Source organism: Streptomyces sp. WAC 01529 (assembly GCF_003945545.1).
In the GTDB taxonomy this organism is placed as follows: domain Bacteria; phylum Actinomycetota; class Actinomycetes; order Streptomycetales; family Streptomycetaceae; genus Streptomyces; species Streptomyces anatolicus.
Window position 1 is genome coordinate 8,055,453 of record NZ_CP029617.1, and the last position, 54,825, is coordinate 8,110,277.

At 72.1% G+C, this 54,825-nt stretch carries 55 protein-coding genes and 1 pseudogene (1 of these 56 cut by a window edge); 24 read left to right on the forward strand and 32 right to left on the reverse strand.

Features of this window, described 5'->3' with window-relative positions; all coding sequences use genetic code 11:
* Nucleotides 1-1,192 carry the 3' portion of a M13-type metalloendopeptidase gene (locus tag DMA15_RS35460; protein ID WP_240660113.1) on the forward strand. Its footprint begins 638 nt before the window's first position, so 1,192 of the gene's 1,830 nt are visible here — the last part of the coding sequence; its start codon lies beyond the left edge, outside the window; its stop codon occupies nt 1,190-1,192.
* 53 nt (nt 1,193-1,245) lie between these two features.
* Here the strand turns inward: DMA15_RS35460 and DMA15_RS35465 are convergent, their stop codons facing one another.
* The 5 genes and pseudogenes from DMA15_RS35465 to DMA15_RS35485 form a co-directional block, all read right to left on the reverse strand.
* A complete protein-coding gene (locus DMA15_RS35465; RefSeq protein WP_125516819.1) occupies nt 1,246-2,046 on the reverse strand; it encodes a PIG-L family deacetylase in 801 nt (266 codons plus the stop codon).
* 220 nt (nt 2,047-2,266) lie between these two features.
* A pseudogene (locus tag DMA15_RS35470) lies at nt 2,267-2,495 on the reverse strand (transposase); the annotation flags it as partial.
* A 53-nt stretch (nt 2,496-2,548) separates the two neighbouring features.
* On the reverse strand, nt 2,549-3,040 hold the full coding sequence (locus DMA15_RS35475) for a hypothetical protein (protein ID WP_125516821.1): 492 nt from the start codon (nt 3,038-3,040) through the stop codon (nt 2,549-2,551).
* A gap of 124 nt (nt 3,041-3,164) precedes the next feature.
* Nucleotides 3,165-3,629: a GNAT family N-acetyltransferase gene (locus DMA15_RS35480; protein WP_125516823.1), complete on the reverse strand. Its 465-nt coding sequence runs from the start codon at nt 3,627-3,629 to the stop codon at nt 3,165-3,167.
* A 126-nt stretch (nt 3,630-3,755) separates the two neighbouring features.
* Entirely contained in the window at nt 3,756-5,963 is a 2,208-nt protein-coding gene (locus DMA15_RS35485; protein ID WP_125518229.1) for an FUSC family protein, read from the reverse strand.
* A gap of 299 nt (nt 5,964-6,262) precedes the next feature.
* Here DMA15_RS35485 and DMA15_RS35490 point away from each other — a divergent pair, with 299 nt between their 5' ends.
* Nucleotides 6,263-6,739 (forward strand): peroxiredoxin, encoded by a 477-nt coding sequence (locus DMA15_RS35490; protein ID WP_125516825.1) that lies wholly within the window; start codon nt 6,263-6,265, stop codon nt 6,737-6,739.
* Nucleotides 6,740-6,766: 27 nt separating this feature from the next.
* Here the strand turns inward: DMA15_RS35490 and DMA15_RS35495 are convergent, their stop codons facing one another.
* The 3 genes from DMA15_RS35495 to DMA15_RS35505 form a co-directional block, all read right to left on the reverse strand.
* The gene (locus tag DMA15_RS35495; protein ID WP_276314402.1) at nt 6,767-7,891 is read right to left on the reverse strand and encodes an FAD-binding oxidoreductase; all 1,125 of its coding nucleotides are present in this window, start codon (nt 7,889-7,891) and stop codon (nt 6,767-6,769) included.
* 217 nt (nt 7,892-8,108) lie between these two features.
* Nucleotides 8,109-9,062: a CPBP family glutamic-type intramembrane protease gene (locus tag DMA15_RS35500; RefSeq protein WP_125516829.1), complete on the reverse strand. Its 954-nt coding sequence runs from the start codon at nt 9,060-9,062 to the stop codon at nt 8,109-8,111.
* 224 nt (nt 9,063-9,286) lie between these two features.
* Nucleotides 9,287-10,693 (reverse strand): helix-turn-helix transcriptional regulator, encoded by a 1,407-nt coding sequence (locus DMA15_RS35505; RefSeq protein WP_125516831.1) that lies wholly within the window; start codon nt 10,691-10,693, stop codon nt 9,287-9,289.
* A gap of 176 nt (nt 10,694-10,869) precedes the next feature.
* On the opposite strand from DMA15_RS35505, the gene DMA15_RS35510 reads away from it, so the two are divergent.
* A complete protein-coding gene (locus DMA15_RS35510) occupies nt 10,870-12,204 on the forward strand; it encodes a M64 family metallopeptidase (protein ID WP_125516833.1) in 1,335 nt (444 codons plus the stop codon).
* A 48-nt stretch (nt 12,205-12,252) separates the two neighbouring features.
* Here the strand turns inward: DMA15_RS35510 and DMA15_RS35515 are convergent, their stop codons facing one another.
* Complete coding sequence (locus DMA15_RS35515; protein ID WP_125516835.1) at nt 12,253-13,311, reverse strand: LacI family DNA-binding transcriptional regulator; 1,059 nt, start codon at nt 13,309-13,311, stop codon at nt 12,253-12,255.
* Nucleotides 13,312-13,586: 275 nt separating this feature from the next.
* On the opposite strand from DMA15_RS35515, the gene DMA15_RS35520 reads away from it, so the two are divergent.
* A complete protein-coding gene (locus DMA15_RS35520; RefSeq protein WP_125516837.1) occupies nt 13,587-14,534 on the forward strand; it encodes a nucleoside hydrolase in 948 nt (315 codons plus the stop codon).
* Complete coding sequence (locus DMA15_RS35525; protein WP_125516839.1) at nt 14,531-15,985, forward strand: MFS transporter; 1,455 nt, start codon at nt 14,531-14,533, stop codon at nt 15,983-15,985. Before DMA15_RS35520 ends, DMA15_RS35525 begins: the two co-directional genes overlap by 4 nt.
* Nucleotides 15,986-16,032: 47 nt before the next feature.
* Here DMA15_RS35525 and DMA15_RS35530 read toward each other — a convergent pair whose 3' ends face one another.
* The gene (locus DMA15_RS35530) at nt 16,033-16,302 is read right to left on the reverse strand and encodes a hypothetical protein (RefSeq protein WP_125516841.1); all 270 of its coding nucleotides are present in this window, start codon (nt 16,300-16,302) and stop codon (nt 16,033-16,035) included.
* Nucleotides 16,303-16,382: 80 nt separating this feature from the next.
* Nucleotides 16,383-17,285 (reverse strand): MBL fold metallo-hydrolase, encoded by a 903-nt coding sequence (locus DMA15_RS35535; RefSeq protein ID WP_240660114.1) that lies wholly within the window; start codon nt 17,283-17,285, stop codon nt 16,383-16,385.
* Nucleotides 17,286-17,551: 266 nt separating this feature from the next.
* Between DMA15_RS35535 and DMA15_RS36900 the strand changes: the two genes are divergently transcribed.
* Both DMA15_RS36900 and DMA15_RS35540 read left to right on the forward strand, forming a co-directional pair.
* Nucleotides 17,552-17,725 (forward strand): hypothetical protein, encoded by a 174-nt coding sequence (locus DMA15_RS36900; RefSeq protein ID WP_164551894.1) that lies wholly within the window; start codon nt 17,552-17,554, stop codon nt 17,723-17,725.
* A gap of 48 nt (nt 17,726-17,773) precedes the next feature.
* On the forward strand, nt 17,774-18,043 hold the full coding sequence (locus DMA15_RS35540) for a hypothetical protein (protein ID WP_125516843.1): 270 nt from the start codon (nt 17,774-17,776) through the stop codon (nt 18,041-18,043).
* A 156-nt stretch (nt 18,044-18,199) separates the two neighbouring features.
* Here DMA15_RS35540 and DMA15_RS35545 read toward each other — a convergent pair whose 3' ends face one another.
* Entirely contained in the window at nt 18,200-21,112 is a 2,913-nt protein-coding gene (locus tag DMA15_RS35545) for a BTAD domain-containing putative transcriptional regulator (RefSeq protein ID WP_125516845.1), read from the reverse strand.
* 265 nt (nt 21,113-21,377) lie between these two features.
* Between DMA15_RS35545 and DMA15_RS35550 the strand changes: the two genes are divergently transcribed.
* The 6 genes from DMA15_RS35550 (at nt 21,378) to DMA15_RS35575 (ending at nt 27,635) form a co-directional block, all read left to right on the forward strand.
* Complete coding sequence (locus DMA15_RS35550; RefSeq protein WP_125516847.1) at nt 21,378-22,655, forward strand: cytochrome P450; 1,278 nt, start codon at nt 21,378-21,380, stop codon at nt 22,653-22,655.
* Nucleotides 22,656-22,688: 33 nt separating this feature from the next.
* Nucleotides 22,689-23,354: an HAD family hydrolase gene (locus DMA15_RS35555; protein ID WP_125516849.1), complete on the forward strand. Its 666-nt coding sequence runs from the start codon at nt 22,689-22,691 to the stop codon at nt 23,352-23,354.
* 369 nt (nt 23,355-23,723) lie between these two features.
* Nucleotides 23,724-24,569 (forward strand): SigB/SigF/SigG family RNA polymerase sigma factor, encoded by an 846-nt coding sequence (locus DMA15_RS35560; RefSeq protein WP_125516851.1) that lies wholly within the window; start codon nt 23,724-23,726, stop codon nt 24,567-24,569.
* Nucleotides 24,570-24,680: 111 nt separating this feature from the next.
* Nucleotides 24,681-26,150 carry an ornithine decarboxylase gene (locus tag DMA15_RS35565; protein WP_125516852.1) on the forward strand — a complete coding sequence of 490 codons (1,470 nt, stop codon included), beginning with the start codon at nt 24,681-24,683 and terminating at the stop codon, nt 26,148-26,150.
* An 80-nt stretch (nt 26,151-26,230) separates the two neighbouring features.
* Nucleotides 26,231-26,506 carry a hypothetical protein gene (locus DMA15_RS35570; protein WP_240660115.1) on the forward strand — a complete coding sequence of 92 codons (276 nt, stop codon included), beginning with the start codon at nt 26,231-26,233 and terminating at the stop codon, nt 26,504-26,506.
* Nucleotides 26,507-26,606: 100 nt separating this feature from the next.
* Nucleotides 26,607-27,635: a PHP domain-containing protein gene (locus DMA15_RS35575; RefSeq protein WP_125516854.1), complete on the forward strand. Its 1,029-nt coding sequence runs from the start codon at nt 26,607-26,609 to the stop codon at nt 27,633-27,635.
* A gap of 48 nt (nt 27,636-27,683) precedes the next feature.
* Here DMA15_RS35575 and DMA15_RS35580 read toward each other — a convergent pair whose 3' ends face one another.
* The 3 genes from DMA15_RS35580 to DMA15_RS35590 are packed head-to-tail and all read right to left on the reverse strand — an operon-like array spanning nt 27,684 to nt 31,352.
* Nucleotides 27,684-29,789, reverse strand: a complete 2,106-nt coding sequence (locus DMA15_RS35580) for a xanthine dehydrogenase family protein molybdopterin-binding subunit (RefSeq protein ID WP_125516856.1) — start codon at nt 29,787-29,789, stop codon at nt 27,684-27,686.
* Between the two features lie 37 nt (nt 29,790-29,826).
* The gene (locus DMA15_RS35585; protein WP_125516858.1) at nt 29,827-30,822 is read right to left on the reverse strand and encodes a xanthine dehydrogenase family protein subunit M; all 996 of its coding nucleotides are present in this window, start codon (nt 30,820-30,822) and stop codon (nt 29,827-29,829) included.
* Nucleotides 30,819-31,352 carry a 2Fe-2S iron-sulfur cluster-binding protein gene (locus DMA15_RS35590; RefSeq protein WP_164551895.1) on the reverse strand — a complete coding sequence of 178 codons (534 nt, stop codon included), beginning with the start codon at nt 31,350-31,352 and terminating at the stop codon, nt 30,819-30,821. Before DMA15_RS35590 ends, DMA15_RS35585 begins: the two co-directional genes overlap by 4 nt.
* Nucleotides 31,353-31,527: 175 nt before the next feature.
* Between DMA15_RS35590 and DMA15_RS35595 the strand changes: the two genes are divergently transcribed.
* A complete protein-coding gene (locus DMA15_RS35595) occupies nt 31,528-31,953 on the forward strand; it encodes a pyridoxamine 5'-phosphate oxidase family protein (protein ID WP_125516862.1) in 426 nt (141 codons plus the stop codon).
* Between the two features lie 29 nt (nt 31,954-31,982).
* Nucleotides 31,983-32,462 (forward strand): diadenosine tetraphosphate hydrolase, encoded by a 480-nt coding sequence (locus DMA15_RS35600; protein ID WP_125516864.1) that lies wholly within the window; start codon nt 31,983-31,985, stop codon nt 32,460-32,462.
* 41 nt (nt 32,463-32,503) lie between these two features.
* On the opposite strand, the gene DMA15_RS35605 is transcribed toward DMA15_RS35600, so the two are convergent.
* The 4 genes from DMA15_RS35605 to DMA15_RS35620 all read right to left on the reverse strand — a co-directional run bounded on the left by DMA15_RS35605 (nt 32,504) and on the right by DMA15_RS35620 (nt 36,009).
* On the reverse strand, nt 32,504-32,779 hold the full coding sequence (locus DMA15_RS35605) for a hypothetical protein (protein ID WP_125516866.1): 276 nt from the start codon (nt 32,777-32,779) through the stop codon (nt 32,504-32,506).
* A gap of 273 nt (nt 32,780-33,052) precedes the next feature.
* On the reverse strand, nt 33,053-34,669 hold the full coding sequence (locus DMA15_RS35610) for an alpha/beta hydrolase (protein WP_125516868.1): 1,617 nt from the start codon (nt 34,667-34,669) through the stop codon (nt 33,053-33,055).
* Between the two features lie 100 nt (nt 34,670-34,769).
* Nucleotides 34,770-35,183: an ATP-binding protein gene (locus DMA15_RS35615; RefSeq protein ID WP_125516869.1), complete on the reverse strand. Its 414-nt coding sequence runs from the start codon at nt 35,181-35,183 to the stop codon at nt 34,770-34,772.
* A gap of 133 nt (nt 35,184-35,316) precedes the next feature.
* A complete protein-coding gene (locus DMA15_RS35620) occupies nt 35,317-36,009 on the reverse strand; it encodes a ribonuclease H (protein WP_125516871.1) in 693 nt (230 codons plus the stop codon).
* Between the two features lie 90 nt (nt 36,010-36,099).
* On the opposite strand from DMA15_RS35620, the gene DMA15_RS35625 reads away from it, so the two are divergent.
* Together DMA15_RS35625 and DMA15_RS35630 are read left to right on the forward strand one after the other, a co-directional pair.
* Nucleotides 36,100-36,648: a MarR family transcriptional regulator gene (locus DMA15_RS35625; RefSeq protein ID WP_240660116.1), complete on the forward strand. Its 549-nt coding sequence runs from the start codon at nt 36,100-36,102 to the stop codon at nt 36,646-36,648.
* Nucleotides 36,645-37,967: an MFS transporter gene (locus DMA15_RS35630; RefSeq protein WP_125516874.1), complete on the forward strand. Its 1,323-nt coding sequence runs from the start codon at nt 36,645-36,647 to the stop codon at nt 37,965-37,967. Before DMA15_RS35625 ends, DMA15_RS35630 begins: the two co-directional genes overlap by 4 nt.
* Nucleotides 37,968-38,088: 121 nt before the next feature.
* Here the strand turns inward: DMA15_RS35630 and DMA15_RS36905 are convergent, their stop codons facing one another.
* A complete protein-coding gene (locus tag DMA15_RS36905; RefSeq protein WP_164551896.1) occupies nt 38,089-38,244 on the reverse strand; it encodes a DUF6131 family protein in 156 nt (51 codons plus the stop codon).
* Between the two features lie 101 nt (nt 38,245-38,345).
* The gene (locus DMA15_RS38090) at nt 38,346-38,474 is read right to left on the reverse strand and encodes an LPFR motif small protein (protein WP_258020967.1); all 129 of its coding nucleotides are present in this window, start codon (nt 38,472-38,474) and stop codon (nt 38,346-38,348) included.
* 301 nt (nt 38,475-38,775) lie between these two features.
* Here DMA15_RS38090 and DMA15_RS35640 point away from each other — a divergent pair, with 301 nt between their 5' ends.
* Both DMA15_RS35640 and DMA15_RS35645 read left to right on the forward strand, forming a co-directional pair.
* Nucleotides 38,776-39,003 carry a DUF5133 domain-containing protein gene (locus DMA15_RS35640; protein WP_125516878.1) on the forward strand — a complete coding sequence of 76 codons (228 nt, stop codon included), beginning with the start codon at nt 38,776-38,778 and terminating at the stop codon, nt 39,001-39,003.
* Between the two features lie 208 nt (nt 39,004-39,211).
* Complete coding sequence (locus tag DMA15_RS35645) at nt 39,212-41,428, forward strand: catalase (protein WP_240660117.1); 2,217 nt, start codon at nt 39,212-39,214, stop codon at nt 41,426-41,428.
* Between the two features lie 80 nt (nt 41,429-41,508).
* Here the strand turns inward: DMA15_RS35645 and DMA15_RS35650 are convergent, their stop codons facing one another.
* The 4 genes from DMA15_RS35650 to DMA15_RS35670 form a co-directional block, all read right to left on the reverse strand.
* Complete coding sequence (locus tag DMA15_RS35650) at nt 41,509-42,759, reverse strand: hypothetical protein (protein WP_164551897.1); 1,251 nt, start codon at nt 42,757-42,759, stop codon at nt 41,509-41,511.
* A 78-nt stretch (nt 42,760-42,837) separates the two neighbouring features.
* The gene (locus DMA15_RS35660) at nt 42,838-43,068 is read right to left on the reverse strand and encodes a hypothetical protein (RefSeq protein WP_125516885.1); all 231 of its coding nucleotides are present in this window, start codon (nt 43,066-43,068) and stop codon (nt 42,838-42,840) included.
* A 205-nt stretch (nt 43,069-43,273) separates the two neighbouring features.
* Nucleotides 43,274-43,663, reverse strand: a complete 390-nt coding sequence (locus tag DMA15_RS35665) for a DUF6463 family protein (RefSeq protein ID WP_125516887.1) — start codon at nt 43,661-43,663, stop codon at nt 43,274-43,276.
* 125 nt (nt 43,664-43,788) lie between these two features.
* Complete coding sequence (locus DMA15_RS35670; protein ID WP_125516889.1) at nt 43,789-44,406, reverse strand: TOPRIM nucleotidyl transferase/hydrolase domain-containing protein; 618 nt, start codon at nt 44,404-44,406, stop codon at nt 43,789-43,791.
* 105 nt (nt 44,407-44,511) lie between these two features.
* Here DMA15_RS35670 and DMA15_RS35675 point away from each other — a divergent pair, with 105 nt between their 5' ends.
* Entirely contained in the window at nt 44,512-45,558 is a 1,047-nt protein-coding gene (locus DMA15_RS35675; protein WP_125516891.1) for an RICIN domain-containing protein, read from the forward strand.
* Here DMA15_RS35675 and DMA15_RS35680 read toward each other — a convergent pair.
* The 3 genes from DMA15_RS35680 to DMA15_RS35690 all read right to left on the reverse strand — a co-directional run bounded on the left by DMA15_RS35680 (nt 45,525) and on the right by DMA15_RS35690 (nt 48,176).
* Nucleotides 45,525-46,781: an MFS transporter gene (locus tag DMA15_RS35680; RefSeq protein WP_125518232.1), complete on the reverse strand. Its 1,257-nt coding sequence runs from the start codon at nt 46,779-46,781 to the stop codon at nt 45,525-45,527. The two genes, DMA15_RS35675 and DMA15_RS35680, sit on opposite strands and share 34 nt — an antisense overlap.
* 17 nt (nt 46,782-46,798) lie before the next feature.
* Nucleotides 46,799-47,338 carry a transcriptional regulator gene (locus tag DMA15_RS35685; RefSeq protein WP_125516892.1) on the reverse strand — a complete coding sequence of 180 codons (540 nt, stop codon included), beginning with the start codon at nt 47,336-47,338 and terminating at the stop codon, nt 46,799-46,801.
* A gap of 241 nt (nt 47,339-47,579) precedes the next feature.
* On the reverse strand, nt 47,580-48,176 hold the full coding sequence (locus DMA15_RS35690) for a TetR/AcrR family transcriptional regulator (RefSeq protein WP_125516894.1): 597 nt from the start codon (nt 48,174-48,176) through the stop codon (nt 47,580-47,582).
* A gap of 144 nt (nt 48,177-48,320) precedes the next feature.
* On the opposite strand from DMA15_RS35690, the gene DMA15_RS35695 reads away from it, so the two are divergent.
* Nucleotides 48,321-48,746 carry a RidA family protein gene (locus DMA15_RS35695; RefSeq protein ID WP_125516896.1) on the forward strand — a complete coding sequence of 142 codons (426 nt, stop codon included), beginning with the start codon at nt 48,321-48,323 and terminating at the stop codon, nt 48,744-48,746.
* Nucleotides 48,743-49,942 (forward strand): alkene reductase, encoded by a 1,200-nt coding sequence (locus DMA15_RS35700; protein ID WP_240660118.1) that lies wholly within the window; start codon nt 48,743-48,745, stop codon nt 49,940-49,942. The genes DMA15_RS35695 and DMA15_RS35700 overlap by 4 nt, the downstream gene beginning before the upstream one ends.
* A gap of 235 nt (nt 49,943-50,177) precedes the next feature.
* On the opposite strand, the gene DMA15_RS35705 is transcribed toward DMA15_RS35700, so the two are convergent.
* From DMA15_RS35705 to DMA15_RS38095, 4 genes are all read right to left on the reverse strand, one after another.
* Nucleotides 50,178-50,381 carry a hypothetical protein gene (locus DMA15_RS35705; protein ID WP_125516898.1) on the reverse strand — a complete coding sequence of 68 codons (204 nt, stop codon included), beginning with the start codon at nt 50,379-50,381 and terminating at the stop codon, nt 50,178-50,180.
* Between the two features lie 162 nt (nt 50,382-50,543).
* Nucleotides 50,544-50,840: a hypothetical protein gene (locus DMA15_RS35710; protein WP_125516900.1), complete on the reverse strand. Its 297-nt coding sequence runs from the start codon at nt 50,838-50,840 to the stop codon at nt 50,544-50,546.
* 212 nt (nt 50,841-51,052) lie between these two features.
* Entirely contained in the window at nt 51,053-52,666 is a 1,614-nt protein-coding gene (locus DMA15_RS35715) for an alpha/beta hydrolase (protein WP_125516901.1), read from the reverse strand.
* 30 nt (nt 52,667-52,696) lie between these two features.
* On the reverse strand, nt 52,697-54,127 hold the full coding sequence (locus DMA15_RS38095) for a phosphotransferase (RefSeq protein ID WP_125516903.1): 1,431 nt from the start codon (nt 54,125-54,127) through the stop codon (nt 52,697-52,699).
* Nucleotides 54,128-54,419: 292 nt separating this feature from the next.
* Here DMA15_RS38095 and DMA15_RS36910 point away from each other — a divergent pair, with 292 nt between their 5' ends.
* Nucleotides 54,420-54,590 carry a hypothetical protein gene (locus DMA15_RS36910; protein WP_164551898.1) on the forward strand — a complete coding sequence of 57 codons (171 nt, stop codon included), beginning with the start codon at nt 54,420-54,422 and terminating at the stop codon, nt 54,588-54,590.
* 35 nt (nt 54,591-54,625) lie between these two features.
* Entirely contained in the window at nt 54,626-54,799 is a 174-nt protein-coding gene (locus DMA15_RS36915) for a Dickkopf N-terminal cysteine-rich domain-containing protein (protein ID WP_164551899.1), read from the forward strand.
* Nucleotides 54,800-54,825 lie beyond the last annotated feature (26 nt).

The window sequence follows — 54,825 nt, forward strand, 5'->3', positions numbered from 1 at the left end:
CGTCCGTCAGCCGTCCTACCTCTCCCACCTCTCCGCCGTCCTCGCCGAGACACCGATCGAGCAGTGGCGGGACTGGGCGCTGACGCGTGTGCTGCGCGCCTGCGCGCCGTACCTCACGGACGACTTCGTGCGCAACAACTTCGAGTTCTACGGCCGTACGCTCAACGGCACCCCGGAGCTGCGCGCCCGCTGGAAGCGCGCGGTCTCCCTCGTCGAGGGCGCCATGGGCGAGGCCGTCGGCAAGGAGTACGTGGCGCGGCACTTCCCGCCGTCGTCCAAGGCGATGATGGACGACCTCGTCGCCAACCTCCTCGAGGCCTACCGCCAGTCGATCGCCCGCCTGGACTGGATGACCGACGAGACGAAGGCACGGGCGTACGAGAAGCTCGCCACGTTCCGCCCCAAGATCGGCTACCCGGACACCTTCCGCGACTACTCCGCGCTCCAGGTCAGCCCCGACGACCTGCTCGGCAACGCGCAGGCGGCGGCCGCGTTCGACACGGACCGGGAGCTGGCCAAGATCGGGAAGCCGGTCGACCGCGACGAGTGGTTCATGCTGCCGCAGACGGTCAACGCGTACTACAACCCGGGCACCAACGAGATCTGCTTCCCCGCGGGCATCCTGCAGAAGCCGTTCTTCTCGCCCGACGCCGACCCGGCGGAGAACTACGGCGGCATCGGCGCGGTCATCGGCCACGAGATCGGCCACGGCTTCGACGACCAGGGCGCGCAGTACGACGGCGCGGGCAACCTCAACGACTGGTGGACCGCCGCCGACAAGGCCGCGTTCGAGGCCAAGTCGAAGGCGCTGATCAAGCAGTACGACGCGTTCTCGCCCCGCAACCTCCCCGGTGAGTCCGTCAACGGTTCGCTGACGGTCGGCGAGAACATCGGCGACCTCGGCGGGCTGACCATCGGGCACACGGCGTACCTCATCGCGCTCGACGGGGCGCCGATGCCCGAGAGCGAGGAGGGCACCGGCTCGCAGCGGCTCTTCAAGAACTGGGCGTACTGCTGGCGCACCAAGCGTCGCAAGGAGCAGGAGCAGCAGTACCTCACCATCGACCCGCACTCGCCGCCGGAGTTCCGCGCCAACATCGTCCGCAACCTGGACGAGTTCCACGAGGCGTTCGGCACGGTCGAGGGCGACGGCCTGTGGCTGGACCCGGCGGAGCGCGTCCGGATCTGGTGAACGCGCCGCGGGGCGCCGCGAGTGCGCGGCGCCCCGCGGGCCGGGGCAGGCCGTCATCCGCCCACGATCGCGCAGGGGTCGGCGGTGAGTTCGGACTGTGTGCCGGCCGCGGGCGCGAGGTCGTGGCGGATGTACCACTCGGTGGAGAGCAGCCGCTCGCGGACGGCCCGCGGAAGGCCGGCGATCAGGCCGGGCGCGGCGCCGCGTGCCACCTCGGAGCGGTGGGCCAGGATGGCGGCGATCTTCCGGTCGAGCCAGGGGCCGACGTCGACGGTCGCGGTGACCTGCTCGTCCGGGACGCTGTACGCCGCTGAAATGCTGTGCGCCGCCATGCGCTCGCCGACGACCTCGCTCAGCGCCGCCACGGCCGAGTGCGGATGCGTGGCCAGATAGAGGGCGCGCGGCTGCCACGGGGCACCGGCCTCCGGGTAGAGCTGTCCGAGCCCGGCCGCCTGCGCGGCGAGCACGGTCACCCGGTGGGTGTGGACGTGGTCGGGGTGGCCGGACAGCCCGCCGTACGCGTCGTGCGTGACCACGATCTCCGGGCGCACCTCCCTGACGTGCGCCACCAGCCGCCGCACCGCCTCGTCGAGCGGCGCGGCGCACAGCCGCGCCTCGCCCGGGGCCGACTCCGGTACGCGCGCGTCGGCGAAGCCGAGCAGGCGCGGCTCGCCCGCCCCGAGGATCCGCACCGCCTCCGCCAGCTCCTCGGCCCGCCGCGTGCCCGCGGCCCAGGTGGCGGTCACGACCGCGGTGCGCGCGCCCGCCGCCGCGTGCCGGGCGAGCACACCGCCTGCGGCCAGGGACTCGTCGTCGGGATGGGCGAAGACCGCGAGCAGGCTGGGTGCCGCCATGGGGCTGCCACCTTCCGGTACGGGGGCGGGAGGGGGTTCAGCATAGGTCGGGCGGATGACGGGGATTTCGCTGTCGTGGACGGTCCAGGCGGAACGCCGCTGGCCGGGGATATAGCCAGTGCCCCCGCGCGGGGCCCTTCGCACCTCGGCAGGACGAGGAACTCGGGATCGAGCCGCTCGAACCGCTCGGACCGCGTTCGTGAAACGCGGCCCCTCAGCTTGCGGCGTGTCCGCGGGCGGCGAAGTACACGAGATAGACGGCGACCTGGGCGTGTTCTCGACTCGGCCGGCCGTGCCGGTGTACTGGCGCCGGACGCCGACGGTCGCGGTGCCCTTCTGCGAATCGCCGTCCCGACGACCACGAGCACCGCCTCGGTGTCGCGCAGGTGCTGCATGCCGTCCGGAGTGGCATCGCCCGCGTGCTCGGCCAGGGTTCAGCAGTTCTTCCTCTGCCTCCTGTCAGTGGGCAGGCACTACGCCGGCGTCCGAGGCCGCCGCGTGGTCATTGGTTGTCCACACAACACCCCATGACCAACGGCGGCCTCGGACGCCACCGAAGCCAGTAGTCGGGCCCCTCGACTCGGTAGCGAACGTCGACACCGGCAACGAACCGCAGCTCACACACGAGCCGACGGGCGCCGTCCGGCGCCAAGCGGTGCGGCGCCAACAGCAGCTCCAGCTCGTCATAGCGGGCGTCGACCTCGCCGTGGCCCGGATGGCTCTCCTGCCCGACCTCGCCCGCCTCACGGCGCTCATACCACCTGGCGTAGATCGCCCACTGCTCGCGCTCCAACTCCGCCACCGCCTCGCTTGCGGGCCAGACCTGGTACTCATCGACTTCATGGCTGTGGTCGTAGACGTGCATCGCGAAGTAGTGAGGCTTCCCGTCGATGTCAGCAAGGCCGGCCCACGGTCCGTCGTACCACTCCGACTCGGCGTACACACGCTCGAAGCCGTTCGCGATCAACTGCTCTTCGCCCCAGGTCTCAGCCACGCAGGCAGGCTACCGGCGAGCAGTCTCCGTATCCATGATCACGATCTACGGCTGGAGTACCAGGCATCCGAGTTCTCTCGACGTCGCCCCGAGCCCGGGGACAGAGAACAAGCTCGATCCGGGTTCAGTCCAGCTCCAGCATGCCCACTGTTTGGTCTCCGCTGGTCTCGCCGGTCGGCCGGAAGCCGAGCGCCAGGTAGAAGCCTGCGGGGCCGTCCGGTCCGGGATGCCAGGTGGTAGTCAGGCGTGTGCCGCCTCGGCGCCGAATCTCAGCGGCTACGGACTCCACGGCGAAGCGCCCGTACCCCCGGCCCTGCTTTCCGTCCGCGATGTTGAGACGCCACAGTCCGGAGCGGAAGTCGGTGCCTTTGCCGGTCCAGTCGATGTGGAGGAAGGCCATGAGGAACCCCACGGCCTCGTCGTCATCGCAGATGAGCCGGGGCCAGGCGATGCCGGGGTGGACGTATGCCTCGGCGAGTGACTTCATCACGGGTCCCACCAGGTGTTCCTGGTCGGGCCGGACCCTCAGGTTGATCGCGGTCTCGAAGTTGTCAGGGGTGATCTCTTGTAGGTGTAGCGAAACTGGCATGTCCGCACTCTAAGCAGGCAGTACAAGTGATTTTCGAAGCGTGTTACCCGTGGGTCGTGGTGATGAGTGCCCAGTTCAGCCGGGTTTCCGAGTGCTGCGGGAGGCGTTCGTGACAAAAACACCTGCTCACGCCCTTCCGGCACCCCGCGCCCCCGCCGCCTTCTCCTCCCGTGTCGCGAGAGGTACCCCGAGCGGCCGGGCCAGACCCACGATCCCCTCGTCCAGGCGCTGGAGGTGCCGCAGCACGCGGAAGGCCACCGAGCCGGTGTGCAGCACCTCGTGGCGGCCGCTGTCCAGCATCGACGCGATGCTGGCGCCCGACTCGATCTCGCCGTCGGTCTCCTCGTCGCGCACATGCGCGGCGATCAGATCGATGTTGTGCGTGATGCGCCGCCCCGCCAGCGCCAGGCGCGCGTCGGCGGCCACGCTCTTGCTGGCGGGCACCAGCTCGGCCGTCGCCGCGAGGGAACGCGCGTGGTAGGCGGAGGTCTCCAGCAGCGCCACCACATAGCGGGCGTTCTGCCGCCGCGCCCGCAGCGGGGCGATCGGGTGGGTCAGCGGCTTCGTGGAGCTGCGCAGGTCGTCCAGCGCCGTGTCCAGGTCCCGCGCCCGGTCCACGAGGTCGACCGCGGGCCCGCCGCTGAGCTGCGCCACCGCCGCCGAGACGACATCCCGAAGGCGGGCGAGGACGTTCCCCAGCTCCTCGTCGGTGCGGTGCGACGTACGGACCGGCAGCACGAGGACCGCCGCGATGATCCCGCAGGCCGCGCCGAGCGCCGTCTCCTCGACGCGCAGCACCAGGACATCCAGGCTGTAGGTGTTGAGCAGTGTGTAGAGCAGACCCAGCATCGCCGTGACGAAGAACGACATCAGGGCGTAGGACAGGGGCGCGGTGAAGAACATTCCGAAGACGCAGAGGACGACCAGGGCGAACGCGATCCACGTGTGATTGCCGACGGCCCCCGCGAGCGCCACCCCGGCCACCACGCCGAGCACCGTTCCGAGCAGGCGACGGTAGCCCTTCACCAGGATCTCGCCGGTGGACGCGGTGTTGAGGAAGACGACCCAGCAGGTCAGGACCGCCCAGTACCAGCGCTGCGTGGACAGGAACTCGCCGCCGACGATCGCCAGCGCGGAGCCCACCGACACCTGCACGGCCGCCCGGGTGGTGGGGCGCCGCAACCCGGTCGGCTCCTCCTGCGCCGCCTCCGCCTCCGCCGCCTCGCCCGAGATGGAGATCTCCTCCGCGTCGAACTCCTCGCGGGAGCGGGCGGCTTCGGGGCTGTCGTACTCCTCGTCCCGCGAACCGTCCACCGCGAGGCGCAGCCCCAGGATGGCGCGCGCCGCCTCACCGACCGCGCGGAAGCAGTCCTGGATCGCGGGCGACCCCTGGGGCAGACCCTGCTCCTCGCGGTAGCCGAGCAGCCTGTTGCGTACGTAGGGCAGCGCCGTGCCGCGGTCGTCGGGCACCAGGCGCACGACGAGCAGGTGCAGGGCCCGCAGATCCCTGCGCAGTGCCGTGCCCGCGTCCTGCGCGATCCGGGCGCGCGGCGGCATGGACGCGGACGCGTTCGGCAGGTGCAGAGTGAGCGTCTCCACGCGTTCGGCGCTGCGGGCGTTGAGGAGCAGGACGCCCAGCCGCTCGGCGGCGATCTCGGCGTCGGCGACCCTGCGTTGCAGCAGGGCCGCGGCCGACGCGTCGCTGGTGCCCTCTTCGAGGCGGCCCTGGATCATCAGCGCGGCCTCGTGCAGCCGGGCGGTGCTGCGCCGCAGATCGACGAGGACCTTGTCCACGTCCTCGGCGTCGGCGTCGAGCAGGTCGATCTGGTGGGCCACTAGCTGCGCGAGCCGGGCGCGGAACGCCTCGCGCAGCCGCGCCAGGGTGCGCTCGGGCGTCTCGGGCACCAGGGCGAACCGCGCCACGGCGCTGCACGCGAAGGCGACCACCAGGGCCAGGAACAGCTCCGGCAGGGCGGAGACGGACGCGCTCACGAAGAGCGAGAGGAAGTAGACCTGGAAGCCGATCAGACCGAGCGCGGTGCCCCGGTCGCCGAACCGGCGCGAGTAGACCGCCCCGAAGATCAGCACCACGAAGAAGAGGTCACCGGCGATCACCCGGGAGTTGAGCAGCGCTCCCAGGGATATCGCGGCCAGCGCGACGGGCAGGCCGAGCGCCAGCGTGACCGCCTGGCCCCGCACCTCCTTCTCCTGGATCGCGAACGTGGCGACCATCGCCGTCATCGCGCCCGCCACCAGGTGCGTCACCGAGGTGCCGATGAGGGCGAGCACGGCGAGGGCGAGGAGGATCGCCCCGACCGTGCGCAGCCCCGCCATGAGGCGCAGGAGTCCCGGGTCGGATGCCGAGAACCTGTCCCAGGCGCCCTTCGCTGTCCTTCGTGCCACTGCCATCGCGATGCCGTACTCCCCATTGCTCTCGGTGCCTGCGGGCGAGTGCCCCAGCATCGCACGAGGGTGTTCGAGGAGATCAAGGCTGGTAGGAGGCCTGTTGGCGACCCCGCGCCTACCATCGAGTAGGGTTTCGCTCCCGTCACTTGAGGAGGCACCGTGTCGCCGATGGACCGCACGCCGATGCGTCGTAGGCCGATGGACCGCACGTCGCGGGGGAGCCGGGCATGACGGCGCGGATGGCGGTCGGTGACACCGCCCCGGACTTCACGCTGCCGGACGAGACGGGCACCCCGCGTCAGCTCTCCGCACTCCTGGAGGACGGCCCCGTCGTGCTGTTCTTCTACCCGGCGGCCCTCACCCCCGGCTGCACGGCGGAGGCCTGTCACTTCCGCGACCTGGCGGCCGAGTTCGCCGCGGCCGGCGCGCGGCCGGTGGGGATCAGCGCCGACGCGGTCGAGCGCCAGCGCGAGTTCACCCAGCGGCACACCCTCGGCTTCCCGTTGCTCTCGGACCCCGAGGGCGCGGTGCGCGACCGGTTCGGCGTCACCCGCGGTTTCTCCCTCGCCCCGACGAAGCGCGTCACGTTCGTCATCGGCGAGGACCTCAGGATCGCCGAAGTGGTCCGCAGCGAGTTCCGGATGAGCGCACACGCGGACCGCGCCCTGGCGGCCGTACGCCGCCTCAAGGAGAGCGCGGCCTGAGCGAGGCGAGCGCCCGGAGGCGGGGCGTCAGACCACATGGGCCTCGGGGCGGCTCTCGTACCCGGTGCGGAAGCGGTCCGCGCTCAGGGGAGCGATGTCGACGTAGGGCCGCCGCCCCAGGTGGAGGTCACGGACGATCTCGCCCACGGCGGGGGCCTGGAGGAAGCCGTGCCCGGAGAACCCGGTGGCGTACAGGAAGTTGGGCACCGCCGCCGAGCGTCCGATCAGCGCGTTGTGGTCCGGCGTGACCTCGTACAGGCCCGCCCAGCCACCGGCCGTCTCCATACGGGCGACGGCCGGCGAGCGGTGCCGCAGGGCCGTGCGGAAGAGGTCGAGCCACTCCGGCGTCCATGTGGTGTCGAAGCCCTCCGCCTGACGGGGGTCGGCTAGGCCGAGGAGCAGCCCGTCGTCGCTGTTGTGGAAGTACGCCGACGACGCGAAGTCGATGGTGAAGGGGATGCGCGGCGCGGCGGGCACGAGCGGGACGGTGAAGGCGAGTTGCCGCTTGAGCGGCCGCACCGGCAGCTCCACGCCTGCCAGGGAACCGATCCGCGCCGACCAGGCGCCCGCCGCGCACACGACCGTCGCACAGGAGACGCGGCCGCGATCGGTGTGCACGGCCGTGACCCGGTCCCCGGTGGTCGCCATGCCGGTGACCGTGGTGTGCGTCGCGAAGACGACACCGGCGCGGGCCGCGGCGCGCGCGTACCCCTGGACGACGAGGGCGGGGCGCGCATGCCCGTCGGCGGGGGAGTAGGCGGCCGCCGACAGCCCTTCGGTGCGGATATAGGGGCAGAGCGCGCGAGCCTCGGCGGGGCCGATCATGCGGCTGGGCACGCCGAGTCCGTTCTGGGTGCGCACGCCGGCCTCGAAGTCCGCCACCTGCCCCGGGTCGCTCAGGAGGAACAGATAGCCCACGGTGTCAAGGCCGATGGCGGCACCGGGGCGGCGCGGAAAGTCCCGGAAGGCACGCAGACTCCGGTGCCCCAGCTCGATGTTGAGCGGATCGGAGAACTGCGCCCGCACACCGCCGATCGGCTTGCCCGAGCTGCCGCCGCCCAGCGTGCCGCGCTCGACGACGACGATCCCGCGTACGCCCGCTTCGGCGAGGTGGAAGGCGATGGCGGCGCCCATCACGCCACCGCCGACGATGACGACCTCGGCGGTGGAGGGAAGGGTGCGGAAGGCGGAATCGGGCCCGGGCGAGGGCGGCGGGGACGCTGGGGAGGCTGGGGGCGTCAAGGGGCGGCTCCCTTCCCGGCCGGTCGGCTCGGGCTGATGTGGCCGGCCGGTGAACACCGGACGGTTGCTGCCCGTCATGGTGCGCCCGCACGCCCGTCGGCGTCCATGACCCGTGGCCGCGCCTTACCTATGTGGCCGACCGATGCCGTTCCGTCGGCGTAGAGGAGGTGCGCCCGATCGGGCCCGCCCCGCCCCGCCGCTCCCGCCGACGCCACAGCGCGAACCCGGCCATGGCCAGCAACAGGTAGACGGGTACGAGGAGTTCGACGTCCGGCGACGACACCTCGGCGTGCCAGCCCGCTCCGCGCCGGTCACCTTCGTACACGACCCGGTTGACGGTCAGGAAGGCCAGATGGGCGCCGATGGCGACGCACAGCGGGGCGCGCCGCACCGCCGTACGGGCCGTGACCAGCATCAGGCCGAACACCGTCAGGAGGAACAGATAGCCGAACGGGTCCTGCCCGCCCGGCGCCAGCCCGACGGGCCCCGCCTCGCGGCCGACGAGGTGCGAGGTAGCGGCCCCCACCACGGTCGAGAAGCCGGGCACGACCAGGAACACGGCGGTGGTGCCGAGCGCCGCGGCCAGGCCGCCGAAGCGCACGCGCAGCGACGTCCACACGTAACCGCGCAGCGTCGTCTCCTCGGGCAGCGCTTCCAGCAGCAGCGCGACCACGCCGTTGGCCACCACATACCCGGCGAGCGTCCCGAGGTCGGGACGCGACCAGCGCAGCAACCCCGCGGCCGTTCCCGAGCCCAGCACGAGTGCGGCGGCCCCCGCCACCACGCCCGCACCGATGAGCAGGGACCGCAGGTTCGCGCCCGCCCCGCCGAACCCCACGTCCTTGAGCGAACGGCCCCGGCGGCGCAGCGCGAGGGCGATCAGCGGCACGGCCACCGCGCTGACCAGCACGGCCGGGATCAGCCGGGCCACGAAACCGCCCGCTCCGAGGGTGTCCGCCACCACCGGCCCCAGCTCGGTCCCCGCGCCCAGTGCCGCGCCCATGACGAGGCCACCGCCCAGGGCGCGCCCCAGCGTGCTCAGGAGCGAGGGGGCGGGCGGTCCGGGACGCAGGCCTGTCATCTGTCTCTCCTCACTGGGCGCCCGCCGCGACGGGTCTGTCTCCTCCATCGTCGGCGCCCCCGCGATCATGGGAGTCGTAGCCGCGGATGAAACGCGGGTACATCCTTCGATGCAGGCGACGCGTTGCGGGCGGCTTGATGCGGGTGACTCGATGCGGGTGACTAGATGCGGGTCAGGAGCGACGCGGGGGAGAGGCCGCGCCCAAACCGGGGAAGCGGCCGCGCTCACATCGGGGGCGTGGCCGGCGCGGGGCCCAGCGTGGTCGTGCCGGGGGCGGCCCGGTGGCCCAGCCCCGTGCGGTACGCGTCCATGGCGGCCTCCACCCGGCCGGTGCGGCGGAGCAGATCGCCCAGGAGTCGGCAGAGGTCCGCCAAGTCCCCCGCCGCACTTGACCGTTCGAGCAGGGACAGCGCCGCGCAGTAGTGTTCCTCGGCGCCCTCCGTGTCGCCCCGCTCCTCGGCGATGAGCCCGAGCAGCCGGTGCGCGCCGCCCGCGTGCACCGCGCCGCGCCCGGCCCCGAGCACCCCGGGGCCCCGGCCCGCGTCACCCGTCTCGTCGCCGTTGGTCAGCAGGGGCCGCAGCAGCGCCTCCGCCTCGGCGGCCCTGCCGCGCCGCCGCAGCACGTCCGCGAGCTCCACCTCGACCTGCTCGGTGAAGAGCGCGGCCCGCTTGGAGGCGAGGATGGAGCGGGCCGTGCGCAGCTCGCTCTCGGCCTGCTCCAGGTCGCCGTCCTGGGCGTGGACGTAGCCGCGCATCCAGTGGCAGTGCGCAAGCTCGGTACGGATGTGCAGCTGGCGGTAGAGCTCCTGGGCCTTGGCGAGCGACGCGTCGGCCTCGGCGATACGGCCCTCGGCGATGAGCGTGCGGGCCACCCCGCGGTGCATGCCCGCGACCAGCGCGGGGTCGCTCACGCGCGGGGCGAGCGCGAGCGCCAACTCGGCGGCGTGCGCGGCCCGGGCGTGCGCGCCCATGTCCATGTAGGGAGCGATGGAGGCGGTGTAGAGGAGCAGCAGCGCATCCGGGTCGTGCAGCCCGGCCGCGTCGAGTTCGTCGAGAGTGCTCTCCAGGAGGTAACAGGCGTACCGCAGCTCGCCGGTGAGCAGGTGCGCGGTGGCGCGGCCCCGGATGGCCGGGACCCGACGCGGCAGCGGTTCGTCGGCGAGCAGTCGCTCGACGGCGGCGAAACAGTCGCGTGCGCCGGTGAGTTCGCCGGACTCCAGCAGGCAGTCGCCGAGGCCGAGCAGCGCGGCCGCCTGTTCCTCGGCGAGCGCGTGCGCGACGGCTTCCTCGTGCAGGGCGCGGAAGAGTGCGGCCGCGTCCTCGGGGGCGCCGGTGGCCAGGGCGCGCCGGGCGTCGGTCAGCCGCAGACGCAGTTCGGCGGCGAGTTCGGCGGGGCGGCCGGTGGCCAACTCCTCGTAACTGACGCCGAGTCGGTCGGCGAGGTGCCGCAGCGCGGCCTCCGAGGGCCGCACCTTTCCCGACTCCAGGGTGGAGACGTACGCGGGAGTGTAGGCGGGCTCGGCCAACTGCCGCTGGGTCAGGCCGCGTTCGCCGCGCAGCCGCTGCACGCGCCGTCCGATCTCGGCCGGGTCGTCGGGTCGTACTCCGTGAACGGAACCGTTCCGCGTCATCACTGGCCTCTCCCTGCGTCGCACCCGGCCCCGGCCCACGGGGCAGTGTGAACAGACCCGCCCCACCAGCAACTTGACGCACACCCATTGCCTGGAACCCCATGAGCCTCTACGTTGAGCCGCGCCTTAACCCCGCTTAACCCGCCATTTATATCGCGGACTTCGGAAGGACGCCCATGCCCCCCACACCTCGAATATCCGGCCGGGCCAGACGCACTTCGCTGCGCGCCGCACTCGCCACCGGGATCGCCCTCGCCGCGGGGCTCGCCGCGACCGCTCCGGCCGGCACGGCCACGGCGGCGGACCCGGACCCGGCGGACCGGCGCACCCAGCGCGTCGAGTACTTCACCGGCCCCGGCGCCCACCCCCGGCACGCCGAGGTCCCCGCCGCCGAGCCGCTCTCCGCCAAGGAGCGCGCGGAGATCAAGGGGGACGGCGACGTCGTCCCGATCGTGCAGGCCGGGCCGACCGGCTCCAAGCTCGACGTCGTCTTCATCGGTGACGGCTACACCGCCGCCCAGCAGGAGGACTTCCACGCCGACGTGCGCACCAAGTGGGCGAAGGTCTCCGCCGTCGAGCCGTACGCCTCGTACAAGAGCCTCTTCAACGTCTGGGCCGTCGACGCGGTGTCGCGGCAGTCCGGAGTCTCCGGCGACCCGACCAGCGGCACGGTCAAGGACACCGCTCTCGGCTCGGCGTTCTACTGCGACGGCATCGAGCGGCTGCTGTGCGTCGACACCAACAAGGTCGAGTCGTACGCGAAGAAGGCCGCGGACCCCGACCTCGTCATCGTCCTCGCCAACTCCACCAAGTACGGCGGCGCGGGCTACAACGACATCACCTCGCCGTCCGGCTACGACGGCATCGCCACCGCCTCCTCGGACAACGCCCAGTCCGACCAGGTCCTCGTCCACGAGACGGGCCACTCGCTCGGGAAGCTGGCCGACGAGTACTGGTACGACGAGTACGGCACCTACACCGGCGCCGAGCCCTGGGAGACGAACATCAGCAAGCTCACGGCCGCCAAGCTGACCGCCCAGAAGAAGAAGTGGTACCGGTGGATCGGCCGGACCTCGCCGGACGGCGGCACCGTCGGCGCGTACGAGGGCGGCGGCTATTATCCGCGCGGCCTGTACCGGCCCACCACGAACTCGATCATGCGGACCCTCGGCCGCGAGTTCAATCTGCCCGGCCGCGAGGCGATGATCGCCGGCTTCCACCGGCACGCCTCCGTCCTCACCGCGGTCACGCCCACGGACCAGGCGGTGCGGCGCGACGCCAAGGTCACCGTGGAGGTGGCGGACGGCATCCGACTGCGCTGGTCCGTCGACGGCCGCGAGGCCAAGCAGGCCAGGGGCGACGCCACGGTCACGCCCCGAGCGCTCGGTGTCCCCGCCGACGGCCGTACGCACACTTTGACGGCCCGCGCCACGGACCGGACCCCCTCGGTCCGCGACCCCGAGCTGCGCCGCTTGCTGACGGATTCGCTCACGTGGCAGGTCACGCGCTGACCTGGAGTCGACGCCCGCCGCCCCACCCCCGGAGGGGCGTACACCCGGCTATGTGACGGGAGCGGACTCTCCCCGTCCAGCCGGGGCCGGGGCCGGGATCGCCGTGCGGCCTCGCGCGCTCGACTCGCGTACGACGAGTTCCGGAGCGAGGCGGATCGACCGCCGGGGGCCCGTGTCGTCGCCGGACAGGCGCAGGCCCAGCAGGCGTGCCGCCTCCGCGGCCAGTTCGGGCACCGGCTGGCGGACCGTCGTGACGCCCGGCGAGGAGAGCGCCGCCATCGGGATGTCGTCGAAACCGGTGACGGCGACCTCGCCGGGCACCGCCACACCCAGCTGCTGGAGACGCTGGAGCGCCCCGATCGCGATGAGGTCGTTGGCGCAGACCAGGGCGTCGGGCCGGGCGGGCCACACCTCGTCGACCGCGGCCCGCCCCCACTCCACGGAGAAGTCGCCGAGGGCGACCCGCTCCGGAGCGCCGGGATCGAGCGCGCCCACCCCGGCCGCGTAGGCACCGCGCCGCTCGGCGGCGGCCGAAGCCGTGCCCGCCGCCCCGAGGAAGCAGACGCGGCGGCGGCCGGTGGCGGCCAGATGACCGAGGACGAGCGCCATGCCCGAGGCGTTGTCGACGGCGACAGAGTCCGCGACGCCGGGCCCGCAGCCCCGGTCCATCAGGACGAGCGGCACCCTGGCGGCCGCGGCCGCCACGGCGTCCCGGCTGCGCTCCTCGTCCACCGGGATCACCAGGAGCGCGTCCACCCGCCGGCCCAGCAGATCCGCCACGTACTCCGCCTCGGCCGCGGGATCGTCGTCGCAGTCGGCGAGCAGCACGGCCCGCCCGTCGGCGTGCAGGGCGTGCGTCAACTCCCGCACCAGCGCGGGGTAGAAGGGGTTCGTGATCTGCGGCAGGACGAGGCCCACCGTGCCCGTGCGGTGGCCGCGCAGCGCCCGGGCCGCGTGATTGGGCCGGTAGCCGAGCGCGTCGGCGGCCTCGCGGACCCGGCGGGCGGTCTCGGCGCCGACGGGGCGCGTACCGGCCAGGACCCGGGAGACGGTGGCGATCGAACAGCCACAGGCCCGGGCCACCTCCCTCAGCGTTACGTCGGCCACGCTGTGCCCGTCCCTTCCGCCGCCAAATTTCGGCAAACGTTATCAGCGGGCCTCAGGCACCACCAGACCCTTCCTTTCAGCCGTATCAAGACAGTTGAGGGCGGTCTGTGCCTCGTTGGATCATGTCCGTTCCGGGAGAGTTTGGCGGGGTGTGCTTTCGGCCATTGACATAATTCCTCCCTGTGCACAAAGTCTTCGGAGAACGTTTTCCCGAGCCACCGCCCCGCCCCCCGGCGAAGAACGGCGACGGCTCAGCCGAACAAAGAGGTTCCGCGATGCCCCGAAAGATCATCCTGGACTGCGACCCGGGACATGACGACGCGATCGCCATGCTCCTGGCGCACGGCAATCCGGATGTGGAGCTGGTCGCCGTCGCCACCGTGGTGGGCAACCAGACCCTGGAGAAGGTCACCCGCAATGCCCTGTCGGTGGCCCGCATCGCGAACATCACCGGCGTGCCCTTCGCGGCCGGCTGCTCCCGTCCCCTGGTGCGCACCATCGAGACGGCCCCCGAGATCCACGGCGAGAGCGGCATCGACGGCCCCCTCATGCCCGAGCCGACCCTGGCCCTCGACGACCGCCACGCCGTCGACCTGATCATCGACACGGTCATGGCGCACGAGCCCGGCGAGATCACCCTCGTCCCCACCGCCGGCCTGACCAACATCGCCATGGCCGCGCGCAAGGAGCCCCGCATCGTCGAGCGCGTCCGCGAGGTCGTCCTGATGGGCGGCGGCTACCACACGGGCAACTGGAGCCCCGTCGCCGAGTTCAACATCAAGATCGACCCCGAGGCCGCGCACATCGTCTTCAACGAGCGCTGGCCCGTCACCATGGTCGGCCTCGACCTGACCCACCAGGCGCTCGCCACCCCCGAGGTCGTCGAGCGCATCGCGAAGGTGGGCACCAGGCCCGCCGTCTTCGTCAACGAGCTGCTCGACTTCTTCGGCGCCATGTACCTGGAGGCCCAGGGCTTCGCCGCGCCCCCGGTCCACGACCCGTGCGCGGTCGCGTACGTCATCGACCCCGACGTCATGACCGTCCGCAAGGCCCCCGTCGACATAGAGCTGACCGGCACCCTCACCCTCGGCATGACCGTGACGGACCTGCGCGCGCCCGCCCCCGATGACTGCCACACCCAGGTCGCCGTCGACCTGGACCACCAGCGCTTCTGGGACCTGATCGTGGACGCCCTCGAGCGGATCGGTGACATTTCCGCATGAACGCCTCCTTCACCGAACCGGCGGCCACCGCCCCCGGCGGCGCCCGCGGCTCCCGCCCGGTCCGCATCGGCGTCCTGGTCACCGCGCTCCTCGCGGCCTGCTTCGCCTTCCAGCTCAACGCGAGCATGCTCAGCCCCGCCCTGAAGAACATCGAGGACTCCCTCGGGGCGACCTCCGCCGAAGTCGGCCTCACCCAGACCGCCTTCTTCACCTCCGCCGCGCTCTTCTCCCTCTTCCTGCCGCGCCTCGGCGACCTCGTCGGACGCCGCAAGGTGCTCGCCGGGATGCTCGCGCTCATGGTCGTCGGCTGCGTCGTGGCCGCGCTCGCCGAGAGCGTGCCCATGCTCTTCGCGGGCCGCGTCATCCAGGGCGTCTCCGGGCCCACCGTGCCGCTCTGCCTGATCATGCTGCGCAACGAAGTCCACGAGCCGAAGAAGTACGGCACGCTCCTCGGCGTCATCACCGCCGTCAACGGCGGCATCGCGGGCGTCGACTCCCTGGCGGGCGGCTACCTCGCCGACCACCACGGCTTCCAGTCGGTGTTCTGGCTGATGGCGGGCGTGGCCGCGCTCGCCGCGCTCATGGTCGCCACCCTCACCCCGGAGTCCAAAGCCACCGCCACCGCCGACACCCGGATGGACTGGCCCGGCGTCACGCTCCTGGTCATCTCGGTCGGCGCCGCCCTCATCGCCCTGAACGAAGCGGGCAAGCTGGGCGCCGCGAACTGGCCGCTCGTCACCGGACTCCTCGTCGTCGCGGCCCTCGCCTTCGCCCTGTTCTGGCGCACCGAGGACCGCAGCAGCCACCCCCTGGTCGCCACCCGCCATCTGCGCAGGCGCTCCACCTGGGCGCTGCTGCTCACCACCGTCCTGACCATGACGGGCGTCTTCGCCGTGATGAACGGCATGATCCCCGCCTTCGCCCAGGACGCACAGGCCGGCTTCGGCATGAGCGCCGAGCAGTCCGCCTGGTGGACCCTGACGCCGTACGCCCTCGCGGGCCTCGCCATGGGCCCGATCGCCGGGCGCCTGGCCGCCACGTACGGATACGGACGCATCCTGCGCCTCGGCCTCATCGGCTCGATCGTCACCGTGGCCCTGATGCTGTTCACCCTGCACGCCGACTCGCGGCTGCTGCTCCTGGCCGCGTCGATCCTCATCGGCGTCACCTACGCGGGCATCGGCAACATCGTCCTCAACGGCCTCGGCATCGTCCTCTCCCCGAAGGAGAACCCGGGCTTCCTGCCCGGCCTGAACGCGGGCGCCTTCAACCTCGGCGCGGGTCTCAGCTTCGCCGTCCTGTACGCCGTGCAGACCGCCGCCGCACCGGCCGACAAGACCTCGCCCACCGGGTACACGGCAGGCATGATCGCCGGGGTCGCGCTCATCGCGGCGGCCTTCGCGACGTCCTTCCTGATCCCCAAGCCGGTGGAGGCGGAGGCGACGGACTGACCGCCCCGGGCGCCGCGCCCGCGGGCACCGGCCACCGGCCCGCGGGCTCAGCCGCCCCGGACGTCCGCGACCCGCACCGAGAGGCCGTAGTCCAGCTCGGAGCCGTCGACGAGCAGGGCCTCGACGGAGCGGGTCGCGGGGTCGATGTCGGCCTCCATGCCGTCCCCGACATACCGGGGGTAGCCGGAGGAGCCGGTCTCGCCGGTGGCCGTCACGACGGCGGAACGCAGGGCGCCGCGGGTGTCGCTGGTGCCCCTGCCGTCCTCGGCGAACTCGGGAACGAGCAGAATCTCGAAGCTCTGCGGATGGGTGTTCATACGAGTGACGCTAGACAGGAGCGGCGCCCACCGCATGTTCTCGCCGCCCGGGACCGGGCCGCCACGCCCTCACCCCGAGGTCACCAGCGCAGGGCCGTGAAGTCCACCGGCCGGGGCTCCAAGGTGGCCGTGCGCGCGGTCAACGCCCGCATCCGCCGCGCCATTTCGGCCGCCGGCAGGTGCCTGCGGTCGCCGTGCCCGGGCAGCAGCCACTCGAAGCGGAGCCGTTCGGCCGTGCGGGCCAACGACGCCGCCAGTTCCTCGATGGAGTACCAGGTGACGCTGGAGGCCACCTCGATGTCGCCCGTCGTACGCGACCAGTAGAAGCTGTCCCCGCTGAAGCAGTACCGGTCGTCGGCGACGTACAGCACGCTGCCCCGCGTGTGGCCCGGCAGCGGATGGGCGAGGACGCCGTCGCCGATCTCCACGCTCTCGGTGCCGCGCAGGACGCGGTCGGCGTCGGGCGCCGCGTCCAGGTCGCCCTCATGGATCCACAGCCGGGCCCCGAAGCGGTCGGCGTACCGGCGGCCGTGCGCGGCGTGGTCCCTGTGAGTGAGGAGCACGTCGGTGACCGGCCCGATCCCCTCGTACCTGGCGGCCAGCGGCTCGCTCCAGCGAGGGGTGTCCACCATCATCAGGCTCCCCGAAGGGCGGCGCAGGAGGTAGGCGTTGGCACCCGCGTTGCGCGGGGAGTTGTGCCCGCAGAACAGGACCGTGTCGTCGACGGGCAGGGGATAGGGGTCCCGCGCGTCATCGAGGCGGCCGGAGGCGGGCCGGATGGAGCGGGTGTGGCAGGCGAACGCGGCGGCGAACAGCAGGCGTTCCTCCGCCGCGTCGCGCGGCTGGCGCACGATCTCGGAGCGGCCGTCGACCTCACGGATCAGCTCGGGCGCGACCTGCCTCGCGACATCGCAGTTCGTGCAGCGGTCGTCCACGGACCAGCCGGAGGTCAAGGTGTCGGCGGCTAAGGCGTCGTCGTTCACGGAGTGACTCGCTTCCTGTGGGGGAGTGCCCCTGTGGGCCGGGTCTGCTCCCACCAGAGGTATCCCGGAGCCGCCCCGTGACGGAAGAGGGCGTGGCCGCACACCGGCATCCGCGCCCCCGCCGACGTACCTGTGAAAGTTGTCACAAGCCCCGAACTCATGATCGGGGTCGGGTCCCCTTCACACCCGGACTTCGCGTAAGGTCGCGGATCGGCCGCACTCGGCCGACCCGAACCACGTAGTCACCGAAGAAGGAGTCGCAGGTCATGCCGGCCAATGACGCCACCCAGGCGCCGATCTACCACACCCTTGTCCAGGAGCACGGCGACGTCCTCGCCACGGCTCGCCAGGCCGCGGAGGAGACCCAGCAGACCGCCCAGGACGTACTGGACTTCAGCACCCCGACCCGGCTGAGCGCGCCCGCGGACACCGCCCCCTAGTGGCGGCCCGCCTCGCGCGGAGCGTGGCCGATCGGTCAGGATGGCGCGATGGACTACGAGTTCTGGAAAGACATCCACGAGCGCGGCGGCATCCCGGCGGTCAAGAGCGCTCTGGCGGACCTCCCCGAGGACCTGCCCCCGCAGGAGGCGGGCGCGGCGGCCGAGCTGGCCCTCCAGGTCATCGAGGAGGACATCGCCCGCATCAACGCCCGGGCGGACCAGGCCGAGGCGAGGGCGCGGGACCTGGCCGAGCAGACCGCCGAGGTGAACCGCCGGCTCACCGAACACGCGGCCCGCGACGCGGACGAGGCCCGGTAGCGGACGAGGCCCCCCTTCCGCGCGGCGATTATCGTTGCCGCTCCGTCCGCCTCGGTCAGGGGCGCGGCGACCGGGGTCGGCCGACCCACGGCGACGCGCGGGCGAACAGGGCGACGCGCGGGCGAACAGGTGGCGCCGCCCCGCGGCCGCCGACCCTCACGTCCGGGCCATGAGCCGCACCATCGCCGTGTCGTACCGCGCCTGCAGCCCGGCGTCCGCCGAGACCCGCAGCAGCGCGCCGAGAGCCTTCACCGCGCCGTCGTCGAAGCCGCACGACTCCGCCTCGAGGGCCGCGTTCTCCAGCCGCCGGACGCCCTCGGTCTCGTCGCCCATCCCCAGCAGCGCCTCCCCGACCGCGGTGAGCAGCAGCACCCTGGCCGGCACCGACGCCTCCGAGGACCCGTCGAGGTCGAGCGCGGCGAGGGCCGTCTCGTGGGCCGCCTGCCACTCCCTTGCGTCCAGCCGGTGGCGGGCGAGATGGCACAGCGCGAGCCGTTCGGTGTGCCGGTCGCCGACGCTGTGCGCCAGCTCCGCCGCGAGCGCGCACCCCTCGGCCGCCTCGTCCGGGCTGCCGAGCGCGGCCTGGGCGAGCGACAGATTGATCAGTGCGGTCGCCTCGCCGCGCGTGTCCCCGGCCCGCGCCGCGAGCAGGGGCGCGGCCTCCAGGTGACCGAGCGCCTCGTCGACGCGGCCCTCCTCGGTCAGCACCCACCCCAGCAGGGCGAGGACCCGAGACTCGGCGCGGGCGTCACCATCGGCCCGCGTCGCCTCAAGTGCCGTACGCAGCAGGGGAGTCCAGCCGTCCCGAACCCGCCATACGATCTGCGGCCACATCCCGAGAATGATCCGCCACGTCCTGCCGTGCAGCCCCGCGGTGTCGGCGGCGGTGGCGGCGAGCGTCAGATCGTCGCGTTCGGCCGCGTACCAGGCCATCGCCTGCTCGCGGTCCGCGAACTCCCTTGTCGCCCGCGGCTGCTGGAAATCCGCGGGCAGGGTGAAGCACGACTCGTCACCGGGCTCGGCCGCGTCGGCGGCGCCGAGCGCGGTCGCCACGGTCAGGTCGAGCACCCGCAGCAGGGCGTCCGTCCCGGAACGCAGGCCTCGCGCGTACAGGCGTACGAGGTCGTGCATCGTCCAGCGGTCGGGCCCGGCCCGCATGACGAGGTGCGCCGCGGCGAGCTTGTCCAGCGCGGCGTCGGCGGTGGCGGGGTCGGTGTCCGCGAGGGCCGCCGCCGTGTACCGGTCGACGTACATGCCCGGGTGGCGCCCGAGCTGGGCGAACTGCCGCGCGGCGTCCGTGGGCAGGCGCCGCACGGTGAGCCGCAGCGCGGCGCGTACGCCCGTGTCCTCCACGTCCAGGAGGCCCAACCGGCGTGATTCGTCGGACAGTTCGTCGCACATCGCGCTCAGCGACGACTCCGGCTGGTCGGCGAGCCTGGCCGCGGCCACCCGCAGCGCGAGCGGAAGCCCGCCGCACAGCTCGGCGAGGCGCCGCGCGGCGACCTCCTCCGCGAACACGCGCTCCGTGCCGAGCACCGCGGCGAGCAGGGCCGTGCTGTCCGCCGGTTCCAGCACGTCCACGGGTACGGGACGCGCGGCGTCGGAGGCGATCAGGCCCCGCAGCCGGTAGCGGCTCGTGACCACGGTGACGCAGCGGGCGCCGCCCGGCAGCAACTCCCTGACCTGCTCGGACGCCCGCGCGTTGTCCAGTACGACCAGCAGCTGCCGGTCGGCGGAGAGCGACCGGAAGAGCGCGGAGGCGGCGCCGAGCGACTCCGGTATCCGGCGCGGCGCGACCCCCAGCGCCAGCAGGAACTCGCGCAGCACCTCCAGGAGGGTCGGCTCCCCGGTCTCACTGAAGCCGCGCAGGTCGGCGTAGAGCAGCCCGCCGGGGAACTGCTCGCGGTGGCGGTGCGCCCAGTGTGTGACGAGCGCCGTCTTGCCCACGCCCGCGGGCCCCGTCACCAGGCAGACCGGGGCTTCACCGGCGGCGGCCCGGGACAGCGCGGTGAGCTCCCCGGCCCGCCCGTGGAAACCGCGGGGCATGCGCGGCAGCAGATCGACCGTGACCGGAGGCGGGGCGGCGCCCGCGGCAGGAGAGGGCACCGGAGCCGCGGCCGACGCGGAAGCCGCCCTCGCGACGGGAGCGGCAGGAACCGAAGCCGCCGGAGCCGCAGCTCTCGACGCCGAAGCCGCGGAGGCCGAAGCCCCAGAAGCCCAAGCCGTGGAAGCCGAAGCCGAGACCGCCGGTGCCGAGCCGCCCGGCGCACCGCGCGAAGACGCTCCCGACGCCAAGCCCCCCGCGAAGGCGCCGTCTCCCGCCTCCTCACCCGCCCCGCGCAGCGCGAGCGCGTAGGCGTCCGCCAACTCCCGGCCCGGGTCGACCCCCAGCTCGTCGGCGAGCACCCGCCGGGTCCGGTGGAACCAGTCCAGCGCCTCCGTCCGGCGCCCCGCCCGCTGAAGCGCCCTCATCAATGCGGCGGACAGCGATTCGCGCAACGGATGGACACTGGCCTCCGCCCGCAGCACGGCGGCGGCCCGGGCGTGCTCGCCCAGGCTCGTGTACGCCCCGGCCAGCGACTCCACCGAGGCCAGCCGGAGTTCCTCGAGCGCCTGGGCCGCGGCCTGGAGCGGCTGGCTCGGATACGCGCCGGTCAGCGCGGGTCCCTGCCAGAGCGAGAGCGCCTCCTGATACATCGCCACGGCGTCGGCGGGCGCCCGCTGATCGCGTGCCAGCGTCACCAGTTCCTCGAAACGGTGGGCGTCCAGCAAGCACTCCGGCATCCGCAGGACGTACGCCGAACCCTGGGTGACGAGCTCGACGCCGAACATCTCCGCCTCGGCCCGGGCGAGCAGGACCCTCAGCCGCGACACATGCCCCTGGATGACACCACGGGCGCGCGCCGGCGGCTCCTGATCCCACAGAGCGGCCGTCAACTGCTCCACGGGAACCGGGTGGTTGGGCCTCAGCAGCAGGGCGGCGAGCAGGCTGCGCCGCTTGGCGGGACCGAGCGGCAGCACGCCGACCCCGGTGGCGACGGAAACCGCTCCGAGCAGCCGGAACTCCACTGATGCAACTCCTCCTGCCGGAAAAGATCCACATTACCGGAGGCGTACGTACGTAGAGTTTTGCCCCGATTTTAGGGCCTTCCCTCTGATTCATCGCGGCGGCCCTGGGCACACGCTCGTCCAGGACCACGCCGCACGCCGGCCGGGGACATGCACGCGGGGCCGGCTTCGGTCAGGATTCTGGCAGGGCCACCGCCCCGCGTTCTGGGAGGGTCACTGCCCCGCCCTGCCACGGCCTGCGTCTTTTCCACCCCAGGAGGACCTCATGCTGGACAACACGCTGCCGTTGCTCACCCAGGGCTACGCGTGGCTCCCCGACCTGAGCCGCCGCAAGGGCGAGGGGCCCGTACGTACCCGCCTGCTGGGCAAGCCCGTCATCGCGCTGCGCGGCCCGGCGGCCGTCCCGTTCTTCTACGACGAGAACCACGTGCGCCGCCGAACGGCCCTGCCCGAGCCCGTCCTGAGCACGCTCTTCGGCAAGGGCGCCGTGCACACCCTCGACGGCGAGGAGCACCGCGCGCGCAAGGCCGTGTTCACCTCGCTCCTCAAGGACGCGGCCAATGTCACCGCGTTGGCCCAGCGCGTGGCCGACGAATGGGAACGGTCCCGCAAGGAGTGGGCCGACCGCCCCCGGGTGACGCTGTTCGACGAAGTGAGCGTGCTGATCACACGGGCCGTGTACGCGTGGGCCGGCGTCCCCCTCACGGAGTATCCGGAGGACGTCGCCGGGTCCGCGGACGACGAGGCGCGGCGGACCGCGAGGGACCTGGTGGCCATGGTCGACGGATTCGCCACCGCGGGGCCCCGGCACTGGCAGGCCCGGCGCGCCCGGCAGCGCCAGGAGGAGCGGCTGGCCCGCCTGATCGAGCAGATCCGCTCGGCCGGCCACGAACCGGCAGGCCTGGACCCGGCGGAGCAGGGCGGCGGGCCGCCCTCCGTCATCCAGACCGTGGCCGCACACCGCGAGGCCGACGGGCAGCTTCTCGACCCCCGCACGGCCGCCGTCGAGGTCCTCAACGTCCTGCGGCCCACGGTCGCCGTCACCTGGTACACGGTCTTCGGCGCGCACGCGCTGCACCGGCACCCCGGACTGCGGGAGCGGCTGGCCTCGGACGGCGAAGGCTACGCGCGCGCCTTCGCCCATGAGGTCCGGCGCTTCTACCCGTTCGCCCCGTTCGTCGCGGGCCTCGCCCCGCGCGACCTGGACTGGCACGGCGAGCCCATCAAGGAGGGCACGCTCGTCCTGCTCGACCTCTACGGACAGAACCACGACCCGGAGCTGTGGGAATCGCCGTACACGTTCGACCCCGAGCGGTTCACCGGACGCGAACCCGGCCGCGACGAACTCGTCCCCCAGGGCGGCGGCGACGCCGGCGAGGGGCACCGCTGCCCGGGCGAGGACGTCACCCTGGCGGTCCTGACCGCTCTGCTGCCGCGCCTGGCACGGCTCGACTTCCACGTCCCCGACCAGGACCTGCGCATCCCGCTGCACAGGATGCCGACCAGGCCCCGCAGCGGCTTCGTCATGACGGACGTGCGCTGAACCGCGAAACCGAGAAGGGAACGGTGTGAAGCCATGGCGCGTGCCGCGCTGTTCGATGTCGACGGAACCCTCACCGACACCAACCACCTGCACGTGGTCACCTGGTGGGAGGCGTTCCGCCAAGCGGGCCACCACGTCGCGACGCACGACATCCACCACGCCATCGGGCTCGGCTCGACCGACCTCATCGCCCACCTGCTCGGCGACGACCGCGACCACGACCGTGACGAGGAGATCAGTGCCGCGCACAGCACCCTCTACGGCACGTACTTCGACCGGCTGGCCGCGCTGAACGGCGCCCGCGACCTGCTCCACGCCCTGCACGGGCGCGGCTGGCGCATCGTCCTCGCGACCTCGGCGGGCGGAGCGGAACTGGGCGCACTGCGCCGGGCCATCGACGCGGACGACGTCATCGCGGGCATCGCGAGCGCGGACGACGTGGACTCCGGCAAACCGGCCCCCGACCCCGTCCACCACGCCCTGGACATCGCCGGATGCGCCCCGGACGAGGCGCTGTTCGTCGGCGACACCGTATGGGACATGCGGGCGGCGTCCCGGGCGGGCGTACGGAGCATCGCGCTGCTCTCGGGAGGCATCCCGCGCGGCGACCTGGAGGAGGCGGGGGCCGGGGCCGTGTACGCGGACCCCGCCGATCTGCTGGACCGCCTGGACGGCGAGCCCCTCATCGACAAGGCGTAACAGCGCCCGCCGCACGACGGGTGAGGAGGAGACCGGCCGGCCGCACCCCAATGCGGCCGGCCGGACCGGGCGTCGCGTCCGATGGCCGTTCCGACGCTTCGCACCCCGCGGTCGCGTGTGCCCGACACGACCGGAGCCATGCCCCGCACCCGCCGAACGAGCGACATCACGAACACACAAGCGCATCGCCCAGCGCCCTTTGTGACGGAGGCTGTTTGGCCCCAGATCCGCAGGGCAGGCGGATAACGTGCTTCGGACCGGAGGCGCTTTCGCGGGAGCGGTGTGTTCACTCCTGGTGGATGCCTGTCGCCGGGGCGCCCCGTTTCTCGCGTGTCACTTGTTGGCGGCACCGTTGAGGAGCGAATTCTGATGCTTACCGACCTCACTTCATACTCCGCCCGTCGTCGTACGGCGGGTCGGCACCCCCATAACGACGCACCGGACACCGCGGCGGGGTTCGAGCGTCTGGCCACCCTTGAGGACGGTCCCGAGCGCGAACTGCTCTGCGAGGAGATCGTCGAGGCCTGGCTGCCGATGGCGCACCGGATCGCGAGCCGGTTCCGGAACAAGGGCGAGAGCATCGAGGACCTTCAGCAGGTCGCGGCGATGGGCCTGGTCAAGGCCGTCAACCGGTACGAGCCCGGCCGCGGCGCCTTCGAGAGCTACGCCGTGCCCACCATCACCGGTGAACTGCGCCGCCACTTCCGCGACCGGATGTGGGACGTGCGCGTGCCCCGCCGCGTCCAGGAACTGCGCAACAAGGTCCGCGTGGCGCGCCGCGAACTCCTCGACCGGCCGGGCAGCGGCCCCGAGCCCAGCATCACCGAGATCGCCGAGCACGCGGGCCTCACCGAGGACGAGGTCAAGGACGGCATGGAGGCGATGGAGGGCTACAGCGCCCTGTCCCTGGACGCCGAGATCTCCTCCGCCGACCCCGACGGCTTCAGCCTCGCCGACACGCTCGGGGCGCCCGACCCCGCGTACGACTGCATCACCGACAGGGAGGCGGCCAAGGCGGGCCTGCGACAGCTGCCCGAGCGCGAGCGGACCATCCTCTACCTGCGCTTCTTCGAGGACATGACGCAGAGCAAGATCGCGGAAGAACTCGGCATCTCGCAGATGCACGTCTCCCGTCTCATCAGCCGCAGCTGCGCCCGCGTGCGTTCCGCGGCCGACGTCGGGTTCGAGGCGGCCGCGCCCGCTCGCGCCGCGTGACCGGCCCGCACCGGAGCCGGGCCCGGGTCCGCACGGGCACGGGCGAACGGCTCTACGACCGGTTGACGGACGTCCGGATTGGGCGGCGCGACTCCAGGGAACGCGTGTCCCATGTCGCATGATCACACCCGCGCCCCCGTACTGGAAGCTCTCGCCGAACACCGGAACAAGGGCCGGATCGGTTTCACACCGCCGGGCCACAAGCAGGCCCGCGGTGCCGATCCGGCCGTGCGCGAAGTACTCGGCGACGCCGCCTTCCACAGCGATGTGCTGGCCTCGGGAGGGCTCGACGACCGGCGCACGCGAGGCCGGATCCTCGAACAGGCCGAGCGGCTGATGGCTGACGCCGTCCACGCGGACCACACCTTCTTCTCCACGTGCGGCAGTTCGCTCTCCGTCAAGGCGGCCATGCTGTCCATCGCGGGCCCCGGCTCGAAACTGCTCGTCGGCCGGGACGCGCACAAGTCCGTCGTCTCCGGCCTGATCCTCTCCGGGATCCGGCCGGTGTGGGTCGAACCGCACTGGGACGACAAGCGCCATCTGGCCCACGCGCCGGGAGCGGAGGACTTCGAGGCGGCGTTCGCCGCGCACCCCGACGCGAAAGGCGCGCTCGTCACCAGCCCGACGCCGTACGGCGCCTGCGCCGACCTGAGCGCCATCGCGAAGGTCTGCCACAGCCGGTCACGGCCGCTCGTCGTGGACGAGGCCTGGGGCGCTCACCTGCCCTTCCACCGCGACCTGCCGTCCTGGGCGATGGACGCGGGCGCCGACATCTGCGTGACGAGCATCCACAAGATGGGCAGTGGACTCGAACAGGGCTCCGTCTTCCACCTCCAGGGCGACCTGATCGACCCGGAAGTCCTGGAGAACTGCGCGGACCTCCTCGGCACCACGAGCCCCTCCGTCCTGATCTACGCCGGACTCGACGGCTGGCGGCGCCAGATGGCGCTGCACGGCCACGAACTGATGGGCGGGGCGCTGGACCTGGCGGCCGAGGTGCGGGCGGCCATCGAGGAGATCGACGGCCTGCACGTCAACGACCGCGCCGACTTCTGCGGGCCCGGCCTCGCCGCGGACTTCGACCCCCTGCCCGTCATCATCGAGGTCGACGGCCTGGGCACCAGCGGCTACCGGGCGGCGGACTGGCTCCGCCGCCACCACGCCCTGGACGCGCACCTCAGCGACCACCGCAGGATCAGCGCCCAGATCACCCACGGCGACGACCACGAGACGACGGGCCTGCTGCTCGCGGCCCTCCGCGACCTGGCCCAGGCCGCCCCGCACCTGGAACCCGCCCCGCCGGTGGAGGTCCCCTCCGCCGCCGAGCTCCGGATGGAGCAGGCGATCCTGCCCCGCGACGCCTTCTTCGGACCCACCGAGGACGTGCCGGTGACCGAGGCGGCGGGACGGATCGCCGCGGAGATGATGACCCCGTACCCGCCCGGCATCCCCACGGCGCTCCCCGGCGAACGGCTCACCGAACCCGTACTGCGCTATCTGCGCACCGGCGTGGCCGCGGGGATGAACCTCCCCGACGCCAAGGACAGCGAACTGAACACCGTGCGCGTCGTCGCCGAATGACCGCACGCCCGCACGCCCATACGAGCCAATGACCTTCGCCCGTAAGAACGAAGCAGCACCGAGGTAACGGAGCACAGCACATGGGAACAGACCACATGGACGAGCGGAACCCCGCCTCCCCGGGCCAGGACGGCCCGCCCGTCCCCCGGGACATGCCCGACCAGCAGGCCTCGGACGAGAACGACGCCTGGGAAGCGGACACGGAGGCGGCCGCCTCGGGCGACGCTCCCGACGAGGGCGTACCCGACACGGACGAGGCCGGAACCGGCCGGCGCGGCGACGCCGACCCCGACGCGCCCGGCCCCGGCCCGGACGAGCCGGAGGAGAACCCCGAACCGGACGAGCCCACCGCCTGAGGGAGCCCCAGGGCCGCTCGCCGTGCCCCGCGCCCCGTCATGGGCGACGCTGGAGTGACACGTACACCGCCGGAGGAGCCACCGGCGGCCGGAGGTGTCGATGGAGCCCGTGGAGGCGCTGGAACGGATCGCCTTTCTGCTGGAGCGCGGCCGCGCCCCGACCTACCGCGTGCGGGCCTTTCGCACCGCGGCCGCGGTGATCGGGGCGCTGCCCCCGGGGGAGACCGAGCGGCGCGCCGCCGACGGCACCCTGGAGTCGCTCAAGGGAGTGGGACCCAAGACCGCGGGCGTGGTCCGCGAGGCGCTCGCCGGTGACGTGCCCGGGTATCTGGAGCGCCTCGAAGGCGAGGCGGGGGACCCGCTCGCCGAAGGCGGCGCCGACCTGCGCGCACTGCTGCGCGGCGACTGCCACCTGCACTCCGACTGGTCCGACGGCGGCAGCCCCATCGAGGAGATGGGCCGGGCCGCCAAGGCGCTCGGCCACGAGTGGGCGGTGCTCACCGACCACTCGCCGCGGCTGACCATCGCCCGCGGCCTGTCACCGGAACGGCTGCGCGAGCAGCTGGACGTGGTGGCGGACCTCAACTCCGGCTGGGCACCCTTCCGGCTGCTCACCGGCATCGAGTGCGACATCCTCGACGACGGCTCCCTCGACCAGGAGCCCGAACTGCTCGACCGCCTCGACCTGGTGGTCGTCTCCGTGCACTCCAAGCTCCGCATGGACGCCGCCGCGATGACCCGCCGCATGGTCGCCGCCGTCAGCGACCCGCGTGCGGACGTGCTCGGCCACTGCACCGGCCGGCTCGTCACCGGACGCGGCAGGCCGGAATCCCAGTTCGACGCGGACGAGGTGTTCGCCGCGTGCGCGGCGGCGGGCACGGCCGTGGAGATCAACAGCCGCCCCGAACGGCTCGATCCGCCACGCAGGCTGCTGCGGCGCGCGGTGGACGCGGGGGTCCTGTTCTCCGTGGACACCGACGCGCACGCCCCCGGCCAGCTCGACTGGCAGATCATCGGGTGCGCGCGGGCCGAGGAGTGCGGGGTACCGGCCGAGCGCGTGGTGAACACCTGGACGGCCGAGGAACTGCTGGCCTGGACCCGCGAGAGCCGGGCCCGATCCGCCTCCTGAACCGGCCCGACCTGGCCCGCCCGCCCGCCGCCGGAACCCCGGATGCCGCTACATGCCGCGCGCGAGCCCCGCGAGCACCCGGTCCGGCGTGAGGGGCAGCTCGCGCAGCCGCACGCCGGTCGCGTGCCGCAGCGCGTTGCCGATGGCGGCGGCCGTCCCGACGATGCCGATCTCCCCGATCCCCTTGCTGCCCATGGGGTTCAGATGCGGATCGTCCTCGTCGATCCAGTGCGCCTCGATCGCGGGCACGTCCGCGTGAACCGGGACGTGATAGGCGGCCAGGTCACGCTCCGCGAAGTCACCGAAGGCCGCGTCCATCGTGCTGCTCTCCGTCAGCGCCATCCCGAGACCCATGGTCATCGCGCCGATGAACTGCGAGCGCGCCGTACGGGCGTTGAGGATGTGCCCGGCCGCGTAGACACCCAGCAGGCGGCGCACGCGCACCTCGCCGGAGACCGTGTCGACGCCGACCTCGGCGAAGTGCGCGCCGAAAGCGTGCCGCGCGTACTCGCTCTCCGCGTCCGCGGTGCCCGCCGTGTCGGCCGTGGCACCCACACCCTCCGGCGGCAGCTGCTGCCCCTGCTGCTCGGAGAGCCGCTTGGCCAGCCGCGTACACGCCTCGTGGACCGCCCAGCCCCACGAGGCCGTCCCCGACGAACCGCCCGCGAGCGGCGCGTCCGGCAGGTCGCTGCTGCCGATGGCGACCCGCACCCGCTCCACAGGGACGCCGAGCGCGTCGGCGGCGACCTGCGCGAGGACGGTGCGGGCACCCGTACCGATGTCGGTGGCGTTGACGCGTACCGCGTAACTGCCGTCCGGGTAGGCGTGCGCGCTCGCCCGGGACGGCGAGGCGAGCACCGGATACGTCGCGGAGGCGACACCGCTGCCCACGAGGACGGGCCCCTCGGCGCGCGACCGGGTCCGCGGATCCCGCTCGGACCAGCCGAAACGCCGGGCCCCCTCACGCAGGCACTCGGCGAGATGCCGGCTGCTGAAGGGCTTGGAGCTGTCGGGCTCCCTCGCGGTGTCGTTGCGCAGCCGCAGCTCGACGGGGTCGATGTCGAGGTGCACGGCCAGTTCGTCCATCGCCGACTCCAGCGCGTACATGCCCGGCGCCTCGCCCGGCGCCCGCATCCACGAAGGGCTCGGCACGTCCAGCGGCACGACCCGGTGCGTGGTGCGGCCGTGCGGCGAGCCGTACATGACGCGCGTGGCGGCGGCCGCGGTCTCCACGAACTCCTTGATACGAGAGGTCTGCGACGTCACCTCATGCACCACGGAGATCAGCGTGCCGTCCTTCTCCGCGCCCAGCCGCACCCGCTGCACGGTCGGCGAGCGGTGGCCCACCACGGCCGCCAACTCGCGCCGCGGCAGGGAGAGTTTCACCGGCCGCCCGGTCACGCGGGCGGCCATGGAGGCGAGCACCACGTGCGGGCGGGGCGTGCCCTTGGAGCCGAAGCCGCCGCCGACGTGTTCGGAGACGACCGTGATCCGCTCCTTGGGCAGCGCGAACATACCCGCCAGGACATCGCGGACGGTGGTGGCGCCCTGGCTGGAGTCGTACACGGTCAGCCGCCCGTCGTGCCAGCGTGCGGTCGCCGCGTGCGGCTCCATGGGGTGGTTGTGCAGCGGCGGCACGCGGTAGACGGCGTCGACGCGGACGGGCGCGGAGTCGAAGGCGCCGTCGGCGTCACCGCGCACGTGCTCGCCCGACGTGCCGTCGGTGTCCTCGGGCACGTACGCGTCCGCGTGGTCCGCGCGCAGGGTGACATCGTGGGGCTCGACGGCGTAGTCGACGCGGACGGCGGCTGCGCCTTCCCTGGCCGCCTCCAGCGTCTCGGCGACGACGAGCGCGACGTACCAGCCGCGGTGCGGCACGCGGGCGTCCTGCAGCACGGCGAGGGTCGCGTCGTCCGGCTCGACAAGGCGCGGCGCGTTCAGATGGCTCAGGACGTCGATGACCCCGGGCAGGGCCAGGGCCGCCGAGTCGTCGATGGCGGTGATCTCGCCGCGCGCCACCGCGGCCGGGACCGGCCAGGCGTAGGCGCACCCGGCGGGCGTGTGCTCGGCGGCGTAACGGGCGGCCCCGGTCACCTTGTCGGGGCCCTCCCGGCGCTCGGTCGGCGCCCCGAGAGCGTTGCTGGTGTCCTGCATGGGGTTTCTCCCTGGAGGGCGGAGGGGCGGGACCGAGTCAGGAGCCCGTGGGCGAGGCGGCCAGGCGCCCCAGCACGTCACAGGCGAGATTGCGGGCCAGCGGCACCTTGAACGAGTTGTCCCGCAGCGGCTCGGCCTCGGCGAGTTCCGTGTCGACGGCCCGCCGGAACGCCTCGCCGCTCGGCGGGCCGCCCAGCAGCTCCCGCTCGGCACGCAGGGCACGCCAGGGCCGGTGCGCAAGGCCGCCGAAAGCGATCCGTACCTCGCGTACGACGGACTCCTCGACGCTCAGCACCACGGCCACGGAGGCGAGCGCGAAGGCGTACGAGGCGCGGTCGCGGGCCTTGCGATAGGCACAGGGCAGCCCCGCCGTCGCGGACGGGAGCAGGACGCCGGTGATCAGCTCGCCGTGCGTGATCTCGGTGTCCACATCGGGGCGCTCGCCCGGCAGCCGGTGGAACTCGGCCGCGGGCACGGTCCGCCGGCCCCGCGCTCCGTACAGCTCCACCTGCGCGTCGAGTGCGGCGAGCGCGACCGCCATGTCGGAGGGGTGGGTGGCGATGCACTGCCGCGAGTGGCCGAGGACCGCGTGGTCGCGGTGGATGCCGTCGCGCGCGCCGCAGCCGGAGCCGGGCGCACGCTTGTTGCACGGCATGGCCAGGTCCTGGAAGTAGGGGCAGCGGGTGCGCTGGAGCAGATTGCCGCCCGTCGTGGCCATGTTGCGCAGCTGGCCCGAGGCCCCCGAGAGGAGCGCCTGGGACAGCACCGGATAGCGCTCGCGCACCAGCGGATGCGCGGCGAGGTCGCTGTTGCGCACCGTCGCCCCGACGCGGACGGACCCGTCGCGCAGTTCCTCGACGGAGTCCAGCGGCAGCGCGCTGATGTCGATCACCGCCCGGGGGCTCTCCACGCCCAGCTTCATCAGGTCGACGAGGTTGGTGCCACCGCCCAGGTAGCGCGAGCTGGGCCGGCCCGCGTGTGCCGCGGTGGCCTCCTCGACGCTGTGGGCCCGTACGTACCTGAAGGACTTCACCGGATCACGTCCTCCACGGCCTCGACGATGTGCGGATAGGCGCCGCAGCGGCACAGGTTGCCGCTCAGCCGCTCGCGGATCTCGTCCCTGGTCAGCTCCGCGGGCGAGCCGATGGCCGTGCCCGGCTCCGTGACGTGCGAGGGGTGGCCCGCCTCGGCCTCCGCGAGGGCGCCGACGGCCGAGCAGATCTGGCCCGGGGTGCAGTAGCCGCACTGGAAGGCGTCGCGCTCCAGGAAGGCCCGCTGCACGGGGTGCCTCCCCTCGCCGTCGGCGGAGCGCAGCCCTTCGACGGTGGTGATGTCGGCCCCCTCATGGGCGACGGCGAGCAGCAGACAGCTGTTCGCGCGGCGCCCGTCGACGAGGACGGTGCAGGCACCGCACTGACCGTGGTCGCAGCCCTTCTTGGCGCCGGTCAGACCCAGCTGCTCGCGCAGCACGTCCAGCAGCGTGGAGCGGTGGTCGACGGTGGGACGGCGGGGCTCGCCGTTCACCGTCAGGGGTACTTCCGAGTGGAACACTTCGGTTCCCATGCGACTCCGCTCCCTCGTCCGACGTGATCCGTGAGGTGACCGCTTGTCCAGCCTGAGCCAGGAGACGCGTTCCGGCATGCCGGGGGGAGCCGGATGCGGCAACCCGCCCCGGTGACCAGCGCTACGGGAGACCATGACAGCAGCCATGCACCTCGTACCGCAGAAGGAGACTCGTATGCCTCTCAACGTCGAAGAGCGCGAACAGTTCCTGGCCGAGCCCCACATCGGGGCGCTCGCCGTGGCCGAGACCGGGGGACGGGGCCCGCTCACGCTCCCGATCTGGTACCAGTACGCGCCGGGCGGCGAGCTGTGGGTGATGACCGGCCGCAACTCCAAGAAGGGACGCCTGATCGCCGCCGCGGGACGCTTCTCCCTGATGATCGACCGCCTGGAGCCGACCGTCCGCTACGTCTCCGTCGAGGGCCCCGTGGTCCGCACCGAGGACGCCACCATCGAGCAGCTCCGGGAGATCTCCGCCCGCTATCTCCCGGCGGACAAGGTGGAGGAGTACGTGGAGTTCGCCTCCAAGGAACACGGCGAGCAGGCCGTGTACTACCTGCGCCCCGAGCACTGGTACTCCTCGGACCTCGGCGCACTCTGATGCCCACCGGGCCGCGTACGTTCGTGCCCATGACCGATGACTGGAAGAGGGACCGGATAGGCAGCGCGCTGAAGGGCGAGAACCCCTCGGTGCTGCGGCGGTTGACGGCGGGGTTCGCGGCAATCGGGGACGTGCAGTTCCTGCCGGGGTACTCGGTGCTCCTGACCGACGACCCCGCCGTGCGGCGCCTGTCCGACCTGCCCAAGGAGAAGCGGCTCGGCTTTCTGTCCGACATGGACCGGCTGGGGGAGGCGGTCGAGCGGGCCTGCCATCGCATGGACCCCGCGTTCCGGCGAGTGAACCTGGAGATCCTCGGCAACACCGACGGCTTTCTGCACGCGCATGTCTGGCCGCGCTTCGAGTGGGAGCCCGCGGATCTGATCGGTATGCCGGTGTGGCTCTATCCGCGTGAGCGGTGGAGCGACGGCCGGTTCGCGCTCGGCCCGCGCCACGACGAGCTGCGGGAGGCTATCGGCCGCGAACTCGACCGCCTGGGCTCGCCGGAGTGACGGTGCGGGCCCGCCGCCCCTCTGGACGGCGGGCCCGACGGTCAGCGGCCGCCCAACTCCCCATTCGTCGGCAGCATGCCGCGCTGCGCGAGCTCCAACGTCGTCTTGGCGGTGGTCAGGCCGGTCTTGGTGCCCTCAAGGAGGTGCTTGCTGGTGGTGCCCGGGTCCCGCAGCGTGTCGCCGACGGCCTTGCCCGTGTTGTTCTTCTTCACGGGCGCGTCGTGCACGGCGGTCGCGGCGGCCTCGGCCGGGCCTCCCATGGCGAGGGCGGCTGCGGCGAGGGTCAGGACGGCGAGGGCTCGCTTCTGATTGCTCATGCCCTCTCAAACGGCCGCGCACGGGTTGAGGATGCGTCCACCCCGGCGATACGGCGCACGATTCCACCATCGGAGCGAACGACGTACGGCCGGTGCCCCCGGGGGGCGGTTCTTGAAATCCGCCGGTGGCAGGTGTGAGCGGCTCGGTGACGGGCAGGCGAGGAGTGCAGGGGTGACAACCTGATCGGCGTCGCTGAATGGTCAGTGGGCGGCGCCACCTGTGAGCTGAGCGGCCGCGCCTTCGTGGGACAGGGACGCGGCCGCTCACGCGTCTCACTCCCCGCGGCAGACCACGTCTCGCGCCGGCAGCTCGCCGGTGTCCAAGTAGGCGTTCACCCGCTTGTCCACGCAGGCGTTCCCGTAGTCGGCGTAGACGCCGTGCTGGTTGGCGCCGGGCACCGTGACCAGCCGGGACCGCGACCAGTTCTCCCGTACCTGCCGCGCCCCAGCGTAGGTGGTGCGCGTGTCACCGGTGGCGTTGACCAGCAGCGCCGGTATGTCGTTGTCGACCACGGTCGGCGCCTCGACGGGGCGGTCCCAGAATTCGCACGCCGAGATGTTGCGCGTCAGGGGACTGGCGAAGGGTGCCGTCTGCCGACCGGCCTGGATGTCACGCCAGTAGCTCTGGGTCCCGCGCCGGGCCGCTACATCGCCGCAGAGGATCGCCGACTGCGCACTGCCCTGGTGCGACCCCGCCTCGGTGGTCAGGCTCTCCAGCATCTTCGTGAGCCAGGGCCCCGGCTCCACGCGGTCCCGGTCGGCGGCGCGCGCGAGCGTGCGGGTCACGGAGGCCAGCTGATCCCGTTCCCTGTCGAGATCGCTACCCAGACCGGCGAAGAAGACGACCGGCACGAAATGCTCGTCCACCCGGAACTTCCCGACCCGCAACGGCTTGTCGGCCGCGGCTTCCTGAATGCGTTCCACGGTGTCGCGCACGGCGTCGGAGGTGCTGCCGAGGCCATAGGTCTCGTCACGGGCGGCCACCCAGGCCGCCCAGTCGTCGAGCGCTCGCTCGTTGGCCGCGGTGGCGTCCTCCAGCAGAGTCTGGCTGTACCGGGCGGGGTCGATGACCCCGTCCAGGACCATGCGGTCCGTACGGCCGGGGAACAGCTCGGTGTAGACCGCGCCGAGATAACTGCCGTACGAGAAACCGAAGTAGGAGATCCGCTTCGCACCGAGCGCGCCCCTGATGACATCCATGTCGCGGGCGGTGTTGCGGGTGGTGACATGCGGCAGCACGTCACCGTTCGTGCGGCGGCACCGCTCGGCCAGGTCGCGCTGACGGGCGACCGACCGCTGGAAACCGGCGCGGTCGCGGCCGGCCGAGAAGACCGCCGAGCCGACGTCCCAGCCGCAGTCCAGCGGCGTGGAGCGCCCCACGAACCGCGGGTCCATGCCGATCAGGTCGTACTTCCGGGCCACCTTGCCCATGGCCTTGCCGAAGAGGAGCGGCATGTCGAGGCTCGGGCCCCCCGGGCCGCCGTTGTTGAGCAGGAGAGGCCCGACGCGGCGTGCGGAGTCCGTGGCGCGCAGTCGGGAGAGGGCGACGGTGATGGTCCTGCCGCCCGGGTCGGAGTAGTCGAGGGGCACGGTGACGTCGGCGCACTGGACGCCCGCGGCGTCGAGTTCTTTCCCGGTGGTGTCGTCGGGGCCGAGCGTGCACTTGTGCCAGTCGAGCGTCTGGTCGTAGTAGCGCCCCAGCGATGGGGGCGTCCCGAGTGATGTGGGCTTCCCGAGCGATGGGGGCTTCCCGGTCGCAGAGAGCGGCTCGGTCGGTGTCGCGGCCGTGGCGGGCAGTGCTCCGGCCCCTAGGGCCAGCACCGCGGCGGCGGCGACAGTGACTCGTATGGCCGCGGCAGCGGTGACCCGTAAACGTGTGTTCGTCCTCATGAACCGCACGCTAGGCGCCGGCCACGCCCCGGCTCACTGCGGCGAGCCCCCCGATCTTCCCTGGGGCCAACCCCACCCCGAAGGGCCGCACCGCGAGGAGCTACCTCGCCAACTCCGCGCGGATCGTCTTGCCGGTCGCGCCGAGCGTCACGCTCACGGCCTCGGCCAGATTCCGCACCATCGGCCAGCCGAACCCGCCGGTGCCGCCCGCCAGATCGGGCGTGCGCTCCTGAGGCGCTCGCGGATCCGCGTCCGAGACCGTGACGGTGATGGCATCGGCCCGTGCCTGGAGCCGAAGCGAGCACAGGGCGCCACGCGCATGGCGTACGACGTTGGTGATCAGCTCGGAGACGACCAGCTCGACGCTCGCGGCGGTCTGGTCGCCGACGGCCGGGCTCAGCCCGGCGAGGAAACCACGCGTGAGGTCACGCGCGTCGGTGACCGCTTGGGGCTCCTTCTCGAAGGTGGCTGTCCCAGGCGGCCCGTCATCGAGCCCTACGTGCTGCGTACGCATGAGGCTCCCTCCTTCGGTCCTCCTATGGAATGGCTGTACGAGAGGAACCCCTGCCCGCAAAGCGGGGGGTTTAATGCCCTCCGCATGGCCGGGAAACATCGGTTGCGGAACCGTTGCAGACGGCGCCATCGGTTCAGACGCCCGCGTCCCGGCACTCCACGTGCCCCCAGCCATGCGCGTTCTTCGCGATCTTCTCCCCGGCGGCGTACGGCTTCTGGCAGTGGCAGCGGCCCGGGAACTTGGCCTTGATGACGGCGCCGGACGCCCCCTTCCTCGTACGGGCGACGGCCTTCTTGGGCGCGCGGCTCGCGGGGGAGGCGCTCACGCGGTCGGCACGCGGCTCGGGGATCTCCCGCGCACCGTGGGCTGTACCCGCAGGCTGCTGGCTGGTCGCCACGTCACTGGCCGCGACATCGGCGATCGCGTTGAGGTGATCACCGTCGACGCGGTGGGCGGCCACGTGCCGGAACGTCACGGCGCGGCCCTGCAGCAGCGCGTCGATGCGTACGACCAGCTCCTTGTTGGCGACCGGCTTCTTCGCCGCGGTCAGCCAGCCGTTGCGCTTCCAGGAGGCGATCCACTTGGTGACCGCGTTCATCGCGTACTGACTGTCCATCCGCACCTCTAGCGGCACCGCCGGGTCCGTGGCCTCCAACAGCTCGGCCAGCGCGGTCAGTTCGGCCACGTTGTTCGTCGAGTGACCGAGCGGGCCGGCCTCCCAGCGGAGCGGGCGCTCCTCGGCGTCGGCGACCACCCAGGCCCAGGCGGCGGGCCCGGGATTCTTCTTGGCCGCTCCGTCGCAGGCGGCAATGATCAGGTCAGACATCCCCCGATGATTTCATCCGGCGGACTCGGGCCTCCAGCGGGCCGGGCGTGGGGGAGTGGGACGTTATCCAAGCGCTGTTATATTAGCGCTGTGACAAATTCCGAGCGCACGGATTCGCCTGACCCGACGGCCCCGGCCGATCCCACGGCACCGGTACCGGCCGACCCCACGGCCCGGCCTGACCCCTGGCAATCGCTGCACGAGCTGCTGGCGGCCCTGGACGCCGAGATCGAAGAGGTCTACGTCGAGCGGGGCATCGAGGGGGTTCGGCCGCGGTTCGCCTATCCGTTGATCCGGCTCGCCCACACCGGCCCGCTCACCATCCGTGAACTCGCCCAGTCCCTGGACCGCTCGCACTCCGCGATCAGCCAGACGATCGCCGCCATGCGCAAGGAGGGCCTGGTCACCTCGGAGCCGGGACCCGACGCCCGTACGCGCAGGATCGACCTGACCGAGCGCGCCCGGACGCTTGTGCCGTTCCTGGAGTCCGAGTGGCGCGCCACCCACGCCGCCGTCGCCGAGCTGGACGCGGAGGTGCCGTACGCGCTGACCGCCGTCGTCGAGGAGCTGCGGCGGGCGCTGGGACGCCGGTCGATGCGGCAGCGGATCCTCCACCACCTCGTCGAACCGCCGGGATGAGCGCCCGTGTCCGGCTCCTCGACATACGCCCGCTCCGTGAGAGCCGGGCCTTCCGTGACCTGTGGACAGGCTCCGCGGCTGCCCAACTCGGCGGGCAGGCGGCCACCGTGGCGGTACTGGCCCAGGTCTGGGAGCTGACCGGCAGCCCGGTGAGCACCGGCGCCATCGGGCTCGCGACCGGCGTACCGACGGTGTTGTTCGGGCTGCTCGGCGGCGCGTTGGCCGACTCCGTCGACCGCCGCGCGGTGGTGCGGACCACCACCGCCGGTCAACTACTGGCCGCCCTGGGGCTGTGGGGCCAGGCGCTGGCGGCGAACCGCAACGTGCTGCTGCTGCTCGCGCTGGTGGCCACGGGGGCTGCCTTCAGCGCGCTCGGCGCCCCTGCCAGGCGCACCTTGCCGGTCCGGCTGCTGCCGTCCGACCAGGTCGCGGCGGGCCTGGCGCTGACCAGCGTCTCCTTCCAGGCGGCGATGCTGGCCGGGCCCGCGATGGCCGGCCTGCTCATCGCCCGCTGGGGGTTCTCCGCCGCGTACGCCGCCCAGGCCGCGGCCGCCGCGCTCGCGATGCTCTCGGTGATCCGCCTCCCGGCCATGCGGCCCGGGGGCGCCGACGCGGCGAACTGTGGGCGTCGGACAGGGCGTGGTGGCGGGCGTCGGGCCGAGCGGGGCGGCGGGTGTCGGCCTCAGCGGGGCGGCTGGTGTCGGGCCGAGCCTGGCGGCTGGCGGGTCGTGCTGCGTCGCCCGACGCTGTGGGGCTCGCTGGCCACTGACCTGTCCGCGACGCTGCTCGCCATGCCGATCGCGCTCTTCCCGCTGGTCAACGAGGTCCGCTTCGGAGGCGATCCGCGGACGCTCGGCCTGTTCCTCTCGGCCGTCGCGGTCGGCGGCATCACGGCGGGCCTGGTCTCCGGCACGGTGACGCGCCGACGCCGGGGCGGCCTGGTGCAGCTGGTCGCCGCCAGCGCATGGGGCGTGGCGTTGGCGGGGTTCGGTCTGGCGGGAGAGCTGTGGGCGGCGCTCGCCTGCCTGGCCGTGGCCGGCGCCGCCGACACCGTGGCGGTGATCACCCGCGGCGCCCTGATCCAGCTGGAGACGCCGGACGCGTACCGGGGCCGGGTCTCCTCGGTGGAACACGTCATCGGCGTCGCGGGCCCCGAACTCGGCAACTTCCGGGGCGGCCTGCTGGCATCAGCCACCTCGGCCTCGTTCGCGCTGGTCACCGGCGGCCTCTCCGCCGCCCTGGTGATCGCGGCGGTGGCAGCGGCCAACGCCCCTCTCCGCACCTGTCGCACACGGCCCGCAGGCCTACCCACACGATGAAGGAGGCGGGCACCGAAGTGCTCGCCTCCCGGGTGGAGTTCGTGGACGAGTGCCTGGAACTGGCCCGCGCCGACCTCGCCGCGGGCCCAGCTCACTGACACCGGTCACCGAGCTCTGACTGTCACCAATAGTGCCGTCGGCCGCCGACGGCGTGGCCCACGGAGCCGAGAACCCACAGAGCCGCACCGATGACTACCAGTATGACGCCGATGGTCCACAGGATGGAGATACCGGCCACCAGGCCGATAACGAGCAGGATGATTCCGAGTGCGATCATTGGATCCTCCGACCCTCTGAATTATTTTCAAGTATGCGCCTTAAGCGTGCTGGGCGACAGCCGTGCGGCCGGCCCCTCCCCGGCCGGGCGCGGCGACCACGTCAGTGACGACCGTGAGCGGTGTCGGAAGCCCCGCCGAAGAGCCGCGCGACGGCGCGGAACGGGAGTGTGACGACCGTGGCGATGGCCCCGCCGATGGAGCGGAGAACGTCTGCAATGGCCTTCAGCATGTGTGGGCCTCCAGGGAATCTTGTCGTGCGAGTGGCAATTGCCGCGTGCTGTTCTGCGTGCTGCTGCCTACCGGTTGCCCTAAGAGTGACGACGAAAACACCGGGATATTCCGGCGACGCCGCCGCCAACGGATTCTCCGGCGCGACTCGGCGGCGTTTTGCAGCCTTGTGACCAGCCTTGCGAACCCATTCCGAAGTCCTGTGATTACCGATCGTCCGACGGGGCACAAGGGGACAGCCAAAACGGCGTTTTCCCGCACCAGAACAGCGATTCCTCGCCCCCGGACGGAAGGATCACGACGTGCTCAGGCCCCACCCCTCGTTCCTGCACGCTCTGCTCGAAACCCACGCCACACTCACGGCGCTCCAGGCCAAGGAGGACTCCGCCGAGGTCCGCCGGCAGCTGGACGACGTCGCGTACACCCTGTGCGTCGCCACCGGGACGCGGACCCTCGAAGCGGGGCTCGCCGCGGCCAGGGCCCAGCTGGCGGGAGTGGCCTCCCAGGAGGAATCCGGCCTGGCCGCCTGATCGGCCGCGATCTTCCGTTTCGCCCCGTGGCCCTCGGGCACACGGGGCGGCAGGCCCAGGAGGCCCCTGCACACGTGGTCCTGGCGCCCGGCCTCGTCCCACCACCCGGAGCAACGCAGAAGCACCGCTGGACGGCGTAGGCCCTGTTTGGGCCCGCCCTCGCGAGGCCATGGCTGTGACACCCCCCTCCCTCACCACTGGAGCACCCATGAGCGATGAGAAGCGGAACGACATCCCCGGAGCACCCGCCCCGCAGCCCCCGTCGGTCGCCGAGCCCACCGAGCCGCACGAGCCCCTGCCCCCGAAGCCGGACCAGGAGGCCCCCGAGGCCGTCTCCCCGACGGGCAAGCCCACCGGGGCCCCCGCTTCCGCGCGCGCCCAGAGCGGCGCCTATCTGACCACGGCACAGGGCGCCCGCCTCTACGAGACCGACCACTCGCTCAAGGCCGGCGCCCGTGGGCCGGTGCTGCTCCAGGACCACCACCTGCGCGAGAAGATCACGCATTTCGACCATGAACGCATTCCCGAGCGGGTCGTCCACGCGCGTGGAGCGGCGGCGCACGGCATCTTCAAGGGATACGGAACGGCGGCCAAGGTCACCAAGGCGGCATTCCTCGCCAAGGACACCGAAACCCCCGTCTTCGTGCGTTTCTCCACGGTGCTCGGCTCCCGCGGTTCGTCGGACACGGTGCGCGACACCCGGGGATTCGCCACGAAGTTCTACACGGAGGAAGGCACCTTCGACCTCGTCGGCAACAACATCCCGGTCTTCTTCATCCAGGACGCCATCAAGTTCCCCGACATCATCCACGCGGGAAAGCCGCACCCCGACCGGGAGATCCCGCAGGCCCAGAGCGCGCACGACACCTTCTGGGACTTCGTCACCCTCCACACGGAGGCGGCCCACCACACCCTGTGGAACATGTCGGACCGAGGGATCCCGCGCTCCTACCGCATGATGGAGGGCTTCGGGATCCACACCTTCCGGCTCGTCAACGACAAGGGCGCCACCACCCTCGTCAAGTTCCACTGGAAGCCGAAGCTCGGCGTGCACTCCCTGACCTGGGAGGAGGCACAGATCACCAACGGCATGGACCCCGACTTCCACCGCCGCGACCTGGCCGACGCCATCGAGGCGGGCGCCTTCCCGCAGTGGGAGCTGGGCATCCAGGTCTTCCCCGACAACGCCGAGCAGACCTTCGAGGGCATCGACCTGCTGGACCCGACCAACATCGTCCCCGAGGAGCTGGCGCCCGTGCAGCCCATCGGGCTGCTCACCCTGAACGCCAACCCGACCAACTACTTCGCCGAGACCGAGCAGGTCGCCTTCCACCCCGGCCACCTCGTCCCCGGCATCGACATCACCGACGACCCCTTGCTCACCGGCCGGCTCTTCTCGTACCTGGACACGCAGATCAGCAGGCTCGGCGGCCCCAACTTCGCCCAGCTCCCGATCAACCGCACCCACGCGCCGGTCAACGACATGCTGCGCGACGGAATGCACCAGACCGCCGTCCACTCCGGGACGGCTCCCTACCGGCCCAACTCGCTGGACGGCGGCTGCCCGTTCCTGGCCGGGGCGGACAACGGCGCGTACATCGAGGTCCCCGTCGACGTACCGGCCGCGAGGAAGGTCCGTGAGGCCCCGGAGTCCTTCTCCGACCACTTCAGCCAGCCGCGGCTGTTCTGGCTCTCGATGACGCCGGTCGAGCAGGAGCACATCATCGCGGCCTACACCTTCGAGCTGAGCAAGTGCTACGAACAGGCCATCAAGGAACGGGCCCTTCAGGTCCTCGCCAACATCGATCCGCAACTGTGCGGACAGGTCGCCGACGGCCTCGGTCTTCCGGCGCCGGAGCCGACCGTCAAGCTGGCGGACGTCCAGCCCAGCCCCGCGCTCTCCCAGGTCGGCAAGGTCTGGCCGGTGGAGGGCCGGATCGTGGGCATCGTCGCCGGCCCCGACGCCGACCTCGACGGCGTCCGCTCGGCACGTGAGGCGCTGCTCGGCGCGGGCATGGTCCCCCTCGTCATCGCCCCCACCGGCGGCGCGCTGGGCTCCGGCAAGGACCCGATCGCCGTGCAGCGTACGTTCGCCAACGCGCGGTCGGTCGAATTCGACGCGCTGCTGCTCGCGGGCACCCCGGCGCCGGGCGCGGACGCGTACGGCGCCAGGGACGCCAAGGCGGGCGAGCCGAGCGCGGGCGCGCTCGCCGACCCGCGGATCGTGCTGATGCTGGCGGAGGCGTTCCGCCACGGCAAGGCGATCGGCGGCTGGGCGGGCGCCGAGGCGGCGCTGCAAGCGGCCGGCGTCACGGCCACGGCACCGGGCGTGGCGCTCGTGGACACGGGCGCGGACGCGGTGGAGCAGGTGGCCCAGCTCCTGGGCGAACACCGCGTGTGGGCCCGCTTCCCGGCCGCGCTCTGACCGACGCCCCACGCAGGACGCCCAGGCCCGTCGGGCCTGGGCGTCGCGCGGTCAGGGGGCCTGGGTGTCCAGCGGTGAGGTCAGGGCGTGTTGACGGAGAAGACGACCCGCCTGCCCGCCGTGGAGTTGATGCGTTCGTTGATGCCCCACAGCCGGTCCGTCGACCAGGAGTAGCCGAGGTTCTGGGTGTATACGGGGGCGGCGGTCATGACGTGCGGCGCGGTGTTGGCCTGTGCCTTGTGAATGCAGGAGTACGGATCCTCCGCCGTACCGCCGCCCGCGCCCGTCGGGCAGGTCCCGGCCATGTACCAGTTCGTGCCGTCGGTGGCAGCACCCTGCATCGACCAGACCGGGGAGGAGTACGCGGCGGACGCGTGCCCCTGGGGGAGCTTGGTCGTGGCGTCGAGCGGCCAGCGCACGACGCGGCCGCCCGCCGCGTCCTTCTTGTACTCGGCCGAGACGAGGGCGTCCTGGCCGCCGGTGCGGTCCAGGCTCAGGGAGTTGAGGCAGGGGGTGGTGCCCGCGGTGACCGTGCAGGCGGCGCTGCCGGTCGTGGTGCGGTACATCGCGACCATGGGGACGGCGTAGTTGTGCCAGAGGCCCGAAGAGGTGGTGCCGGTGATGCCCACCTCCTTGTCCTGCTTGTTCAGCTTCCATATGTGCCGCAGGTCGTAGACCTGGAGGTAGCGGCCGTTGGCGACGAAGGCGCGGTCGCCGTACCAGACGACACCGTCGACGTGATTGCCCGGAACGACACGGAAGTCGCCGGTGCCGTCCGCTTTCACGGAAGGCTGGACGAGAAGCAGGTTGTGGTAGTTGGGCGTCCCGCTCTTGGTGCTCACCAGTGAGAGCCGGGCGTACTCGTCACCGTGTCGCTTGGCCGGGTCGGGGTTGCCCATGTCCGTGGCGTGGTGCCAGGTCGCGGCGTAGGCGGGGACGCCCTTCCACTGCCCGTCGGTGGCGGGCCCGCTGTCGCTGTACGGCAGGGAAAGGCCTTGGGGCGTCCAGCCGCCCTCCGTCGCGTTCCAGTTGCTGGACCGGTCGTCCGCCGCCTTCCAGCAGTAGCCGCTCGGCTTGAGGCTCGCGGACAGGCCGGTGTCGTGACACAGGCCCGCGATACCGGTGTTGCCGCCCGTGTTGAGGACCGTACTGACGTCGACGTTCTTGACGGCGCCGGTCTTCTCCACGGCTTCGACCGCGGCGTCCATGCCCGCCGCGCCGCCGGGGGCGACGACTTGATTGAGCCTGAACTGCGAGACGGTGCCGGGGTCCACCGATCCGAACGGCATTGCCGCGGCCGCCGGTTCCGCGCTCGTGAGCGTCGCGGCCACAGCGGCCGCCACGGCCCCGGCCGCGGTCAGTCTTCTTTTCCATGTATGGGTCACGCGATGACGATAAGGCCATCGGGCTCACTGATTCCGCGCGCGCCGTTCCCGCAGGCGCAGCCCCGCCCTCTCGGCCTTGCTGTTCAGCCGCTCCCGCCCCCAGGAAAGCAGCAGAGCCACCGGGGCGAGCGCCAATCCGAGGAGCAGAGCGAGAGTCCAGTCCATGCCGTCCCGCCGGTAGTGGAGGAGCAGCACGCAGACGGCGTACATCAACAGCACGGTCAGTACGGTCTTGAGCGGCTTCGGCAGATTCATGAAGGCTCAAGTACCCGCGCGGCGAAGGAGTATGAGCCGACACGCGACCGGGGTGGTGGGGTTCCGGCTCAGGAGCCCCCCAGCACCCGTACCGGCATCGGAGCGAGAGGCGGGCCTGGACCTGACCGACCCCGCCGCCGTCCGGGACGCCCTCTCGAACGCTTCGCCGACCGGAGCCCGGCGCTGCACGGCTTCCTCGCCGACCTCAGCCCGGAGGGCGAGACCGGGCGGCGCGTCGGGCCCCGAACCACAGCAGGGCGGCCGCCAGCAGGAGGACCGGCCAGGGCGTGAACGCGAGGACCACGGCGTCGACCACGGTCCAGAGCGCCAGCGTCCAGGCGATGAACGACGGCGGCGTGATACCGCGGCGATCCAGCCACAGCACGGTCAGGCCGACCATGACGAGGGGCACGCCGAAGCTGCCCAGACTCAGCCAGTACGCGCTGTTGGCCGCGCTCATCGCGGAGAGGTCCTCTTCCCACAGCGCCCCGCTGAACCAGTCGTCCGCGTGGCTCGCGGCTTCCTCCACCGTCAGGGCGCCGAGCGTATGCAGGGCACCGAACAACACGATCAGCCAGCCGGCCCACTTGATCATCCGAGCTCCCCCCTCGCGGTAGGTGAGAGTAGGGCCGCTGTGGGGCTCCGTACAACCGGTTGCGCGCCAGCCGAGGGCCGTACGGCCAGCGGGCGTGGCCGGGATGTGCCCCGAGGCGCCGCCGGTCACAGGCTCGTGAGGAGAGCGTCGAGCGGGGGCGGGACCTCGTCGGGGGAGAGGGCCTCGACGAGGAGGTGGCCGTAGCGGATCTTGCGGCCCTTCTTCGTGCCGAGGAAGCGCCGCAACTGCTGTTGCCTGGGCCGACCGTGATGTGCGGGCTGGTGCAGGAACGTCTGCCAGGCACGCAGGTCGCCTTCGGCCCGGATGATCTCCTCGACTCCCGCCGTGCCCAGCGCGCGGATGAGTTCGTCCTCCAGGTCCGCCTCGCATACGAAGAAGCCCTGCCACGGCGCCCCTGCCCGCTCCAGACCGCGTTCGTAGAAGCGCTGTTCGCCCCTGTCGCACAGCCCCGCAAGGCGCAGCCCGAGACCGGGCGGCCCGAGGAGGCCCGCGTAGCGGGCGATGCTCATCGCCCCGCCCATCGCTATGACGCACACCCCTTCGGCGGCGAGGTTCCGGCCGCGCCGGGCGGCGAGTGTCTCAACGGCCGCGTGGTCGCTGGGCCCTTCGAGCAGCACGGCCGTCCGCACCGCCGACTCCGCGGCGAGTTCGCGGGCCACTCGGCCGGACCCGCCGTTCGCCCAGTCTCCGACCGCGTCCCGGAATGCCCGCATGTCCGCCATGGGGTCGAGTGTGCCCCTAGGCGTCAGTGATACGTCAGAGCCCCCGGAAACCATGGCGCCTCTGGTGCCGTAGCCGGTACCGACCGTCCGGGAAGGAAGTCCCCCATGAACGCGCCTTCCAACACGCCCCTCCACGCGTCCCTACAAGCGCCCTCCAAAGAGCGACGCGCGTCGGCTGTCGCGAGACGTGCCGCGCTGCTGGCCTTCCTGATGCTCGTGTGCGGCGCGCTGGGCTGGGGGCCGGCGACCTCGTCGTACGCGTACGCCGCCGGGACCGCGGCACCCGCTTCCGCCGGACAGATCGTGAACATCGTCTCCGCGCCCAGCGGATTGTGTGTGGAGGTCCCGGCCTCGCAGGTCGGCCAACCGGTGCGCCAGGGCCGCTGCTTCGGCAAACCGGGGGCACGGTGGTATCTCCAGTCCTCCGGCGCGGCGAGCGACGCGGTCAACATCGTCAGCGCAGGCAGCGGCGCCTGCGTGGAGGTGGCGAACGCCAGCCCGGACAACGGCGCCGCCATCCGCCTCGCGGCCTGCGACAGCCGTCCCGCAGCGAGCTTCCGGATCGTGCCGGTCGGTGACGGTGTCGGATTCCAGACCATGACGTCGACGACGCCCAAGTGCCTGGAGGTCACGGAGTCCTCCACCGCGGACGGGGCGGCGCTGCGGCAGTGGGACTGCAAGCAGCAGGCCGGGGCGATGTTCTTCCAGCAGCAGCCGCCCCGGCAGTGGGAGACCACCCTCGTGAACGCCAACAGCGGCAAATGCCTCGGAATCCTCGACCAGAGCGCGCTGGACGGCGCCAGGGCCATCCAGCGCACCTGCAACGGCGCCACCGACCAGCGGTGGCAGATCGTGGAACTGGGCGAGGGCAAGGTGGCCGTGGTCAACGGCAACAGCGGCAAGTGCCTGGCCATCAGCAACGGCAGCCTGGACAACGGCGCCCACGCCAATCAGTTCTCGTGCGACGGATACAAGTTCCACACCTGGACGAGGAGCCCGGCGGCTGACGGAACCCACACGCTGGCCAACCTGAGGAGCGGTAAGTACCTGGGCATCCGCGCCCAGAGCACGGACGAGGCGGCCCAGGCGGAGCAGTGGGACCGCACGCCCCACACGGATCAGCTGTGGCGGATGAACCCGACGGGTTCGTGACCTGGTTCGCCGCCCGGGGCGGCGGCACGCAGCGCCGCCTCGACCCGGCGGTTGCTGGTCATGGTCGCCGTGACGACGGTCATGGTGAGCAGGAGGCCGGCGGCGGCGTAGAGCGGGGTGCGTACGTCGTAGGCGGTGGCGAGCCAGCCGCCGAGGAAGGCACCGAACGGGGCGGCGCACATGGCGAGCATGCGAGAAGTGGAGGCGACCCGGCCCATCAGGTGGGCGGGGACGATCGCCTGCCGGAGGGAGGGACCGAGCACCATCGTGGCGCCCATGCCCGCTCCGCAGACGGCGAGCGCGAGCCCGGCGACGTACGGGTTCGGGGCGACGGCGAGACCCAGGATGGCGAGTCCCTCGACGGCGGCCGTGCAGGTGAGCGCGGCCCCGGTGCCCAGTCGCCGGCCGATGGAGGAGGCGATGGCCGCGCCCAGCAGACCGCCGGTGGCCTCCGCCGTGAGGAGCAGACCGAAGCCGAAGGTGTCGATGCCGAGACGGTCGTGCGCGAAGAGGGCGAGCACGGTCTCCACGGCGAGGAAGGCGATGTTCCCCACCGCCGGCCGCAGCGCGAGCCCGAGCAGCAGCTGATTCCGGAATACGTACGAGGCTCCGGCCCGCGCCTGCCGCAGCAGCGACTCACGGGCCTGCGGTACGGGCCGGGGAACGGCGGGCAGGGACCGTACGAGCAGGGCGGAGACCGCGAAGGACACCGCGTCGGCGACGAGCGGAACCGCCCGCCCGATCGCGAGCAGGGCGCTGCCCGCGGGCGGTCCCGCGAAGCCGGACGCGGCGGTCTGGGCGCCGCGCAGACGGGAGTTGGCGCGCTCCAGAAGCGCGGGGTCGCGGCCGAGCAGATCCGGCAGATAGGCCGTGGCGGCCGTGTCGAAGAAGAGTCCGCCGAGGCCGAGCAGGAAGGCGACGGCAGCGAGCAGCGGAATGCTCAGCACGTCGAACACGGCCGCTGCCGCCGGTATCGCGAGCAGCACCGCACGTAACGCGTCGGCGACCCACATCGTGCGCCGACGGTCCCAGCGGTCCACCAGCGCACCGCCGAGCACCCCGAACAGCAGCCACGGCAGCGTCCCGGCGGCCGTGACGACGGCGAGCGCCATGGGATCCCGCGTCAACGCCAACGCGAGCAGCGGCAGCGCGGCATGCGACACCCCGTCACCGAGCGAGGACACCGTCTGCGCGGTCCACAGCCGACCGAACCCGGACGGCAACGTGCCTGCGAATGAGGTCACTTGGCCTCACCTCTGGCGCGCCCGCGCGGCGCGGGCCGGAACAGCGCGAAGGCCAGTGACGCGTCCGGCAGCGACGGATCGGACAGCTCCCGGTACTCGTCCGCCAGAGCCTCCAGCCGCGCTCCCAGCTCCGCGAACTGCTCCTCGGTGAGGCGCAGATGGGCCATCCGGACGTGCCGCTCGCTCTCCACCGGCGCCGCTTCCAGGTCCGCCACCGCATGCCGCATCAACATGTCCGGCCCTCCCTCGCCCGGATCCGGTAGCGCGATCGTCCGCGCGGCCATCGCGTAGTACCGCTCGGTGACACCGCGCACCTTCCGTGTCCGCACCACCTTCACCAGGCCGGCCCGCTCCAGCAGCCGCACGTGGTAGCTGGAACTCCCCTTCGCCAGACCCACTCGCTCGGCGATCTGCGTGATCGTCGCGGGCTCGAAGCGGAGCACGGCCATGATCCGGTGGCGCGTGAGATTGGAGACGGCGCGCAGCTGCTCGTCCGTCGTGACGTGAAACGTCTCGGGTAGATCATCCGTAGGCATGCGCTCAATGGTCAACAAGTCTTGACCATTAGGCAAGCGATTTAGGGATTCTGGAGGGCGGGAACCGAAAACCGGGCGACCGGGCCGTGCCCCGGCGGGAGGTGGGGGAGGGCGGCGGGAACCTCGCGGAGGGCCCTCACCAACCCCTGACAGCACTTCGCCCCGCCGGGTGGTGGCGGGGCGAAGCGATCAGGTCCGGGTAGGCCCGCAGTCCCTCAACGCGTGTCGGGGAACCGGTCGTTCACCCCGCGTCCGGCCGGGGCCGCAGGCCGAGCAGGACGTCCGGGACGAGTTCGGCGCTGCGTCTGACCGCGTCGTCGCCGAAGCCCAGGAAGTGCCGGTAGTGGATCGGCGCGTAGAAGAGGTCGACCATCACGTCGGTGGGCACGTCGGAGCGGAGCTGTCCGGCGGCGACGGCGGCGTCCAGGCGGGCCCGGCACTCCGCGATGCTGGGCTCGAGGATCGTCTCGCGGAACGCCTTCATCAGCGCGGGGTCGTTCTGGGCCTCGCCCATGACGCCCTTGAAGGCCTCGCTGATCCTGCCGGTGATCAGCCGCTGGCTCACCGCGGTCATCTGAGTGGTGAGGTCGGCGGCGATGTCGCCGGTGTCGGGGAAGGCGAAGTCGTCGCCGAGTTCCTCGTTCATCGCCTCCAGCACCACCGCGCCTTTCGAGCGCCACCAGCGGTAGATCGTGGGCTTGCCCACGCCGGCCTGGGCGGCGATGGCCTCGATGGTCACCTTCGCGAAGCCCTTGCGGCTCACCAGGTCGAATGCCGCGTCGAGGATCGCCCGGCGGGCGCGCTCGCTGCGCCGTTCACTGTTCGGGTCGGGGGTCATGGGCCGCACTCTACCGCTCGCGTGACGTTACGTTTCGTTTTGACAGGGCGCCCGTGATGTTCTAGCTTCCTTGACGTTACGTAACGTTTCGTAACGCCGCCGTGCGGGGCCCGGTGCCGGGTCACGCCGAGACAGGGGAGAGGCATGTCCAGCAACGAGAGCGCGGCCACCGTGGGGCGCGTCGAGAAGATCGCGACCACGCCGGACTGGTACGCGCCGTACCGGATTTCGCAGGCGGTGCGGGCCGGGGGCTTTGTGTACGTGTCCGGGCAGGCGGGTTTCGAGGAGGACGGGACGACCGTCGAGGGCGGGTTCCTGGCGCAGGGGCGGCAGGCGTTCCGGAACGTCGGGCGGGTGCTGGAGGCGGCCGGTCTGGCCTTCGCGGACGTGGTCAAGGTCGGCATCTTCGTACGGGACATGGCGGCGAACCTCCCGCACGTGATCACGCTGCGCGGCGAGTTCCTGGCCGAGCCCTACCCCGCCGACACCCTGGTGGAGGTCGTCTCGCTGGCCCAGCCCGACTGGCAGATCGAGGTCGAGGTCATCGCGCTGGACAGGAGCGCGGCATGAGCGCCGGGGTCGTGGCCGGACGGGAGCGCGGCATGAGCGCCAGGATCGTGGCGGGACAGGTGCGGGAGACGGAGATACCGGAAGCGGGTGCGGGAGTGCGGGAATTGCTGGAGCCGTACCGGGCGGGCCGGCTGAAGCTGGCGAACCGGCTGGCGATGGCCCCGATGACGCGGGGCCGGGCGGACGACGTGACGGGGGTGCCGAGTCCGCACGCGGCGACGTACTACCGGCAGCGCGCCGGAGCCGGACTGCTGATCACGGAGGGCGTGTACGTCAACGCGCTCGCCAAGGGCGGCCCCGGTATCCCGGGCCTGGTGACCGACGCGCAGACGCGCGGCTGGCGAGAGGTGACGGAGGCGGTGCACGCCGAGGGCGGCACGGTCTTCGCCCAGCTGTGGCATGTGGGCCGGATGACCCACCCCGCGACGCTGCCGGACGGCGAGCTGCCGGTGGCCCCGTCAGCCGTCGCCGTCGAGGGAAAGCAGATCTTCACCCGGGACGGGATGCTCGACCACGTGACGCCGCGGGAGCTGACGGTGGGTGAGATCGCCCGGACGGTACGGGACTTCGCGTCAGCGGCCCGCCGTGCGATCGATGCGGGCTTCGACGGGGTGGAGATCCACGGCGCGAACGGCTATCTCATCCAGCAGTTCATCGCCGACAACACCAACCTGCGCACGGACGAGTACGGCGGCTCGGTCACCGGCCGCCTCCGGTTCGCCACGGAGGTCGTCGAGGCGGTCGTCACCGAGGTCGGCGCGGACCGCGTGGGCCTGCGCATCTCGCCGGACAACGCCGAGAACCAGCTCGCCGAGACGGACGCCCCCACCACGTACCGTGCGCTGGTCGACGCACTGGACCCGCTGGGCCTGGCCTATCTGCACGTGCTGGAGAACGGCGCGTACGGGGCCATCGCGGACCTGCGCCCGCGCTGGTCGGGAACGCTCGTCGCCAACACGAACGGCCCGGCGCCGAGCAGCCCCGACGCGGGGGCGCGACTGGTGCGGAACGGCCACGCGGACGTGGTAGCCCTGGGCCGCCTGTTCATGACCAACCCGGACCTGCCCACCCGCCTGGCCAACGGCACGCCGCTCGCGGGGCCGCCGACGGAGAACGTGTATGGGGGAGGGGCGGAGGGCTACATCGACTACCCACCGGCGACGGACGCCCCCAAGGTCCCGGCGGCGATCGCCTAAGCCGTCCGTCCGCGCGGCCTGACCGGTGCGGGGATGCTGTTGGCTTCCCCGGGCTTGGGTGCTCCGCCCCGCCGTGATGCGGCGGGGCGGAGTGCTGGGAGGGTGCCTGGGGGAACTCACCCAGCCTGCGACCACCGCTCCGTTGCCCGTGCGTCATTCCCTGGCACCGCGACCAGAAGGCGCGGCGCCAAGCCTTCGTTTTCCGCGCCTGCACCCGTCGACCACTCGCCGGGAGCTACTTCTCCCTCGGATGGGTGGACGGGATGGGAGGAGGTGGCGTCCAGCCTGGTGGTGCGGGCTCCATCAGTTCAAGTTCCTCGTCCAGGTACATCTCGCCGCCGGCCTGGGGGAAGTCCACGAGAAGTTCGCCTGTGGCGACGCGCACTATGACCGTGCCGACCAGGTCTTCGGGATGGTCGGTCGCCTCGCGTGGCGTCACCTGATCTCCCGGCGTAAAGCGCCGAGGAGCAGAGGAATGTGTCACGCCTTCCGTGTGCATGAGTCGCGTCCCTTCGAACCCTGTTGTCCCTTGGCCCGGCAGGCGGAGACGATGCCCACCTCCAGCTGGCAAAGTCGACGTACGCGCAAATCGTGTGCTTGCTCACTTGCGCGGGCTGCGTGACCACTCGAGCAGGGAACGAATCGTCAGGTCCTGATTGATCACGTGCAGCACCCGCCGCGCCTGGTAGTTGATCGACGCCGCTCGGCGCGCGTCACGGTCGCCGCTCCTGAGCGGGACCAGAGCGTAGAACCTGAAGTTGCCCAGCAAAGAGGTGTCCTCGACCAGGGCAACCGTGTCCGCCTCCCCGGCGAGCCGCAGTTCGTCGTTCCGAATCACATAGAGCCGGTTCTCGCGGTCGCCGAGGCAGGCGTAGAGGCAGTTCAGCTCCTGAAGCACCCGCTTGGGCGTGAAATCGTAAAAGCGGTAGTACAGGCTGGAGATCGCCTCGCGTTTCGAAGTCCATACGCTCCTCCGCCCCAGAGCACACCGCAGGCCGCGGCACGCGCGGAGCCTAGTGGGCCTTTGCCTCTCGGCGCAGCCGAGTGGGAACACGGTCGCTACGTCCTTACCTGCTTCCTGTTGTTCGGCGCAGACCCTGTCCCTGGACCTCACCCGAACGGTGGGGCGTCCGCCGGGCATGCCGTGTTGGCGGTGGGCACCTCGTGCTCGGTCAGGTAACGGGTGGCCAACTCGTCTACGCACGCGTTGACGCCCATGGCGGTGTGCCCGTACATGTCCGCGGTGAGCAGGCGCGCGTTGGCGAGGCGGCCCGCCATGCGCTCGGCGAAGGCGTACGGGGTGTCCGGATCGTGGCGGTTGCCGATCACCAACGCGGTGCGGCCCGTCGGACGGTTCCAGGGGCCGGTGTACGGACGACCGGTGCCGGAGCCCGCCCGGACGGGCCAGGTGGCGCAGGGCAGGGCGTCGAACGCCCGCCTCCGCCCGAAGGTGGGGCTGTCCCGCTCCCAGCGCTCGGCCAGCGCCGGCCAGGCACGGGCAGGCAACCGGTAGGGCTTCTCACCGCAGTTGACGGCGTTGCCCGAGTCGTTACCGCGGTAGGGCGCCGGCTTCTCGGCGGTCGCCTGCGTCCGCCCCACTGCGAGGGTTCGCGTGTTCTTGGCGGCGGCGGTACGGAGCGTGGTGAGGTAGCGGGCCAGGCCCGTCAGGTCGCCCGCCGACAGTCTGCCGAACACCTGCGCGCCGAAGCCGCCGAAGTCGACCGTCGTGCCGTCCGGCAGGGTGAGCGGCCCGTGCCGCAGTCGCTGGCGGATCGCGGCGAAGGCCGCGGCGGGTTCCCCGTCGCCGAAGGCGCACCGGCCGGACGCGGCGGCGCAGGCCCGCAGGAACGCCGTCAGCACCCGTTCTGCGCCGACGGCCCGCTGCCGGTCGTACTCCGCCCCATCCGTCATGCGCAGCAGCGGATCGATGTTGCCGTCGAGGATCAGCGCACCGGTGCGCCGCGGGAAGAGGTTGGCGTACGTGGCGCCGATCAGCGAACCGTAGGAGAAACCGGCGAAGTTGAGGCGTTTCGCGCCGACACCTTCGCGGAGCAGGTCCAGGTCGCGGGCGACGTCGGCGGTGGTCATGTGCGCGAGCAAGGGCCCGCCGTCGCGCGCGCAGGCGTCCGTGTAGGCGCGCGCGGCGCGCAGGGTCGCCGTCACCTCCGCGCGGGTCAGGGGCGCTTCGCGTTTCCCGGCGAGCGCGGTGTCCGCCGCCTCCTGACTGGTGAAGCACCGCACAGCCGCGCTCTGCCCGGTGCCGCGCGGGTCGAAGCCGATCACGTCGTACCGCGCGAGGACTTCCGCCGACAGGTACTTGTCCGCCCGGTACGCGAAGTGCAGCCCCGACTGGCCGGGGCCACCGGGGTTGACGAACAGGGTGCCCAGACGCCTGGCCGGGTCCGAGGCCCGGCGCCGGAGCATGACCACGCCCAGGGTGCCCGCGTCGGGGCGGGCATGGTCGCGCGGGACCTGCCGCACCGCGCAGTCGCCGATCTCCGGATCGATCGGCGGAGCCGGTCGGAGCACCTGGTCGCACGGAAGCCAGCGCACGCGGTCCTGCTGCAACCCGGCGTGGGCGGCCGGCACGGAGTGCGTCGGCACGGGGTGCGCCGGCACCGGGTGCGCCGGTACGGCCAGAGTGATCGCGCAGGCGGCGGTGACCGCGAGGGCGACGGTGGCGCGGACGGGGTGCCGGAAGGTCATGGCGGGTCGGCCGGGCATGGGGCTCCTCGATTCCCTCGGGTGACGCAGTCAGGCGCCCGCTTCCGCCCGGGCGGGGATGAGACGGGCGCGCAGGGGGCCGGTGATGGCGCCCCGGTAGCGGTGGCGGATGTGGGACGGCGCCCCGGTCAGCCGGTCGCGCATCAGCAGGGCACGGCTCACCGGGGCGATACGGGCCGCCAGCGCGGCGCCTTCGCGCAGTTGCACCGGTGGCCGGTGCCCGGCCCAGGCCGCGAGATAGCCGCCCAGCACCCTCTCGCGGTCCTCGGCGGAACCTCCGGCGGCAGCCAAGTCGCCCAGCAGCACGTCCAGTTGCAGGAAGGGGTGGGTGAGCACGCTGTCGGCCCAGTCGAACACCAGCGCCTCGTCGCCGTCGACCCGGAAGTTGCCCCGCCACAGGTCGTGGTGCACGACGGTCTCCGGGAGGTCGAGGGCCGCAAGGCGCGCGCAGTCGCGGGCCAGCGCGGGGACGAGACGGCGCAGCCGCCGCGACTCCTCACCTGTCAGCTCCCCTTGACCGGAGCGGACCGGCGTGACCCGCTCACCGTGCACGTCGTCGATACGGTCGTCGAACGCGCTGTCGATACGGTCGCCGTGCACGCCGCCCTTCAGTTCGTCGAGCAGGCCGTCGAACCTGCCCGGCAACAGAGTGAGACGGTGCGCGGGGCAGCCGGTCGCGGCGATCTCCGCTGCGTGCGCAGCAGCCTGACGCTGCATCACGCCGATGCACCGGGCCACGGTCGCGAAACCGGCGGCGACGCGTGCCGCCCCCGCCGGCCGCGGCACCGGCCCGAAGTCCGCGGTGAGCATCAGGCGTCTGTCGCTGTCCCAGGCCAGTACGTGGGGGACCGCGCCGGGGAACCACTCGGCCAGCAGCCGGGTCAACGCGGGCTCGTGCGCGTGCGGCGGCGGACTCGCCTTGAGGTGGACCACACCAGCCGTGGTCGGCAACCGCACCTGGCAGGACCAGGCCCGGAACCCGTCCTGCTCGGCGCGACCGACGACCTGGACACCGAGTCCGCGCAGCTCCTCCACCGCCCAGTCGGTCGCCTTCGTGAACCATCCGGGGCAACGCCAGGGCAGCCACACCTCGTCCTCACGGCGGTCCCGGGACGCCGACCAGAGGCCCAACAACCGCTCCTGGCCTGGCAGGAAGCGGTGGCAGGACGCGGCCAGCTCCATCACGGGCGCCCAGCGCGCGCCGCGAGGCAGCGCCGTGCCGGGGCTGTGCGTCTCGTGCACGAAGAGGTACGAGGGTGGCGCGGCGTCCTCACCGGCCCCGGTGGGCACGGGAACGACGTCCAGAGTGCCGACTTCCACCCCGTACCGATGGCGCACCGCGGAGTTGACCTCCCGCGGGTCGGAATGCCGGTGCCGGGGAAGCCCCCAGCGCGCCCCGTCGTCGAGGACCAGCAGACACGGCTCGCCGCCGCGTTCCAGGGGAATAGCGCTGAAATTCACCGGGATCGTTCCTCACCGCGCGTAGGAAATGCCATTGCCCGCCCCACCGGAGACTGCTGGTATCACGATGAGAATGCGCGACGCACCGTCCGGTCAAGGATTCCGCGCCCCCTGTTCCGACCGGGACGGTCCGGGACGGTCCGGGACGGACGTTTTTCCTTGCCGGGCCCGCCGGACGGCTCCTAGCGTCGTTATCGACCGGACGACAACACAGGTCGGACGACAACACAGGTCGGACGACAACAGGGCGGTACGGATCGATGTGACCGCCCGGCAAGCGAAAGGGAAATCGATGACTGGTGTTTCCGTGGCCGAGCGCCTCGCCGCCGGCAGTCTCCAGCAGCACATGTTCTCGGAGCCCACCGCGGTCGCCGAGGAGTGCAAGTACCCCGGGCAGAGCTGCTGGTTCGACTCCGACTGCTGCAACCCGCGGTTCTGCGAGTGGTGGACCTGCCGCGCCTGAGCGGCCACTTCCCGCACTCGACGGAAGGAGAAGTCATGACCGGTGTTTCCGTGGCCGAGCGCCTGGCCGCAGGCGGCCTTCAGCAGCACATGTTCTCGGAGCCCACCGAGACCGCTGAGGCGTGCAGCCCGAATGGAGCGAGGTGCGTCTGGGACAGCGACTGCTGTTACGGACTCATCTGTGAATGGTGGGCGTGCGAGACGCCCTGATCTCACCGGTGCCGTCGGCGGCCACG

Coding starts and splice junctions, on each gene's coding strand:
- DMA15_RS35480 (WP_125516823.1), bottom strand. CDS start 3,629: ATGCCAGTTTCGCTACACCTACAAGAGATCACCCCTGACAACTTCGAG.
- DMA15_RS35560 (WP_125516851.1), top strand. CDS start 23,724: ATGCTTACCGACCTCACTTCATACTCCGCCCGTCGTCGTACGGCGGGT.
- DMA15_RS35520 (WP_125516837.1), top strand. CDS start 13,587: ATGCCCCGAAAGATCATCCTGGACTGCGACCCGGGACATGACGACGCG.
- DMA15_RS35590 (WP_164551895.1), bottom strand. CDS start 31,352: ATGGGAACCGAAGTGTTCCACTCGGAAGTACCCCTGACGGTGAACGGC.
- DMA15_RS35595 (WP_125516862.1), top strand. CDS start 31,528: ATGCCTCTCAACGTCGAAGAGCGCGAACAGTTCCTGGCCGAGCCCCAC.
- DMA15_RS36905 (WP_164551896.1), bottom strand. CDS start 38,244: ATGATCGCACTCGGAATCATCCTGCTCGTTATCGGCCTGGTGGCCGGT.
- DMA15_RS35505 (WP_125516831.1), bottom strand. CDS start 10,693: ATGACGCGGAACGGTTCCGTTCACGGAGTACGACCCGACGACCCGGCC.
- DMA15_RS35530 (WP_125516841.1), bottom strand. CDS start 16,302: ATGAACACCCATCCGCAGAGCTTCGAGATTCTGCTCGTTCCCGAGTTC.
- DMA15_RS35510 (WP_125516833.1), top strand. CDS start 10,870: ATGCCCCCCACACCTCGAATATCCGGCCGGGCCAGACGCACTTCGCTG.
- DMA15_RS35485 (WP_125518229.1), bottom strand. CDS start 5,963: ATGGCGGGGCTGCGCACGGTCGGGGCGATCCTCCTCGCCCTCGCCGTG.
- DMA15_RS36900 (WP_164551894.1), top strand. CDS start 17,552: ATGCCGGCCAATGACGCCACCCAGGCGCCGATCTACCACACCCTTGTC.
- DMA15_RS35715 (WP_125516901.1), bottom strand. CDS start 52,666: ATGCCCGGCCGACCCGCCATGACCTTCCGGCACCCCGTCCGCGCCACC.
- DMA15_RS35670 (WP_125516889.1), bottom strand. CDS start 44,406: ATGGCGGACATGCGGGCATTCCGGGACGCGGTCGGAGACTGGGCGAAC.
- DMA15_RS35565 (WP_125516852.1), top strand. CDS start 24,681: ATGTCGCATGATCACACCCGCGCCCCCGTACTGGAAGCTCTCGCCGAA.
- DMA15_RS35490 (WP_125516825.1), top strand. CDS start 6,263: ATGACGGCGCGGATGGCGGTCGGTGACACCGCCCCGGACTTCACGCTG.
- DMA15_RS35685 (WP_125516892.1), bottom strand. CDS start 47,338: ATGCCTACGGATGATCTACCCGAGACGTTTCACGTCACGACGGACGAG.
- DMA15_RS35700 (WP_240660118.1), top strand. CDS start 48,743: ATGAGCGCCGGGGTCGTGGCCGGACGGGAGCGCGGCATGAGCGCCAGG.
- DMA15_RS35540 (WP_125516843.1), top strand. CDS start 17,774: ATGGACTACGAGTTCTGGAAAGACATCCACGAGCGCGGCGGCATCCCG.
- DMA15_RS35605 (WP_125516866.1), bottom strand. CDS start 32,779: ATGAGCAATCAGAAGCGAGCCCTCGCCGTCCTGACCCTCGCCGCAGCC.
- DMA15_RS35525 (WP_125516839.1), top strand. CDS start 14,531: ATGAACGCCTCCTTCACCGAACCGGCGGCCACCGCCCCCGGCGGCGCC.
- DMA15_RS35580 (WP_125516856.1), bottom strand. CDS start 29,789: ATGCAGGACACCAGCAACGCTCTCGGGGCGCCGACCGAGCGCCGGGAG.
- DMA15_RS35550 (WP_125516847.1), top strand. CDS start 21,378: ATGCTGGACAACACGCTGCCGTTGCTCACCCAGGGCTACGCGTGGCTC.
- DMA15_RS35675 (WP_125516891.1), top strand. CDS start 44,512: ATGAACGCGCCTTCCAACACGCCCCTCCACGCGTCCCTACAAGCGCCC.
- DMA15_RS35465 (WP_125516819.1), bottom strand. CDS start 2,046: ATGGCGGCACCCAGCCTGCTCGCGGTCTTCGCCCATCCCGACGACGAG.
- DMA15_RS35555 (WP_125516849.1), top strand. CDS start 22,689: ATGGCGCGTGCCGCGCTGTTCGATGTCGACGGAACCCTCACCGACACC.
- DMA15_RS36910 (WP_164551898.1), top strand. CDS start 54,420: ATGACTGGTGTTTCCGTGGCCGAGCGCCTCGCCGCCGGCAGTCTCCAG.
- DMA15_RS35610 (WP_125516868.1), bottom strand. CDS start 34,669: ATGAGGACGAACACACGTTTACGGGTCACCGCTGCCGCGGCCATACGA.
- DMA15_RS35600 (WP_125516864.1), top strand. CDS start 31,983: ATGACCGATGACTGGAAGAGGGACCGGATAGGCAGCGCGCTGAAGGGC.
- DMA15_RS35690 (WP_125516894.1), bottom strand. CDS start 48,176: ATGACCCCCGACCCGAACAGTGAACGGCGCAGCGAGCGCGCCCGCCGG.
- DMA15_RS35660 (WP_125516885.1), bottom strand. CDS start 43,068: ATGAATCTGCCGAAGCCGCTCAAGACCGTACTGACCGTGCTGTTGATG.
- DMA15_RS35630 (WP_125516874.1), top strand. CDS start 36,645: ATGAGCGCCCGTGTCCGGCTCCTCGACATACGCCCGCTCCGTGAGAGC.
- DMA15_RS35500 (WP_125516829.1), bottom strand. CDS start 9,062: ATGACAGGCCTGCGTCCCGGACCGCCCGCCCCCTCGCTCCTGAGCACG.
- DMA15_RS38090 (WP_258020967.1), bottom strand. CDS start 38,474: ATGCTGAAGGCCATTGCAGACGTTCTCCGCTCCATCGGCGGGGCCATC.
- DMA15_RS35570 (WP_240660115.1), top strand. CDS start 26,231: ATGGGAACAGACCACATGGACGAGCGGAACCCCGCCTCCCCGGGCCAG.
- DMA15_RS35665 (WP_125516887.1), bottom strand. CDS start 43,663: ATGATCAAGTGGGCCGGCTGGCTGATCGTGTTGTTCGGTGCCCTGCAT.
- DMA15_RS35695 (WP_125516896.1), top strand. CDS start 48,321: ATGTCCAGCAACGAGAGCGCGGCCACCGTGGGGCGCGTCGAGAAGATC.
- DMA15_RS35615 (WP_125516869.1), bottom strand. CDS start 35,183: ATGCGTACGCAGCACGTAGGGCTCGATGACGGGCCGCCTGGGACAGCC.
- DMA15_RS35620 (WP_125516871.1), bottom strand. CDS start 36,009: ATGTCTGACCTGATCATTGCCGCCTGCGACGGAGCGGCCAAGAAGAAT.
- DMA15_RS35645 (WP_240660117.1), top strand. CDS start 39,212: ATGAGCGATGAGAAGCGGAACGACATCCCCGGAGCACCCGCCCCGCAG.
- DMA15_RS36915 (WP_164551899.1), top strand. CDS start 54,626: ATGACCGGTGTTTCCGTGGCCGAGCGCCTGGCCGCAGGCGGCCTTCAG.
- DMA15_RS35575 (WP_125516854.1), top strand. CDS start 26,607: ATGGAGCCCGTGGAGGCGCTGGAACGGATCGCCTTTCTGCTGGAGCGC.